General features: G+C 38.5%; 50 protein-coding genes and 4 tRNA genes. 20 read left to right on the forward strand and 34 right to left on the reverse strand.

Annotated elements, in window-relative coordinates; translation table 11 throughout:
* The first annotated feature begins 9 nt into the window (after positions 1-9).
* A tRNA-Leu gene (locus ABFX33_RS08405) sits at positions 10-94 on the forward strand.
* A 34-nt stretch (positions 95-128) separates the two neighbouring features.
* On the opposite strand, the gene chrA is transcribed toward ABFX33_RS08405, so the two are convergent.
* From chrA to ABFX33_RS08420, 3 genes are all read right to left on the reverse strand, one after another.
* The gene (chrA, locus tag ABFX33_RS08410) at positions 129-1460 is read right to left on the reverse strand and encodes a chromate efflux transporter (RefSeq protein WP_346085488.1); all 1332 of its coding nucleotides are present in this window, start codon (positions 1458-1460) and stop codon (positions 129-131) included.
* 169 nt (positions 1461-1629) lie between these two features.
* Positions 1630-2151, reverse strand: a complete 522-nt coding sequence (locus ABFX33_RS08415; RefSeq protein WP_120259505.1) for an OmpA family protein — start codon at positions 2149-2151, stop codon at positions 1630-1632.
* A gap of 96 nt (positions 2152-2247) precedes the next feature.
* Positions 2248-4431: a glucoamylase family protein gene (locus ABFX33_RS08420; protein ID WP_346085489.1), complete on the reverse strand. Its 2184-nt coding sequence runs from the start codon at positions 4429-4431 to the stop codon at positions 2248-2250.
* Between the two features lie 160 nt (positions 4432-4591).
* Here ABFX33_RS08420 and ABFX33_RS08425 point away from each other — a divergent pair, with 160 nt between their 5' ends.
* Both ABFX33_RS08425 and ABFX33_RS08430 read left to right on the forward strand, forming a co-directional pair.
* Complete coding sequence (locus ABFX33_RS08425; RefSeq protein WP_120259503.1) at positions 4592-5545, forward strand: acetyl-CoA carboxylase carboxyltransferase subunit alpha; 954 nt, start codon at positions 4592-4594, stop codon at positions 5543-5545.
* Positions 5546-5822: 277 nt separating this feature from the next.
* Positions 5823-5895: transfer RNA gene (locus tag ABFX33_RS08430), tRNA-Lys, on the forward strand.
* A 70-nt stretch (positions 5896-5965) separates the two neighbouring features.
* Here the strand turns inward: ABFX33_RS08430 and ABFX33_RS08435 are convergent.
* Positions 5966-7867 carry an alpha-L-fucosidase gene (locus ABFX33_RS08435; protein ID WP_346085491.1) on the reverse strand — a complete coding sequence of 634 codons (1902 nt, stop codon included), beginning with the start codon at positions 7865-7867 and terminating at the stop codon, positions 5966-5968.
* 217 nt (positions 7868-8084) lie between these two features.
* Between ABFX33_RS08435 and ABFX33_RS08440 the strand changes: the two genes are divergently transcribed.
* From ABFX33_RS08440 to ABFX33_RS08460, 5 genes are read left to right on the forward strand one after another with little or no spacing between them, the layout of a single operon-like run.
* On the forward strand, positions 8085-8840 hold the full coding sequence (locus tag ABFX33_RS08440; protein ID WP_257093342.1) for a CDGSH iron-sulfur domain-containing protein: 756 nt from the start codon (positions 8085-8087) through the stop codon (positions 8838-8840).
* A 49-nt stretch (positions 8841-8889) separates the two neighbouring features.
* Positions 8890-9336 carry an SRPBCC domain-containing protein gene (locus ABFX33_RS08445; RefSeq protein WP_077437466.1) on the forward strand — a complete coding sequence of 149 codons (447 nt, stop codon included), beginning with the start codon at positions 8890-8892 and terminating at the stop codon, positions 9334-9336.
* A 12-nt stretch (positions 9337-9348) separates the two neighbouring features.
* Positions 9349-9777, forward strand: coding sequence for a DUF1801 domain-containing protein (locus ABFX33_RS08450; RefSeq protein WP_346085493.1), 429 nt, complete (start codon positions 9349-9351; stop codon positions 9775-9777).
* Between the two features lie 10 nt (positions 9778-9787).
* On the forward strand, positions 9788-10717 hold the full coding sequence (locus ABFX33_RS08455) for a DUF1801 domain-containing protein (protein WP_257093351.1): 930 nt from the start codon (positions 9788-9790) through the stop codon (positions 10715-10717).
* A 28-nt stretch (positions 10718-10745) separates the two neighbouring features.
* Complete coding sequence (locus tag ABFX33_RS08460) at positions 10746-11567, forward strand: VOC family protein (RefSeq protein WP_346085496.1); 822 nt, start codon at positions 10746-10748, stop codon at positions 11565-11567.
* 167 nt (positions 11568-11734) lie between these two features.
* Here ABFX33_RS08460 and ABFX33_RS08465 read toward each other — a convergent pair whose 3' ends face one another.
* Both ABFX33_RS08465 and ABFX33_RS08470 read right to left on the reverse strand, forming a co-directional pair.
* A complete protein-coding gene (locus ABFX33_RS08465; RefSeq protein WP_120259416.1) occupies positions 11735-12154 on the reverse strand; it encodes a SufE family protein in 420 nt (139 codons plus the stop codon).
* 11 nt (positions 12155-12165) lie between these two features.
* Positions 12166-13389, reverse strand: coding sequence for a SufS family cysteine desulfurase (locus ABFX33_RS08470; RefSeq protein WP_346085498.1), 1224 nt, complete (start codon positions 13387-13389; stop codon positions 12166-12168).
* 223 nt (positions 13390-13612) lie between these two features.
* On the opposite strand from ABFX33_RS08470, the gene ABFX33_RS08475 reads away from it, so the two are divergent.
* Positions 13613-14608 (forward strand): acyl-ACP desaturase, encoded by a 996-nt coding sequence (locus ABFX33_RS08475; RefSeq protein ID WP_120259999.1) that lies wholly within the window; start codon positions 13613-13615, stop codon positions 14606-14608.
* Positions 14609-15262: 654 nt separating this feature from the next.
* On the opposite strand, the gene ABFX33_RS08480 is transcribed toward ABFX33_RS08475, so the two are convergent.
* The 8 genes from ABFX33_RS08480 to ABFX33_RS08515 form a co-directional block, all read right to left on the reverse strand.
* Positions 15263-16792, reverse strand: coding sequence for a peptide MFS transporter (locus ABFX33_RS08480; RefSeq protein ID WP_120259414.1), 1530 nt, complete (start codon positions 16790-16792; stop codon positions 15263-15265).
* A gap of 55 nt (positions 16793-16847) precedes the next feature.
* Positions 16848-18623: a peptide MFS transporter gene (locus ABFX33_RS08485; RefSeq protein ID WP_257093358.1), complete on the reverse strand. Its 1776-nt coding sequence runs from the start codon at positions 18621-18623 to the stop codon at positions 16848-16850.
* Between the two features lie 135 nt (positions 18624-18758).
* On the reverse strand, positions 18759-19088 hold the full coding sequence (locus ABFX33_RS08490; RefSeq protein ID WP_120259412.1) for a helix-turn-helix domain-containing protein: 330 nt from the start codon (positions 19086-19088) through the stop codon (positions 18759-18761).
* Between the two features lie 66 nt (positions 19089-19154).
* A complete protein-coding gene (locus ABFX33_RS08495; RefSeq protein ID WP_346085501.1) occupies positions 19155-20525 on the reverse strand; it encodes a Mur ligase family protein in 1371 nt (456 codons plus the stop codon).
* A gap of 7 nt (positions 20526-20532) precedes the next feature.
* Positions 20533-21372, reverse strand: coding sequence for a 50S ribosomal protein L11 methyltransferase (gene prmA / locus ABFX33_RS08500; RefSeq protein ID WP_346085503.1), 840 nt, complete (start codon positions 21370-21372; stop codon positions 20533-20535).
* Between the two features lie 9 nt (positions 21373-21381).
* Positions 21382-22149 (reverse strand): triose-phosphate isomerase, encoded by a 768-nt coding sequence (tpiA, locus tag ABFX33_RS08505; RefSeq protein WP_257093367.1) that lies wholly within the window; start codon positions 22147-22149, stop codon positions 21382-21384.
* Between the two features lie 12 nt (positions 22150-22161).
* A complete protein-coding gene (locus tag ABFX33_RS08510; RefSeq protein WP_346085505.1) occupies positions 22162-23328 on the reverse strand; it encodes a putative sugar nucleotidyl transferase in 1167 nt (388 codons plus the stop codon).
* 78 nt (positions 23329-23406) lie between these two features.
* The gene (locus tag ABFX33_RS08515; RefSeq protein ID WP_077437478.1) at positions 23407-23655 is read right to left on the reverse strand and encodes a type B 50S ribosomal protein L31; all 249 of its coding nucleotides are present in this window, start codon (positions 23653-23655) and stop codon (positions 23407-23409) included.
* A gap of 227 nt (positions 23656-23882) precedes the next feature.
* Between ABFX33_RS08515 and ABFX33_RS08520 the strand changes: the two genes are divergently transcribed.
* The gene (locus ABFX33_RS08520) at positions 23883-24221 is read left to right on the forward strand and encodes a DUF2853 family protein (protein WP_120259407.1); all 339 of its coding nucleotides are present in this window, start codon (positions 23883-23885) and stop codon (positions 24219-24221) included.
* 26 nt (positions 24222-24247) lie between these two features.
* Here ABFX33_RS08520 and ABFX33_RS08525 read toward each other — a convergent pair whose 3' ends face one another.
* Positions 24248-24895 (reverse strand): carbohydrate-binding family 9-like protein, encoded by a 648-nt coding sequence (locus ABFX33_RS08525; protein ID WP_120259406.1) that lies wholly within the window; start codon positions 24893-24895, stop codon positions 24248-24250.
* Between the two features lie 73 nt (positions 24896-24968).
* A complete protein-coding gene (locus ABFX33_RS08530; RefSeq protein WP_346085508.1) occupies positions 24969-26075 on the reverse strand; it encodes a phosphotransferase enzyme family protein in 1107 nt (368 codons plus the stop codon).
* Between the two features lie 232 nt (positions 26076-26307).
* On the opposite strand from ABFX33_RS08530, the gene ABFX33_RS08535 reads away from it, so the two are divergent.
* Together ABFX33_RS08535 and ABFX33_RS08540 are read left to right on the forward strand one after the other, a co-directional pair.
* Positions 26308-27654 (forward strand): Gfo/Idh/MocA family protein, encoded by a 1347-nt coding sequence (locus ABFX33_RS08535; protein WP_346085510.1) that lies wholly within the window; start codon positions 26308-26310, stop codon positions 27652-27654.
* Between the two features lie 146 nt (positions 27655-27800).
* Positions 27801-29093 carry a hemolysin family protein gene (locus tag ABFX33_RS08540; RefSeq protein WP_346085511.1) on the forward strand — a complete coding sequence of 431 codons (1293 nt, stop codon included), beginning with the start codon at positions 27801-27803 and terminating at the stop codon, positions 29091-29093.
* Positions 29094-29179: 86 nt separating this feature from the next.
* Here the strand turns inward: ABFX33_RS08540 and ABFX33_RS08545 are convergent, their stop codons facing one another.
* The 8 genes from ABFX33_RS08545 to ABFX33_RS08580 all read right to left on the reverse strand — a co-directional run bounded on the left by ABFX33_RS08545 (position 29180) and on the right by ABFX33_RS08580 (position 42116).
* On the reverse strand, positions 29180-30769 hold the full coding sequence (locus tag ABFX33_RS08545) for a peptide MFS transporter (RefSeq protein ID WP_346085513.1): 1590 nt from the start codon (positions 30767-30769) through the stop codon (positions 29180-29182).
* 83 nt (positions 30770-30852) lie between these two features.
* Positions 30853-32427, reverse strand: coding sequence for a peptide MFS transporter (locus ABFX33_RS08550; RefSeq protein WP_346085515.1), 1575 nt, complete (start codon positions 32425-32427; stop codon positions 30853-30855).
* Between the two features lie 244 nt (positions 32428-32671).
* The gene (locus tag ABFX33_RS08555; RefSeq protein WP_257093417.1) at positions 32672-33562 is read right to left on the reverse strand and encodes a TIM barrel protein; all 891 of its coding nucleotides are present in this window, start codon (positions 33560-33562) and stop codon (positions 32672-32674) included.
* A gap of 24 nt (positions 33563-33586) precedes the next feature.
* A complete protein-coding gene (locus tag ABFX33_RS08560; RefSeq protein ID WP_120259399.1) occupies positions 33587-34315 on the reverse strand; it encodes a (Fe-S)-binding protein in 729 nt (242 codons plus the stop codon).
* 20 nt (positions 34316-34335) lie between these two features.
* Entirely contained in the window at positions 34336-35634 is a 1299-nt protein-coding gene (locus ABFX33_RS08565) for an MFS transporter (RefSeq protein WP_120259398.1), read from the reverse strand.
* A gap of 10 nt (positions 35635-35644) precedes the next feature.
* Positions 35645-36964, reverse strand: a complete 1320-nt coding sequence (locus ABFX33_RS08570) for a D-alanyl-D-alanine carboxypeptidase/D-alanyl-D-alanine-endopeptidase (RefSeq protein ID WP_346085518.1) — start codon at positions 36962-36964, stop codon at positions 35645-35647.
* Between the two features lie 124 nt (positions 36965-37088).
* The gene (locus tag ABFX33_RS08575) at positions 37089-38825 is read right to left on the reverse strand and encodes a RagB/SusD family nutrient uptake outer membrane protein (RefSeq protein ID WP_346085519.1); all 1737 of its coding nucleotides are present in this window, start codon (positions 38823-38825) and stop codon (positions 37089-37091) included.
* Positions 38826-38846: 21 nt separating this feature from the next.
* Entirely contained in the window at positions 38847-42116 is a 3270-nt protein-coding gene (locus ABFX33_RS08580; protein WP_257093434.1) for a SusC/RagA family TonB-linked outer membrane protein, read from the reverse strand.
* A 417-nt stretch (positions 42117-42533) separates the two neighbouring features.
* On the opposite strand from ABFX33_RS08580, the gene mqnC reads away from it, so the two are divergent.
* From mqnC to ABFX33_RS08595, 3 genes are all read left to right on the forward strand, one after another.
* Positions 42534-43658, forward strand: coding sequence for a cyclic dehypoxanthinyl futalosine synthase (mqnC, locus tag ABFX33_RS08585; RefSeq protein ID WP_120259395.1), 1125 nt, complete (start codon positions 42534-42536; stop codon positions 43656-43658).
* Positions 43659-43667: 9 nt separating this feature from the next.
* Complete coding sequence (gene scpB / locus ABFX33_RS08590; protein WP_346085521.1) at positions 43668-44228, forward strand: SMC-Scp complex subunit ScpB; 561 nt, start codon at positions 43668-43670, stop codon at positions 44226-44228.
* 153 nt (positions 44229-44381) lie between these two features.
* A complete protein-coding gene (locus ABFX33_RS08595; protein ID WP_257093441.1) occupies positions 44382-44537 on the forward strand; it encodes a hypothetical protein in 156 nt (51 codons plus the stop codon).
* A 98-nt stretch (positions 44538-44635) separates the two neighbouring features.
* On the opposite strand, the gene trxA is transcribed toward ABFX33_RS08595, so the two are convergent.
* Genes trxA through ABFX33_RS08610 form a run of 3 tightly spaced genes read right to left on the reverse strand, consistent with a single transcriptional unit; the run spans position 44636 to position 46520 of the window.
* Positions 44636-44932: a thioredoxin gene (trxA, locus tag ABFX33_RS08600; RefSeq protein ID WP_104385868.1), complete on the reverse strand. Its 297-nt coding sequence runs from the start codon at positions 44930-44932 to the stop codon at positions 44636-44638.
* A gap of 2 nt (positions 44933-44934) precedes the next feature.
* Positions 44935-45663: a rhodanese-like domain-containing protein gene (locus ABFX33_RS08605; protein WP_346085523.1), complete on the reverse strand. Its 729-nt coding sequence runs from the start codon at positions 45661-45663 to the stop codon at positions 44935-44937.
* 8 nt (positions 45664-45671) lie between these two features.
* Positions 45672-46520 carry a glycoside hydrolase family 25 protein gene (locus tag ABFX33_RS08610; RefSeq protein WP_346085524.1) on the reverse strand — a complete coding sequence of 283 codons (849 nt, stop codon included), beginning with the start codon at positions 46518-46520 and terminating at the stop codon, positions 45672-45674.
* 67 nt (positions 46521-46587) lie between these two features.
* Between ABFX33_RS08610 and ABFX33_RS08615 the strand changes: the two genes are divergently transcribed.
* From ABFX33_RS08615 to ABFX33_RS08625, 3 genes are all read left to right on the forward strand, one after another.
* Positions 46588-47472 carry a bestrophin family protein gene (locus ABFX33_RS08615; protein ID WP_346085526.1) on the forward strand — a complete coding sequence of 295 codons (885 nt, stop codon included), beginning with the start codon at positions 46588-46590 and terminating at the stop codon, positions 47470-47472.
* A gap of 94 nt (positions 47473-47566) precedes the next feature.
* Positions 47567-47651, forward strand: a tRNA-Ser gene (locus tag ABFX33_RS08620).
* Between the two features lie 610 nt (positions 47652-48261).
* Positions 48262-48438 carry a hypothetical protein gene (locus ABFX33_RS08625; RefSeq protein WP_257093446.1) on the forward strand — a complete coding sequence of 59 codons (177 nt, stop codon included), beginning with the start codon at positions 48262-48264 and terminating at the stop codon, positions 48436-48438.
* 76 nt (positions 48439-48514) lie between these two features.
* Here ABFX33_RS08625 and ABFX33_RS08630 read toward each other — a convergent pair whose 3' ends face one another.
* On the reverse strand, positions 48515-49144 hold the full coding sequence (locus ABFX33_RS08630) for a dioxygenase family protein (RefSeq protein WP_346085527.1): 630 nt from the start codon (positions 49142-49144) through the stop codon (positions 48515-48517).
* A gap of 93 nt (positions 49145-49237) precedes the next feature.
* Positions 49238-49792, reverse strand: a complete 555-nt coding sequence (locus tag ABFX33_RS08635) for a LytR/AlgR family response regulator transcription factor (protein WP_257093452.1) — start codon at positions 49790-49792, stop codon at positions 49238-49240.
* Between the two features lie 702 nt (positions 49793-50494).
* On the opposite strand from ABFX33_RS08635, the gene ABFX33_RS08640 reads away from it, so the two are divergent.
* Both ABFX33_RS08640 and ABFX33_RS08645 read left to right on the forward strand, forming a co-directional pair.
* Positions 50495-50579 (forward strand) — tRNA-Ser (locus ABFX33_RS08640).
* Between the two features lie 672 nt (positions 50580-51251).
* The gene (locus ABFX33_RS08645) at positions 51252-51473 is read left to right on the forward strand and encodes a hypothetical protein (RefSeq protein ID WP_346085530.1); all 222 of its coding nucleotides are present in this window, start codon (positions 51252-51254) and stop codon (positions 51471-51473) included.
* 298 nt (positions 51474-51771) lie between these two features.
* Here ABFX33_RS08645 and ABFX33_RS08650 read toward each other — a convergent pair whose 3' ends face one another.
* The 5 genes from ABFX33_RS08650 to ABFX33_RS08670 form a co-directional block, all read right to left on the reverse strand.
* On the reverse strand, positions 51772-52224 hold the full coding sequence (locus ABFX33_RS08650; protein ID WP_346085531.1) for a trypsin inhibitor-like cysteine-rich domain-containing protein: 453 nt from the start codon (positions 52222-52224) through the stop codon (positions 51772-51774).
* An 11-nt stretch (positions 52225-52235) separates the two neighbouring features.
* Entirely contained in the window at positions 52236-52910 is a 675-nt protein-coding gene (locus ABFX33_RS08655) for a GLPGLI family protein (protein ID WP_346085533.1), read from the reverse strand.
* On the reverse strand, positions 52907-55558 hold the full coding sequence (locus ABFX33_RS08660; protein WP_346085535.1) for a carboxypeptidase-like regulatory domain-containing protein: 2652 nt from the start codon (positions 55556-55558) through the stop codon (positions 52907-52909). Before ABFX33_RS08660 ends, ABFX33_RS08655 begins: the two co-directional genes overlap by 4 nt.
* A 158-nt stretch (positions 55559-55716) precedes the next feature.
* Positions 55717-56232 (reverse strand): hypothetical protein, encoded by a 516-nt coding sequence (locus tag ABFX33_RS08665; protein ID WP_257093465.1) that lies wholly within the window; start codon positions 56230-56232, stop codon positions 55717-55719.
* A 65-nt stretch (positions 56233-56297) separates the two neighbouring features.
* Positions 56298-57500, reverse strand: coding sequence for a 6-bladed beta-propeller (locus ABFX33_RS08670; RefSeq protein WP_346085536.1), 1203 nt, complete (start codon positions 57498-57500; stop codon positions 56298-56300).
* Between the last annotated feature and the right edge of the window lie 171 nt (positions 57501-57671).

Raw genomic sequence — 57671 nt, forward strand, 5'->3', positions numbered from 1 at the left:
CGCTCACCTGCCTAGGTGGTGGAACTGGTAGACACGCAGGACTTAAAATCCTGTTCCCGTTAAGGGAGTGCGGGTTCGATTCCCGCCCTAGGTACAAGAAAGCTCATCAGTCGATGGGCTTTTCTTGTTTATAATAGCAGGTAAAGCAAAAAGCCATAAAGCAAACTCAAAAGTATCAGATGCAACATCCCGATCCGATAGCGAAATAATAGAAAAACTGAAACAGCAACCCATAGCAATGCTTTCCAATCCAACTCCGCTACCGCGAATACCTTCGGAAACAAAATACCCTGTCCCAAATAACAAGCTAAATTAACAATCACCCCCACCACAGAGGCCGTGACCAAAGAAAGTACATACTGGATGGCCACATTCTTTTGAGACCGCTCAATCAAGGGAGCCCCAACGAAGATTAATGCAAAATTTGGCAAAAAAGTAAAATAAGCGGTAGCCACCAGACCTACCGCAGCCATGACATAGGAATGGTCGAAATGGTTGAATCCAGCCATAAACCCCACGTAAGCCAACACGATTACCAACGGACCCGGCGTCGTCTCGGCCAAAGCAAAACCATCTATCATTTGCGTTTTTGTCAACCAAAAAAGTTTTTCCGTAACCAGACCTGCGATATAGGGAATAACAGTATATGACCCTCCAATGGTAAAGTAAGCCGATTTCGTAAACAAAAAAGAGAGTTCTTTCCAAAATGCAGCATCTGGCATAAATAAATACAAGAAAATAAACGGCCCCAACCACAACAGGAAAAATGCAGATAATTGAATACCAATCTTACGCACAGAAATTGGCGGTACTTTCTCTAACGAATTAATAGGATAACATTCTTCGACATCTTCCGCTTCTTCCTTTTCAGCTATAGCGGTGGCTTTTTTTGTTTTTAAAAAATAAAGAATGAAGCCCCCAACAATAACCCCAAGAATAATCCAGGGCATAGGTATTTTAACAAAATAAGAAAGTAAAAATGCCACCAGAGCTACGACATAATGCCATGTGCTCAATAATGATTTTTGCCCCACTTTATAGGTTGCAAACAGTATAATCGCTAGAACCGCAGGTTTTAAACCCGAAAATAACGCAGAAAGAATTGTAGAATTGCCAAAGTAGACATACACCAGACTAAGTCCAAATATGATAAACAGAGAAGGTAAAATAAAGAACAAGCCCGCTAATATCCCACCTTTCAGACCATGCAATTTCCAGCCAAGATAAATGGTCAGTTGATGAGCTTCAGGTCCTGGTAGCAGCATGCAGGCGTTAAGCGCCTGAAAGAACTTCTTATTGCTTACCCACTTTTTCTTGTCCACCAAAAAATCATGCATTAGGGTAATATGCCCTGTTGTTCCACCAAAACTTATCCAGCCCAGAATAAACCAAAACCGGAGTGCCTCCCGAAAATTAGGAGGACGCAATTCATTTCTTTCAACGGATATCTTTTCTTCCAATATTGTCTAAAATTTATATTATGATCAGCGCGATTATACGTATGGAGATAGGAGCTAACTACATGAAGCATTTTAAAAAGAATGCTTAACACCTCTGATAAAGGCATAAAAAAAGCGATATATTCATAAAATATCTCGCTTTTTAGTTCAGGAAAAGGTCCTGATAATTTTATTTTTTATCTAGAATAGTCACTTCCACCCTTCTATTTTTCTGACGTCCGTCCGGTGTTTTGTTATCGCCCACAGGATTTGACTGACCAAAACCTTTAGCAGTAATACGCGACTCCTGTACACCTGAATCTACCAGGAATTTCTTTACTGATGCAGCACGTTTATCCGAAAGCCATTGATTATATTCGACAGTACCAGTCGCATCAGTATAACCATCAACCTTAATTTTATTGTTGTTCTCGTTCAAAATTACGGCGAGCTTACTTACTTCAGTCTTCGCTTTGTCAGACAGATAGGAAGAATTTGTCGGGAACAATAGATCGGATGAAATACTGAATTTAATTCCCTCATCAGTCCTTTTCGCATCATTAAAATCCTTTTTCACATTTTTCAAACCATCATCAGTTCCATCTTTTGTGACAACAGCCCCAGGATTAACTACAATAGCCTGTTGTTTACAAGAAAATAATGATAAACTTGCGCATACGGCCAATAGTCCCAAATTAATTTTTCTAAGCATCGTTTTTAACGTATTTATTGTCGATTTAAGCAGCGTAAATATAAGGAAAAAACTCCAAAAAGGCACTCCTTTTCCGTCTACCAGATCGTAACAAATCTATTTCTTCACATAAACTGTATCCAATGTCTTTTTAATCTCTGGGATCCGTTCATACAACTTCCAGATCATCCCTGAATTGGCATTTTCGATCATTATGGCTATTGTAGCCTGATTCCTTGCCCGATAGCTTTCAGAAACATCATTGTTTTTCAGGTCGATCCATGCTCTGAATCCATATTGTGTAAACAGCACATCGGCATATTCCTCGTAAAATTTACGCATGGCTTTCATACCTATCTCCCTTTCAAATGGATAGGAGGCAATTGAAATTGCAGGATTGACAAAATACCCCTGATAAGCATTATCCGTGTGTTCAACACCCCAGATGTCCGTAAATCTCGTCCCGATATTCAATTCATTATCTCTCCGCTTATAGGCTAGTATATAATCTGACAGATACTTTTTATAATCCACAAAATTATCCACTTTTCCTTTCGGATCCATGATTAAAAATGGTCGATAAACCGACATCAGTGACTCCGTCAGATTCCCTCCTGCAATACTTTTAGCGAAGATAACCTTATCATCCGAATAGATTGAGGCAGGTGCGTTCCAAATACTACCGATCAGTGGATTGCTGCTTATAGACTGCGCAAGTGAGTCATTTAATTTTGTTTTTATCTCTGGAGCCAACGTATTTAACTCATCAGTAAAATCCATTGCATCCCCATGTTTGGTTGCAAATCCATTCATGTAAGCTGAAGCGGCTAAAGGATGTGTAGGAGAAGACATCGCCAGCAGATAAGTACTTAGACTCTCATTAAATCCACCCAATGGACGTGACCTCGCTGTACTATCTATAGGCGACCACTTGTTCCAGAGAACATCGGTATTATTGGGATCTGTAAAATAACGCCAATTTATTCTTTCCCATAATGTGGTAATTGATTTACGTAAGGATTGCTCTTCCGGATTCTCCTTCGCGAAGTATTCACGAGCGATTAACAATGATTCCATTAAATGGGAAGTTCCTCTTATATCATAAGTAGGTATAGAATCCCGATAGAAGGGCACGCCTGATCTCCCATCGTAAAAGGCAGTAAAAACACCCTGATGATTTTGTGCTGCCCCTAGGAATTTCACCATACGTGTCATCCGCGATAATAGAGCCTGTCTGGATATCAATTGATTTTCAGCAGCAACAAGCAGGCCCAAAATGGCATACCCTGTTTCATTCGTTGAAACAACTGCCTGCCGATTTCCACGGTCAGGGAGGTACATACCACTGTTTACATCATAATTATCAATAAAATAGTTGACATGCGCGTTGCGAATAAAATTTAGCATCTCAGCATCGGTCCCTTTTTTGGTTTGTATTTCTTTTACATCGGAAAATGGGGACTCCACATAGTTGTAGTCAACCCATGCTATTTTATAATAATAGTTTTTATTATACTCATTCACCCGATCGAGACACTTCTGCATATAGATCGGCAAGATTGCAATTGGCTGAAAATTAAGCTTATCCTCTGATCTATAAATTTTCACGTAGCGGATACTCGGAGTTAAGGGCAGCTGCCACACAAGTTCAACTTGCTTGTCTACAGAACCTATTTTAGATAAAATAGCCGCCGATGACAGTTTCACTTTTGGATAATTTCTTGGAAGAAATTCTATTTGATCAATAAAAAGTTGATGGGTAGTTGCACTGGTTCCATTTTGTTCCAATAGTAACGAGGAAACGGCTTTTCCGATGGAAATCCCTTCAAATTTCGATACAGGAATAGAAACATTGAGCCAAGTATCATAGGCAAAGTCTTCGATGTAATGGGTAATATCCAGGGCATTACTGCGTACATCGTTTTGTTGCAGGGCAACTTTAGGCAACTGTCCTTTTTCGGTGTTACTTTGGATAAACAATTTAAAGGTTAAATGATCATCCTTAGCGATCATATACTGAAATTTTTGCTTATCATTTAATATACTGGCCTCCCATTTACCATTGGGGGATGAAACGTAACGTAGCGAAAGCGAGTTCCCTGGAGTAAAAAACAGGCTATCCGAAACAGGAAGACTATGATTCACATTTTGTACCCAAGACTCTCCAGTGTAATGCGCCATGCTTTTTGCATAGCTTCCATTGATTATACTATTATCAAATAGAACCTCCGGATAGCTCTCCGATCTGGCAAGTATGGGCGAAATCAATAGAAAAAGAAAGTAAAAGTATTTTTTCAGCATAAGTCAACATTTTTCACAGGCTTACAATCAAAAATTAAGCCACCACCGAGATTATAACGCAAATGTAACAAAGGATTTCCAATGATATTGTACGCTCAAATTTTAATTTCGGAAAAAATGCGCTAAATTAGCCCCCTGAATATTTTCATAAAATAGATATATGAAAACCACGTTTGATTTTGAAAAGCCAATTGCAGATTTGCAATTGCAGATTGAAAAGGTAACACAAGTTGCCGAAAAAACCCAAGTTGATATGAGCGCAACCGTTCGTGAACTTGAGGAAAAACTTGCTTCTACGGAAAAAGAAATATACAGCAATTTAACTGGATGGCAGAATGTTCAAATGTCCCGTCATCAGGATCGTCCACAGACCTATGATTATATCGAAGCTATCTGCGATGAATTTATTGAATTGCACGGTGATCGTACGGTAAAAGATGACAAGGCAATTGTAGGTGGAATGGCCTCAATCGATGGTAATCCTGTTATGATTATTGGTCATCAGAAAGGTAAAAATACCAAAGAACGTCAATATCATAATTTTGGCATGGCCAATCCCGAAGGTTACCGTAAAGCATTGCGCTTGATGAAAATGGCTGAAAAATTCAATAAGCCTGTGATCACTTTGATCGACACGATGGGAGCTTATCCTGGTTTGGAAGCGGAAGAGCGTGGACAAGGTGAAGCCATTGCGCGCAACCTCATGGAGATGGCGGTACTTAAAGTGCCTATCATCTGCGTCGTTATCGGTGAAGGTGCATCCGGAGGAGCCTTGGGTATTGGAGTAGGTAATCGTGTGTATATGATGGAACATACGTGGTATTCCGTTATTTCACCAGAATCTTGCTCATCCATCTTATGGAGAAGCTGGGATCACAAGGAGAAAGCAGCCGAAGCACTGAAACTAACTTCCAGCGATATGTTAAGCAATGGTCTGATAGACGGTATCATTCCTGAGCCATTAGGCGGTGCTCATCAAGATCCGGCAAAAGCAGCCGCTAATCTTAAAGAACAATTATTGAAAGATCTAGCTGAATTAACAGCAAAAGACAGCGATACATTGATCAAAGAACGAATTGACAAATTCAGCAATATGGGCGTTGTGACAGAATAATGTTACTCCCCTATTCCTCAAAATATAAAAAAGTCGGCACCAATTGCCGACTTTTTCATTTTAACAAGCTATTGGTTTCAGAAAAGCCGAAAAAGGTGTACCCAAAATCGCTCGATTTACGATCAAATTCCATTGATCTCAAATAGGAATCCGCATCGTCGAGAAAAATAAATACGTAATTTATAAACGGTTATAAAATATATCAATAAAAAAGACAAAAACTCTTTGACACAATCATATATTTTTATACCTTTGCATCACTTTCAAAAACAGAAAGGATTCCGTAGCTCAGCTGGTAGAGCAATACACTTTTAATGTATGGGTCCTGGGTTCGAATCCCAGCGGGATCACAAAAAAAAAGCTAATCGCAAGATTAGCTTTTTTTTGTTTAAGCAGGATCGTCGCCCTGATGAACTGTTTTTAATCATGCGTCAGCACAACCTCCAAAAATTTCACTGCCTCTCCCCCAACAATATTTTTTGCACGAAGTTCCACGGATTGCTTTCCTAATGGCAAGTCTATTTGTCCAAGCCCAAGCGAATTTCCTCGTCCACTTGTTGGAGATGACGGATCAATTGAAAAATCAAATACTTTCCCGCCTATTTTTAAGACCATATCCCCGCCAGTATTTCCAACATCCTTGACATAGCGTACCGAAACATTAAATTGTGCTGGTTTTAACACATTGATGTTCCATCCGAGATATTGATTCCTATTTTTCCATCCGGATACATAATAACGATCTCTTTTGCCATCTCCAAATTTCATCGGATCCCCATACTGTTTCGCATAGAAAGACAGTAAACGATTTTCAGTGACCTGTGCATCCACATAAGTTAGATCATTGGATTCAGGTGCAGCTATATCCTGTTTTAACTGAACAATAATAACTTCATCTGCCGGGTCAGCAGCTATTTGATCCAAAGGGATATGAAGCCCCACAGCATCTGAATTATACCCTTTGATGCTCTTCTTTGAAGACAATAATGAGATGGATCTGACACCGGCTGTAAGACCTCCCACAGTCAATTCCTCTCCTTTTGGCCGATTAAAGACATGCAGATACAATGTGCTCTTTCTTTTTGTGATCACTCCCCATTGTTGACGTGGTAAAGGAGAAGGTTCCACATCGATGACACTTTCCTTATTCTTCGCCATCCATGCAGCAATTCCTTCCAAAATAGTCACATCAGGTTCATCGAAACTGCCATCGCCTTTGGGACCAATATTTAATAAAATATTCCCACCCATAGCCTTAGCTTTCGCCAACAACTGGATAAAATGGGCGGTTGGTTTATGGTTCATATCTGTTGACGAATAGCCATACGAATCATTAGTTGTTGGGATAGCCTCCCAATAAGCCCCATTAGAAACAGGATAGAACTCTTCTGGCCGATCAGCGGTATTTAAATAATCACCATAATTCCTACCCTCTGTACGCGCTAATCGCCCGTTAACAACAATCCTAGGATCAGCATCCCGGATTGCTTTCAGAATCCTTAAATTTTCCGACAAAGGCAGCTTATGTGGCGTATCAAACCACAGTAAATCGGGCTGATATTTATGGATCAGTTCCTGTATTTGTGGAATTGCTTTTTCATCTACATAACGTTTTGCTTTGGGCAACCACTCCGGATGGTTGTCAAACCAGTTTGCTCCACCCAAAAGCTTATCTCCGCCCGGGTTTTTATAATCCCAGTCATTCCCCGGTGCATTGGGGTCTTCCCAATCGAACGCATGGGAATAGTAAAATCCAAACAACAAGCCATGCTTATGGCACGCCTTCGCAAGTTCCGCCATTGGATCTCGTTTGAAAGCAGTGCTCTTGGTAGAATAAGCGCTAGCATACTGCGACGGGTACATTGCAAAACCATCATGATGTTTAGCCGTGATGATAAAGTATTTCATACCCGCATTTTTAGCTAACATCACCCATTCTTCCGCATTAAATTTTTCAGGATTAAATCTTGCGGCCGAATCCAGGTATTCCTGACGGGGAATTTGCATGACACGCATAAGATGCTCAGCATATCCACCTCCTTTCTTCCCCTTCCAGATATTACCATATTGCGAATAAATGCCCCAGTGGACAAACATTCCAAAAGAGGCTTCTTTCCATTTTTTGATACGCTGCTCCTGTCCCACTACAGATTCTTTCCACCAGCCTGTTTCGGCAGCAGATATTGCGTTTCTATCCCTCGTGCTCGGGTCATTAAACATATCTGCGGCTTCATTCCCCTTATTTACATTCTGAACCTGCCCCATCACCATCGTTACAGCGGTTGAAAGCATTAGAATAAGGCAATACCTGATTTTTATCATAAGTTTCGATATTATAATTGTCTCCAATAGCTGAACTAATGCTTTGAGAAAGACAATAGTTCAACATATAAATTTATATTACCTTCAAAAATAACTCAAAAAGCTAAAGATAAGGTGTAATTTTTGTTCATTTTAGAGGAGTAACAACCAAAGTCAGAAAAAAATAAAACCTATCCGCTTCTGTAGTGTTTATTTTATACTATAAACTTAAGGAGTCATGAGCAATCCCTCAGATTATTGGCATGTTCAAATAGGATCTACGGCCAATACCAGTGAAATCTTTATCGAGGTCACCAAAGACGGTCCGTATATTTTACACGGGCAGGTACCCTTTCATTTGCAATATATTATTCCAGATCGACAGGGTATCTCCAGATCCTATGAAAACGGCGAATCTTTTAAACTTGAAAAAGACACCTATTTATGCCGCTGTGGACTATCCAAAAATAAGCCCTTTTGTGACAACTCTCATGAGCAGGCTAGGTCTTTTGGTGTCGACTTGACCGATACAGCGACACTACATGATTCGCTCCAAACAGCGGAAATTATTGAAGGGCCTGTATTTTCCCTCAGCGACGATGAAAAACTATGCGCATATGCACGCTTCTGTGACCAAGGGAAAAGAATTTGGAATGAGATATCCTATAGCGATGAAAACTCCTTAGAAGGCGCCATAAATATGGCCCATTACTGTCCCAGTGGCAGACTGCTTGTATGGAACCAGGAAAATGCTCCCATCGAAGAAAATACCGTAGCCGAGATCGGTCTCATTGAAGATGTATTGAATCAGTGCAGTGGGCCTATCGCTCTGTGGGGCGGAATTCCTGTAAAAAGCAGCAACGGCAGGTACTATGAAGTCCGAAACCGCCAGACCCTTTGTCGTTGTGGGCAATCATCGAACAAACCATTTTGCGATGGCACACATGCCTCAATGGAATTTCAGGATGGACTCAGTAAGTACACACAAAAATAGCAGATACAAGTTATCGGTATTTATACAATATTTGTTTAAAATTCAGAACATGGAAAAGTTAACCGCAAAAGCAAGTATTCAGATCCAAAAACCCATCAATGAAGTTTTTGAAGCCATCGTTGATCCCAACAAAATGAATCACTATTTTATTAAATCCTCTACAGGCCGTCTGGAGACCGGAAAAACTGTCGAATGGAATTTCCCTGAGTTCCCCGACAGTTTTCCTGTAACCGGAAAAACAATCCGTCCAGACGACTATATTTCCTTTGATTGGAGTGGCGGATTAGCAAATCAACTGGTTGAAATCAGCTTATCTTCCTTCGGCGAGGGGTCCACTGTTGTCAAAATTACAGAACATGAAATGAACAACGATGAGGAAGGCATTTTGATTATGATGCGTCAGACCGAAGGGTGGGCAAATTTTCTAGCCTGCATGAAGGCCTACCTTGAATATAATATCAATCTTCGGAAGGGTGCTTTTGATTTTATGTTTTAACAGAAATAAAAAATGGCGGTAAATAAAACCTCTTATATCGAAAAGAGTGTCGATGATTTTATTCAGGATATACCCGATACACAAAAGCGGGACGACAGCATCCAATTGGTACAATTGATGCAATCTGTCTCAAACGAAGCACCGAAGATGTTTGGCGAATCCATCATTGGCTTTGGACAGTATTACTATAAATATGCTAGCGGGCATGAAGGGTATGCGCCCTTAATCGGGTTCAGCCCCCGCAAAGCTGCCATTTCACTTTATGTATATACCGGACTTGAAGAACATCGGCCACTAGTGGAACAACTGGGCAAATATAAAATAGGTAAAGCCTGCATTTACATTAAAAAACTGAGTGACATCAATACGGAACATCTGGCCACATTAATGCAAGAGACCATCCAATTTATAACTACCAAATACGCAAGGATCAAAGATTAGACACAACATTATGACAAGTAGCGTTTCAACAATTGACGAGTATATTGACCAATTCAAAGGGGACAAGAAGACCTATCTCAATCAAGTACGGCAGCTGATTGCTGAAGTAGTCCCAGCTGAAGCCACAGAAACCATTTCTTATCAGATGCCCACATTTCGATTTAATGGCAATCTGATCCATTTTGCAATGAATAAACAGCATCTCGGCCTATACCCTGGCCCTGATGCCATCACGCATTTCGCGGCAGAACTTAAAGATTTTAAAACATCAAAAGGAGCAATACAGATTCCGATTGACCAACCCTTACCAGAAAAAATCATTCGTGATATTGTCGCCTTTAATATCGAAAAACTTAAGGATAAACAAGGCCCTAACTGGCATAAAAGCAGAGGAAATTGGCTAGAAGCCGAAGAATTGATGCAACAGATTATGCTAAAAACCACACTGAAAAAAGAGTTCAAATGGGGCAGTGACATCTATACACACAAAGGGAAAAATGTCATCGGATGGGGTGGTTTCAAAAACTTCTTTTCCCTATGGTTCTATAATGGTGTATTTTTAGAAGACAAGGAAAATGTCTTGATCAGCGCCTCCGAAGGTAAAACCAAAGCACTTCGACAATGGCGTTTTCAGCATGTCAGCGAAATGGATAGCAGCAAAATCGAGGCTTATATCCAAGAATCTATTCGAACAATTGACGAGGGAAAAGAAATTAAACCCACCAAAAGCGAAGCAATACCTCCTTCTGGAATTCTTTTGGAAGCACTCCATTCAGATCAGGTATTTCATGATCACTTCAGGGCCCTGACACCAGGAAAACAAAAAGAATATATTCAGTATATCGACGAAGCGAAACAGGAAAAAACCAAATTATCCCGTCTGGATAAAATCAAACCACTGATTACTGCAAATAAAGGATTACACGATAAATATAAATAAGTGAATTTTAAACTAAAAATCGACGCTCATGGAAAATTCAATTATACCGTCCCTATGGTTTGATCAGAATGCGAAGGAAGCTTTTGATTTATACTGCCAGACTTTTCCAAACAGTCATATCGAAAGTAACTCCCCGATCGTTGTCGAGGCACTGCTTAATGGCGTAAAATTTATCGGTATCAATGGAGGGCCGATGTTTAAGCCAAATCCATCCATATCATTTATGGTGATCTGCGAATCAGCCGAAGAGATTGATCGCATCTGGAATACATTATCAGTAGACGGAAACGTACTGATGCCACTAAACAGCTATCCCTGGAGTGCTTATTATGGCTGGGTAGCGGACAAATACGGTGTAAACTGGCAGTTATACCAAGGCAACGTAAGTGACACAAACCAACAAGCAATTGTCCCTACGCTAATGTATTGCGGGCCTCAGCAAGGTAAATGCGAAACCGCAGTTCAGTTCTATGAAGAACTATTCAAAGATTTTCACAGCAACGGTATTTTACGTTATCCGGAAGGCGATTATAAAGGGGAGATCCAGCACACTCAATTTCTTGTCAATGGATTTACCTTAATGGCCATGGATAGCGGAGTGGCTCAAGACTTTACGTTTAGTGAAGGTATTTCCCTCACCATCCTCTGCCAGGATCAAGCTGAAATTGACTATTACTGGAATCGCATTACACAGCAGGGACAAGAGAGCATGTGTGGATGGTGTAAAGATGAATTCGGCGTGAGTTGGCAAATTGTGCCAACGCAAATTGCCACATATCTTCAAAATCCAGGAGCTGGAGAAGCCTTAATGAAAATGAAAAAAATCATTATCAAAGACTTGATCGGATAATTTTATTGAAGACAACAACATTCCACGGTATAGATTGGGATAGATAAAAAACGGGAGCATCCAAAAAGGTTGGATACTCCCGTTTTTCATTAATATCATTCGTCTACAATCTCCTTTTAGAAATTCAATTTCAGGAGAGTTCAGTTTTAATTTTTGAACAGTTCTGGTTATGCGTTTACCTGCAACGCCACTGCATATAATTTCATCTGTTTGATCATCGACAATAAACCATTGGCCCGTGTTGGCGACAAGTGTTCTTTTAAACCGATTTCATCAACGAAATACAGGTCTGCATCGACAATCTCTTTTGCAGTATGTCCCGACAGCACTTTGACCATCAGACTGACCAAACCTTTAGTGATAATCGCGTCGCTATCTGCTGTAAAAAACACCTTTCCATCTTTCACTTCCGGATACAACCATACCTTAGACTGACAGCCCTTGATAATATATTCTTCTGTCTTGTATTGCTCATCAATTAAAGGAACTTCCTTGCCCAATTGGATGATATACTCATATTTTTCCATCCAATCTGTAAAGAAAGCAAAATCTTCAACTAATTCGTTTTGTATTTCATTAATTGTCATAATCGTTTTTATTACACTAACATATTGACCGCGCGTTGAATACCCGCCACCAAGATATCTATTTCTTCTTTTGTGTTATAAAGTGCCAACGAAGCCCGGATCGTTCCAGGGATACCAAAGCGATCCATTACAGGCTGAGCACAGTGGTGTCCTGTTCGCACAGCAATACCCAATTTATCCAAAATTACGCCTACATCATAAGGATGTGTACCTTCAATGATAAATGAAATAACAGAACATTTTTGATCTGCAGTACCTATAAATTTCATCCCTGGGATCTGCGACAATTTTTCCAATGCATATTCCAGCAACTCGTGTTCGTAAGCCTCAATATTTTTTAAGCCAATCGAATTGATATAGTCTATCGCCTCATTCAAACAGATACCCGCTTCAATATTCGGAGTCCCCGCTTCAAATTTAAAAGGCAATTCATTATAGGTTGTCTTTTCAAAAGTCACTTCTTTGATCATATCGCCACCGCCTTGATAAGGAGGCATTGCGTTTAACAGATCTTCCTTACCATACAACACCCCGACACCAGTTGGTCCATACATTTTATGGCCTGAGAAAACTAAAAAGTCAACATCAAGATCTTGCACATCAACCTGTATATGTTGGACAGCCTGCGCCGCATCTATCAATACGACAGCACCATGCTTATGCGCAATCGAGATGATCTCTTTTACCGGATTGATCGTACCTAGTGCATTGGAGACATAAGTTACAGCAACCAGCTTCGTTCTTTCGTTAATGAGGTTTTGATAGGCTTCCATATCGAGCTCCCCCTTATCATTCATCGGAATAACACGGATCTTACAGCCTTTTTCATCACAAAGCATCTGCCAGGGAACAATATTGGAGTGGTGCTCCATTGCAGAAATAATAATTTCATCTCCCACGTGGATAAATGCTCTGCCATAGCAAGTCGCAACCAAATTGATACTATCGGTCGTCCCCTTGGTAATAATCACTTGCTTGTCTTCAGGCGCATTGATAAAAGATTGAAGTTTTTTACGAGTCACCTCAAAAGCATCTGTCGATATCTGGCTGAGGTAGTGAACTCCACGATGTACATTACTATTCATATCTGTATAATAATGTGCAATGGAATTGATTACCGCATTAGGCTTTTGCGTTGTCGCACCATTGTCCAGATAAACCAAAGGCTTGCCATTTACCTCTCTTTTTAGAATAGGAAAATCTGCACGTATTTTATCTATATTATATTTTTCCAAAGTCGTCTAAATAATTTATACAAAGTTAATAGTATTTTATCGAATACAGGGCCGACAATCTGTTTTTTATGTCATTATCAATCTTCCAAGTTACCTGACCGACCAAAACAAAAAGTGGCTCAATACTATTAAAGAACCACTTTTTGTAGGTCATTTGCCATTTTTCACAATTATATCTTGCTTTTATAATTTATTGATGCTATTTATTTACCTTTGTATTGATATGCAAGAATTACCTCTAAATTTACCAGAAGGCTCACGTAAAGAAGTGATGGCCTACTTGGAGCCTTTCATGTTGAATGAAATGAGCGAATACCTGAAGCCTGTAGAAGAAATGTGGCAACCTGCTGATTTCCTTCCGGACGCTTCAAGGGATACTTTTTTTGAGGAAATAAGAGATTTACAGGAAAGCGCCAAAGAACTATCCTATGACTTAGTTGCGGTATTAGTTGGTGATACGATTACCGAAGAGGCCCTTCCAACTTACGAATCTTGGCTGACAATGGTTGAAGATGTGGATAAAAACGAACAAGGTGGATGGATGAAATGGGTTCGTGCATGGACTGCTGAAGAAAACCGTCACGGCGATCTATTGAACAAATACCTCTATCTCTCGGGTAGAATAGATATGCGTCAGTTTGAGATGTCTACACAATATTTGATTCAAGATGGTTTCGATATCGGCACTGGTGCTGATCCTTACCGTAACTTTATATATACATCATTCCAGGAACTTGCAACCAACGTATCCCATCGTCGGGTGTCGGGACTTTCTAAAAAAGGTGGTGATAAGCTTCTGGCAAAGATGTGTGGTGTCATTGCTTCGGATGAAGCACGCCATGCCAAAGCATATATGTCTTTCATATCAAAGGCCATGACAGTAGATGCAAGCGAAGTAATGATTGCATTTGAAGATATGATGCGCAAAAAGATTGTCATGCCCGCACAGTTTTTAAGAGAAGCAGGCGAACCTCAGGGCGAAGCTTTCGCACACTTTTCCGATGCTGCACAGCGACTAGGTGTGTATACTGCATTGGATTATGTCGATATCTTGAAAGAACTTAATAATGAGTGGAAAATTGATCAAGTTACAGGTCTAAATGAAAAAGGTGAGAAAGCAAGAGACTACCTCTTAAAATTACCGGATCGCTTGACTAGATTAGCTGACCGCATGAAGATTCCTGAAAAAGATTATAAATTCAAATGGATTTACGGATAAACAAAAAAGCTTGACCAGAAATAGTCAAGCTTTTTTGTTTATCCTATTTACTTTGCTTGTCGGCTCTATGATTGTAAATATTGCAAAACAGTAATCCTCCCCCCTTAGGCCGATTATCTCCATACACACGTAATTCAAAAATGTATATATTTTAAATACAAAAGGATATTTAATCTTACAATTACACTTATAAACATATATTAATTCGATCCATTTTAATTTAAAAAATAGATATATGTTATTAAATACATACCATATATATCATTTTTCAAAACGAAGTCCGAGTATTATGGATTATTCGGTTATCCTTCGACTATACTACGGGACATATTTACCCCTTCTTCGCCCTTGAGAGCAGCTAAGAGCATGGTGTAACCTAGGTGCTCACACGGTATTTCCGTGTCTAACACGGACTCACCACGGACTCATGTCGCATTCACCATGGTTACAGTGTGACGCAGATAGGATGATGTGTCGAAGCTGGTACGACGCATCACTATACAGGCTCACACCAACCTGCCATAAAAAAGGGAGCAAATTCGCCATGAAATTTGCTCCCTTTTTTATAAGGATCCAGTCCGTCAATTATAATTAAATACCAATTCCCAAAAAGATTTTCAATACGATCTCTTTTTGCAAATATTTGATTAGGGCTTATTTCACATTTCCCATTAATTTCCGCACCACAGGTGACAATGCGATGAGCACCACACCTGCGATTAAAGAATACAAGCCCAATTGCTTATAACTTTCGGTGTACGTCACTAAGTTATCCGCCAACGAACTTCCTTCTTTTGCTTCAGCCATACTCGCACCGATCAAGCCCGCCACATATTGTCCATACGCACTTGCCAAAAACCACATTCCCATCATTATACCTTGTAACCTTGCTGGAGACAGTTTCGTCATAATGGAGAGTCCAATTGGCGAAAGACAAAGCTCCCCGACGGTAATCACCAATAAGGCAAGTGTAAAGATATCCAATGAGGTCATGCCTTCATGAGCGAATAAACGCGTCGCAAAAAGTACATAGTAACCTAAACCCAAGAAAACAAAGCCCAGACCAAACTTGATAATCGTATTCGGCTCAAGTTTACGTTTTCCCAACCATATCCAAAATAGACCAAATAATGGCGCTAGAGCAATAATAAATAAAGCACCACCAGAATTATTGACACCATTTGGATCAAGCGTCACGGCCCCAAGTAAAGAGTCATTCAGGTGCTTGGCAGCAAAGATGCTCAATGAACCACCACTCTGTTCATATATCCCCCAAAAGATAATGGAAAACAAAATAAATACCAGTGCAGCAATTAATTTCTTGCGTTCCTCCTTGGTTACTTGTGACATTTCATAAAATAGATATAAAAGTGTCAATGGGCCAATGGTATACATAAAATAGTCCGTGTATTGGGTTTTCGACACCATAATCTGAATAACAGGTATAAAGATCAAGGTCAGCGCATATACTGCATATTCAACCCATTTTGGCAAAGCTTTCGTCTTTACGATAGCATCTGGGTGTCCGGGTTTAAGCCCAATAGGTCCAAGGTGTCTTTTGGTAAAGTGAAAATTAATCAAACTTGCCAACATCCCTATTGCAGCTAAACCAAAGGCAACATTCCAACGGTGAGGTTCGGAGATAACCGAGCTCAACATATACCCCTTACCAATGGCGACACAAACATAGCCCCCTAAAAATGCACCTAGATTGATCCCTGCATAGAACAACGAGAAACCACCATCACGACGGCTATCGCCATCACGATAGAGCTCCCCTACCATCGTAGAGATATTCGGTTTAAAAAAGCCGGTACCAATAATAATAAATGAGAGACCAAAAAAGAAATATTGATGTGGATCCGCGGCTAGGAAGAGACTCCCTACAATCATTAATATGCCGCCCCAGAACAATGATTTTCTAAAACCTAAAATCTTATCAGCAAAAAGACCTCCGATAAATGTAAAAGCATAGACAAATGCCTGGGTAGCTCCATACTGCAAATTAGCCTCTTTCTCCGCAAAATTCAGTTGTGTGATCATAAAGAACACCAACATGCCCCGCATGCCATAAAAACAAAATCTTTCCCACATTTCCGAGAAAAACAGGCTCCAGATCTGTCTTGGGTACTTTCCCTTAAAATTTTGAATCTCCTCTAGCGATTCCCGTGTACTAACCTCCATACTGTATTTATATTAATCAAAAAAGCTTCTTTCGTAAAAGAAGCTTATATAGTTATTATTTAACTCCGTGCATCAATCTTTTGATCAAAGGATTGAACAGCATGACAAGCAATCCGGCCAAAGCTGGAATAGCCGTAAATAAAAAGAAAAAGTGACTCAACGAATATTCCTGTTGAATTGTCTCGACCTGTCCGCCCAATACCGCTGCAACCTTTTGTGCAATAGCAATAGCTAGATACCAGATGCCGAACATAAAAGCCAACATCCGTGCTGGAACCAATTTAGAAACATAAGATAAGCCCACCGGAGAAATAAACAATTCTCCCAATGTATGAAATAGGTAAGTCAAGACGAGAAATACCATAGAAATTTTCATTCCCGGTGCTATGCCCCATGAGCCTAATCCGATAATCAGGAATCCAATGGCAACCAGTATCAGACCAAATCCATATTTAAAGGCAGCTGAAGGATTGTATTTCGATTCCCATATCTTAGATACCGTGGAAGCTAGTGCAATGATAAAAAATGAGTTGAGAATAGAAAACCAGGATACTTTGATTTCCGAAGCTTCTTTATTAAACTCCTGATAAAGCATCCAGATTGCGGCACCCCAGATCAGTCCAAAGCAGACAAATAATACGATATTAGAGATGGCAATCTTATCCCAGGTTACCTTTGCAAGTTTTATTAAAACCCAGCTGATAATTGCTAATGGTACGATCGTTAATAAACCATTGACTACATTAAATGTCGTCAATGCGGCACCTGTAAGTGCTCTGTCGATATTATCCCTTGCGACAATGACCAATGAGGTTGCCCCTTGTTCAAAGCTCATGAAAAAGAAAATGAGGAAAAACGCCAAAAGCACCACGGCAAACATTCTATCCCGTACAGTCTTGTCATAACGTAAAATCCGGGAAACGATCAAATAAATAAACAAGATCAATGCAATAATGACCATGATATACTGACCTCTTAAAAAAGAAGTATCCAACCCGGCAAAAACATCAATAATACCATTTTTCGACAATGGATCATTGAAGGCATATACAAATCCTATGATAGCTACAATACCGATAAGCACGAAATCCTTTATTGTAAACGGATTTTTAGTATCCGTATCATTGACAATAACTTCTTTCTTCTCCCCAATCGCGGATTTGTCCAAAATACCGAGGTTACCCATGAGCGGTTTTGCAAACACAAACTGAAGGGTACCTAGGAGCATAAAAATACCAGCCAATCCAAATCCCCAATGCCATCCATATGTTTCAGCGATGTAACCACAGAGCATCATCCCAAAGAAAGCGCCTGCATTGACACCCATATAGAATATCGTATACGCTCCATCCTTCTTTTCAGGAAGATCTTTATACATTTCGCCAAGGATCGAAGGCATGTTCGGTTTGAAAAAACCTGTTCCTATAACCAAACAGATCAATCCCAGAAAAAACATGATCGCGGTATCAAAAGCCATTGCGGCATGCCCCAATGTCATGATAGCTGAGCCGATAATAACAGCTTTTCTGGATCCGATGTATTTGTCGGCAATGATCCCACCGAGTATTGGTGTCAGATAGAGCATCATCGCGTATGTTCCGTACAATGCACCTGCTTGTTGTGCAGTCCATGCCCAGCCAGAGAATGGGCTACCTTGGATAACCGCAGCAGTTAAAAATTGCATCAATAGAACACGCATTCCATAGAATGAGAACCGCTCCCACATCTCTGTAAAGAAAAGCACGAACAGCCCTGAGCGCTGTCCTAGTACATTCGATTTAAAAAAATCGTTCGACGGGCTAGTTGTTATATCCCCGTTTAGTCTCCCCATAAGTAATCAACCTTTATTTTTATAAAATACTTACAAAGAAACAAAAACAAAATCACTTTTGGCCAAAATAAAGTTGCATAAACAAAAAAAGGCAACCCATTTGGATTGCCTTTTCCGTAACATTTTTAATATGCCCTATCTTTTGTGCAATTGTTCGTAAAGATCAATGACCTTTTTCTGAAGTTCGATAACTTCGCCATCACGTAGTTGCAACTTTTGCGTTAACGCATTGACCTCATTGACATACTCTTTATCCTCTTCTGAATCAGAAGTAGATAGTAGTTGAACAACTGTCAAATTGAATAATTTTGAGATTTGATTAAGGCGAGACAGATTTACATCTGTAATACCTGTTTCAATTTTTGAAAATGCTGGGATTGAGATATCCAATCGCTTTGCAACATCCTCTTGACTCCATCCCTTTTGGTGTCTAAGTAATCTGATTTTTTTTCCTAATGCATTCATCTGGTAGATATTTTAAACAAAAATAGCAAATAAAAATATAATTTACATTAAATTATATTTTTTTCTCTAAAAATCTCTAAAAAACCGATCAGCGAGCACCGAGAGATTAACCCCGTTATAATTATTTAAACTCATAAGTAGTAAATTGTAACCCTTAGATTTAACTCCATCCAAAAAGGAATACAGGCCATCTAAGCTCACAACAACCTCTAAATCAGGATTATTAAAACTCCTTTTGATATTCTCAGGAACACTTTCAATATCCTTATTAAGTTCCTTACAGGAGTGGATATTCACGTAGACCACAGAGAGATCCGACTCTCCCATTGAGTTCGCATATTGTAACAAAAAGGAAGAATCTAAACTATCATACGAGTTTAATTCGATAATTGTGACCAATTTCTGATTAGGAAATTGTTCTTTTACCGCGTGAATACTCGACCGCACTTTATCCGCATTGCAGGCATAATCTTGATAGACTACAGATCCTTCTGAGCTCGCCACAAACTCCAGATAACGGATAGATGTATTAAAACTCTTTATTGCATCAAAGAACTCTTTCTTTTTAATGCCCAACCATTCACAGACTGTATAAGCACCAGCGATATTAGACAGATTATGTTTCCCGAATACTTGTAAAGGAACTTCTCCGTCTGCGGTATTTAGATAGGTAACCCCCTTATTAATTGTGTAATCGGGGATCTTATAGCCATGCCGGTTAATTTTACAGTCTTTGGTATCTTGCAAAACTTTTTGAAGAACGGCATCTTCTTTATTATAGATCAGTGTTCCTTTAGGGGGTATGGAATCAATAAAATCTTCAAATTGTTTAATATATTCCTCTTGAGATATTTTGGAATTAAATTCATTCCATACGATACCCGAGATTAGTGCGATATTAGGCTTATAATATAAAAATTTCGACTTGGAATCAATTTTGGACGAAACATATTCATCTCCCTCGATAATAATAATCTTATTATGTTTGGTAATATCCACAAGTTTATCAAAGCCCCTTAATTGCGCCCCAACCAAATAATCAAATTCTTTTCCTAAGGAGCGCATAACGTGCATAATCATGCTCGTAATCGTTGTTTTCCCGTAGCTCCCTGCAATAACCACACGGATTTTATCCTGTGAGAGTTCTTGTATAAACTCGGGAAAAGAATAGATCTTCAGGCCTAATTCTTGCGCCTTTTTCAATTCGGGATTATCTGCTTGCGCATGTGCTCCCAAAATAACGGCATCAATATCTTCCGTCACCTTGTCGGCAAACCATCCCAATTGATCTGGCAATAATCCAGCTTCGATGAGATGGGAACGGGAAGGTTCCACAATCTGATCATCAGATCCAGTAATTTGGTGCCCTTGCTTTGCCAAAGAAATGGCAAGGTTATGCATCACACTACCACCTATCGCTATAAAATGAATACGCATCGCTCTATTACCGTTTCACAAACTTGGCTGCACACCAATTATTTAAAACTTTTTTGGAGATAAATTCAAAACCTAAAGACTTAGCAGTATCACGTAACATCGCCAAATCTTCCTGTTCATAAAATCCGCTTAAGTACAACTCTCCATTTTTATTGATACTTAAAGCATATTGTGGTAATTGTTCCAATAGAATATTTCGATTGATATTTGCTAAGATAGTATCGAAAATTCGGCCTTCTAAAACTTCGAAGGAACCACAAATAGCCTCGATATTGTCTACGGTATTAAGCAGTCTATTTTCGATCACACTGTCCACACAGATTTCATCATAATCTACTGCCAAGACAGCATTAGCACCTTTTTTGGACGCCAAGATCGCTAGAATACCCGTACCACAGCCCATATCCAGCACCTGCTTACCCTCAAAATCATTCTCCAAAATATATTGGAGCATCATCGATGTGGTCTGATGGTGTCCTGTCCCGAAGGACATTTTAGGATCAATGATTATTTCATAAGGGAAATCAGGTTTTGCGTCATGAAACGTAGCACGTACATAACACTGTCCACCGACTTCAATGGGGTTAAAATTACTCTCCCAGAGTTTGTTCCAATTCTGATTTTCAATTTCCTGAACCTTATAGTCTACTTCAAATCCCTCATCAAGATTTAGCATTAACGTTTCTAATGCTTGCAAATCAAGATTTGCAGCTGGAATATAAGCTGCAAATCCTGATTCGGTATCTTCAAAAGTATCAAAGCCGATGTCTGCCAAATCAGATACCAATAGATCTTTTTGCCATTCCTCACCCGATAGCATTTGAAAGATAACCTCTATGTATTTCATTTCTAAAAATTAGCCGTTAAACACTTTGGCAATATCTATAAAATCTCTCGATTTCAAAGAAGCTCCTCCAATCAAACCACCGTCAATATCTGCCTGTGCAAATAGATCCTTCGCATTGCCCGGATTACAAGATCCACCATACAGGATACTTGTGTTATCCGCTGCTTCTTGGCCGTATTTTTCTGCGACAACCTGACGAATAAACTGATGAACTTCCTGCGCTTGCTCTGGGCTAGCGGTAAGTCCTGTCCCAATCGCCCAAACTGGCTCATAAGCCAATACGACTGCAGCAAAATCTTCACTGGACAAATGGAACAATCCAGCTGTCAATTGTGTTTTAATTATTTCAAAGAAATCACCCGATTCACGTTCTTCTTTTGTTTCGCCGATACAAAATATAGGCGTCAGGCCATGTTTCAGCGCGATATCCACTTTAGCAGCCAACAACGCATCTGTTTCACCAAAATAAGCACGTCTTTCAGAGTGACCTAAGATCACATGTGAAGCACCCACCGATTTTACCTGACCTGCTGAAATCTCACCTGTGTATGCTCCAGACTCCGCCTGATGAATATTTTGTGCACCAATATTCACATTTGCAACATTCTTAGATAATTGCCCAAGACTTGACAAGTGGATGAAAGGGCTACAAACAACCAGTTCCTGATTTCCGATTACCTCATCTTTGGCCATATTGATAATTTCAGAGAATAAACTTAATCCTGATTGATAGTCTAAATTCATTTTCCAGTTACCAGCTACGATTTTCTTACGCATGATTTTTACGATTTAATTATATTTTTTGTTAAGTTGATTCAATTCCCTTATGAGCCGTTCCGGTAATTCCTCATTTTTCGATATATATAGTGCTTCCAGATACGCCATAAACTTATCAAAGTTATAGATCTGTGTATCCCCATTGAACACCCAGGCAAACGACGGTACAAATTTAGCATAAAAACTTGTATCTGCTAGCATACTTGCAATTCCAATTACGGTTCCGGTATTGAAAGATGAGTTGATCCCTACTCGTGTATAGTCACCTATAAAGACACCACACTTCAATAAACCTGTATCTCTAAAGTCTTCCAGTTTATAATCATAAATCGTAACCGTTTTTAGATTGTTTTTTAGATTTGAATTGGATGTTCCTGCGCCGAGATTACACCAGTCACCAATGACCGAACAGCCCAAATAGCCGTGATGACCTTTTGCAGAGAAGTCACCAATAACTGAATTACCCACTTCACCACCTACAACGCTCTGCTTACCAACAGATACATTCCCATAGATGGTTGCGCCCATCTTTACGACAGCTCCCTTCCCTAGGTATAAAGGTCCCCGGAGATGCGCCCCTTCCATAATTGTAACACCTTCATCAATATAAATGGGTCCAGTGGTCGAGTTGAGTGTCACACACTCCATCGTAACCTGTTCAGCAATGTAAAAATCTGTACCCAGCAGCTGATTTGTCGCAGAGACAGTCGCAGTAGCGGTCTTTTTTGCTAAAAGATTGAAATCATTAACAATTTCAGCGCCCGTTAATAAAAACAGATCCTCTGCCCCATTCAACAAAGATATGGTATCATTAGCATCCCTTAGTTTAAAGACACCCTCTCGATGATATCGCCAGGCGAAGACTGTTCCATTTTGTTGTAAGGCATCTCCCGCTTCCATTGCTATAATAGCTTGTAATAAGCCCTCAGATGGAATAATATTCTCGGACAAGCACACAATACCATCTTCCAGAATATCACCTTCAAAAAGCTCTAAATTGAACATTGGGGCCAACCTATTCCATTTCTCTCTTAGCGTCAGTATACCGACACGTAAGTCAAGACAGGATTTAATAAAGGTAAAAGGATATAAACTCTTTTTATCAAAAGAAGTCAGCGGGAAAGTGAGCTTATCCAACGGTCGGATAGCATCAAAACAATCTACAAAAAAGATTTTCACAAAATAAAAATAACAAAAAAAACCCGACAAATAACATTTATCGAGTTCTTAATATTGTAATATACAGATCTGCTACAATTATTTTTTGTTGTAACGGCTACGGAATTTGTCGATACGTCCAGCAGTATCAACCAATTTCATTTTACCTGTATAGAAAGGGTGTGATGTATGAGAAATCTCTAATTTTACAACTGGATACTCATTACCATCTTCCCACTGAATAGTCTCTTTCGTGTCAACACAAGATTTAGTAATAAAAGCATAGTCGTTTGACATATCTTTAAATACAACTAATCTGTAATTTGAAGGATGCAAATCTTTTTTCATTATTATTATGATTACGTATATTCAATTATTGAGGTGCAAAGATAATTTATAAAAATGTAATTTGCAACAATTGCAAAGAATAATTCGCTGAATTTTTCCACACTTTCAGTTACCGGCACTTAAACGGTTACAAATGTAACAATCTTTATTTATCCCCCAAGAATTATTTTGTTTTCCAAGTTTTTTCTCCTAACTTAACTTACTACAATTAAATCATTTACATAATTATGAGCAAATTAGATGAAAAAATTGCTGCATATACTGCAGAATCCAAAAAACTTGGTCTATCACTAGATGATGCGTTCATTGCAAAAGTGACAAAAGGAATGGGTCCTTCCATTTACAATGCAGATTCAGAAACTATTGCAGCATCAGATCCCGAGGAGCTTAATCGTGTCAAGCAAAATTTCCTGATCAAAAAATTAGGTCTTAAAGATGGCCCTGATTTAGACAAGGCATTAGAAGAGGTTATTACCACTATTGGTAAATCCAATAAAAATAAATACCGTGTTTTGGTGTATGCTTTATTGGCAAAAAAATTCAAAAAAGAATCTGTTTACCAATAAGCATCAACATTTTAATAATCCAACTTCTATCCAAAAATCAATTCCCCAAAGAATTGAGGTAAATGGAAATTAGGAGTTGGATTATCTACTTTATTCCATGACAGAAAATGCGGATTTTTTAGGTTGTCACCACACTTGTAAAAGTTCCCGTGTATTTTCTTCCCTTTCAGATCACTTGTATCATTAAATTTAAAGACAGCCAGTGGAATGACCTGGATCATGCTCCAACGTCTATCCGTACCACTATGCCGTTCAATCATGGAGAATGCCTGCACCGTCTCAATCTCCGCCGCACTGAGCCTGTTTCTCGTTGATTTATCAGGAGTTCCGTAGCCGATCAATCCTGTCCCTATCAAATTAAACTCAATATTATAATAATGCTGACGATCATCAAACGAAACAAAAAGCTCTACACAGCTATCCTCCCATACATTTTGATTCACCTCCGCATAATTTCCACGCAATTGCTCTTCTGCGACGTCAAACTGTAACAGCAATGCTTTTTGCGTGTAACCAATTTTAAATCGCACCTGCGGCTTGTAAGGATACGACTCGCTCCAATTACTATATTCCAATGTATTCCATTCCAAATCTTTGACAAGATCCGAAAGCTGATTAAAATTGTGACTGCCGGTCAAATCTGATGCAATAGGCAGAATGGTTAGTTTCTTCATATACAATAAAGTTAAGAAAAAGAAGCTTCATCATCAGATGGAAGCTTCTCAAAATATTAAAGGTATAAAATCGTTAAATACAATCAAAAATTACCTTTCTCATAAATTCCTCATTCTTTTCCATCTCCTCTACCAATTTCAGCTGTGTATTGGTGCGTACCAAATTATGTTCGTCATATTTGGTTTTATAATAGTGGTCACCCTCGATATAATCGGTCAAGAAACGTACTCCTTGCATATAAGGCAACAAAAATGCACCATCCACCAAAGTTTCTTTTTCCAGCGTCGTCAAAAATTCGTTTGCTTCTTCCAAATATCCTTCTGCATAAGCCTTATATAACGAAAGGTTCAGCACGATTTTCGATATATCCTTCTCATCTTCGGCTACGGGATTAATAATGGTACGGATGGCATCCCCAAAATCATAAGCCACATACCCTGGCATAACTGTATCCAGATCGATTACACACTGCATTTTATCATGAACATCCAACAATACATTGTTAAACTTTGTATCGTTATGTGTGATACGTAGCGGCAATGCTCCTTTATTTCCCAAATCCAGAATCGTCTTCATGCGGTCTTCACGATTAAAGATAAAATCCAGTTTATCTTGCACCAGACGAACACGTTGGCAGACATCTTTTGCGATAGCCTTTCTCAGGTTATCAAGTCGGAATTCTACATTATGAAAATTAGGAAGTACCTCTACAATACGGGAAGCATCTAGGTCAGAAAGCTGTTTCTGGAACAGTCCAAAAGCACGTCCACCTTCTGCGGCCTGCACTTCCGTCTCCACGATATCATAACTCTTCGTATCCTCGATCAGGATAAACATACGCCAGTAATTCCCGATACTATCCGTTGTATATAGTTTGCCCTCCAGTGTAGGAATGATCGTCAGAACATGATCACTAACCTGCTTCCCTTCGGCAACTTTTACTTTTTTACTAAGATGTTTTGTTACGATTTCAATATTATGCATCAAACCGTCCACATTTGGAAAAACGTGATGGTTAATGCGTTGCAATAAATGCGATATTCCACTATCTATGGAGGTAATTACACGATAAGTATCATTGATATGACCAGAACCAAAAGGCTGCACTGAAATGATATCTCCTTCTAATGTGAATTGTTTTGCTGCGTTCTCTACTACTAATTGGTTAAAATCAGACATTAAACTATGTTTTTTAAATCATCAATGTGCTTGCAATATCATAAATTGAATTAATAAATGATAATTTTTATTTCAATCAAACGATTGCATGAAATTTAATAAATTTAAACAATCGTTTGCACTTTCATTTATAGCAAATGAAATAATATATTTGTTGATAAGAGCCAGTCACATAGACGGTTCTTATTGTAAGATAAATAACTAATATACAAACTCCTCATATCTCAAAACAATGGATAGAAGAAATTTCATTAAATCAACTGCCATCACTACCGCTGGAATCGGCGTTCTTTCAAGCACAGACCTATTCGCTCAAACAAACGGGAAGATAAAAATCGGCTTTATCGGGGTTGGCCTTCGTGGACGTAATCACGTTCAGATTGCCTTACATAGAGACGACTTAGAAATTGTGGCAGTATGTGATACACAAGAAGAATCTCTTGCACAATGCCGTAAACAGTTCAATGAAAAAGGCACCAAACTTCCGAAAGAGTATACAGGAGGCCTTGATGCTTACAAAAAAATGTTGAGCAGCGAAAAATTAGATGCTGTTATCATTGCAACACCTTGGCAATTTCACAAAGACCAAGCTATTGATGCCATGAAAGCTGGTTTATATGTAGGTTGTGAGGTTATCGCAGGTTTAACAGTACAGGATCACTGGGATGTCGTAAAAGCTTCTGAAGAAACAGGCAAACCTTATATGACATTGGAAAATGTTGCTTTCCGTCGTGATGTACTTGCTGTATTAAATATGCACAGACAAGGTTTATTTGGCGAATTGTTACATCTTGAAGGTGGATATCAACATGATTTACGTGAAGTTCTATTCAATGATGGAAAGAGTTATTACGGTCATGGTGTAGAATACGGACCTAAAGCACTTTCTGAAGCACAATGGCGTACACAGTTCAACATCGACCAAGATGGTGACCTTTACCCAACACATGGGCTAGGTCCAATCATGCAATTTGTTGACATCAACAAAGGCAATAGATTTACACATATCACATCTTACTCAAGTAAGGCACGTGGTTTGGCGGCTTATGTCAATAAAGTATCCCCAGGACACCCAAATAGTAAGTTAAACTATAAAAACGGTGACATTACACAAACAATGTTACAATGTGCAAATGGTGAAACAATGTTGTTGACACATGATACCCATTTACCAAGACCATATTCTATCGGTTTCCGTGTACAGGGTACAGACGGTATCTGGATGGACGTCGCTAAAGGTATCCATATCGAAGGTAAATCAAAACCCCATACTTGGGATCCGGCAGACGAATGGGTTAAAAAATATGATCACCCTATCTGGAAGAAATATGAAGAATTAGCAACTGGTTCAGGTCACGGTGGTATGGACTGGTTTGTATTCAATGCATTTATCCAAGCTGTAAAACAAAAAGTTCAAACGCCAATTGACGTTTATGATTCAGTAACAATGAGTGCAGTATTCCCACTTTCTACAGAATCGATCAAAAAAGGTAATAAAACGTTAGAGTTCCCAGATTTCACAAAAGGAAAATGGAAAACAAAGAAAAATACCTTTATGCTTGACGATAGCGGTATGTAATATCAAAAAATACCATAACGAAAGAAGCTGTATCCCGAAAAGATACAGCTTCTTTCGTTATGGTATTTAATATAATATCGATAGTTCTACCATTTAGGCTGCCTTTTTCTTAAATTAGCGTTCACAAACAATTTTTCCATAACATTATGCTCACCGAAGCAATTATAATCTTAGTACTAATCATCTTAAATGGAATCCTATCTGCTTCCGAAATTTCAATTGTTTCCAGCAGAAAGGCGCGCTTACAGGCCGAGAGCGATAAGTATAATCCAGCAGCCAAGATTGCACTGCATCTCAAAGAATCCCCTAACAGCTTCCTATCCACGGTACAGATTGGGATTACGCTAATTGGTATCTTAACAGGTTTCTTTTCGGGTGGTAGCATCTCCACCTACCTGATCGAAGTTTTTAATAAATCGAGCATACTCGCACCCTATAGTCAGGAGTTAGCGGTTGTTTTGGTAGTGCTAATCATTACTTATTTTTCATTGGTTCTTGGCGAGCTGGTACCCAAGCGTATCGGAATGGCTATCCCTGAAAAATACGCCATGTTCATTGCTTACCCCATGAACTTGCTCAGCAAGATTGTCAGACCATTTGTTTGGTTATTGAGCGCCTCTACTGAGTTTATTGTCAAGATCCTCAATATCAAAAGTACGGGAAACAGTGTTACCGAAGAAGAGATCAAGGCATTGGTCGACGAGGGGGTCGATAGTGGTGTGATTGAAGGTATTGAACACGATATCGTGGATCGTCTCCTCAGTTTAGGCGACAAAAAAGCCATCAATCTGATGACCCACCGCAAGAACATTGTGTTTCTGGATCTTGAAGACAGTTTTGAAGAGAACAGACAGATTATCCTTGACAATGACCATTCCATTTATCCCGTTTGCGAAGGGGGATTAGACAATATCAAAGGTGTTGTTCATGTCAAATCGCTGCTTAGACAATGTTTTCAAGACAAACCCTTTAATCTCAGGGAACTTCTGTTGCCGATCAAGTTCGTCAACGAATTCAGTCCGTCATATAGTATTATGAATACACTGAGGACATCGCAGGTGCATCAAGCGGTGGTTATTGACGAATATGGTTCGCCACAGGGTATTATTACACTACGCGATATTGTAGGAGACCTCGTTGGTAACATTACCGAAAGCGACATCAGTGTACGCCCCAAAATGCGTCAACTGGAAAGCGGCGACTATGTTGTCGATGGCCAATATCAGATCGAGGATCTTCTGGATGAATTTGAAATAGGTCTTTCCGAAGAAGATGAGGACGACATCAACAATGTCACGACAGTCGGAGGCTTGGTGTTTTTATTACTGGATCACGTCCCTGAGGAGGGCGAACGTGTACGCTTCAAAAATATGGTATTTGAAGTATTGGACATGGATGGCAATCGTATAGATAAGCTGTTATTAAAAATCGAGGAATAAAACGAAGTTTATCAATTCAATAACAATAAAGGGCCGATCATAATAGATCGGCCCTTTATTGTTATTCTAATTTTAAGACGATTATCTTAGTTGATGCCGTGCATCATCTTTTTCAAGATAGGATTGAAAACGATTAATAATAATGCTGTCACAGCTGGAACGATTGCAAAGATCATGAAGAAATAAGACATCGAATGCTCTGCTGTAATTTTATCAATATACGACCCTAAAAATCCACCGATAAAATTAGCGATAGCTGAAGCACAGAACCAACAGCCAAAAAGTAAGCCTAAAAACTTCTTTGGAGAGAGTTTACTTACATAAGAAAGTCCTACGGGTGACAAACAAAGTTCTCCCGCTGAGTGGAAGAAATAAGCGATAACAAGCCATATCATACTCACTGAAGCTGTTTTAGCTCCCTGTGGAATATCATTTGCACCATAAGCCAGGGCTGCAAAACCAATACCGACCAAGATCAAACCCATCGCGAATTTTACGGGTCCCGAAGGATTCCATATTTTTTCCCAGAATTTACTGAAAGAGGATGCTAACGAAATAATAAAAAAGGCATTTAATATCTGGAACCAAGAGGCACCAACTTCCGAACCTGTTATACCAATCTCACGAAATACTTTCCATAAGCCCAAGCCCCAGATAATACCAAAGGAAATCGCTGTAAACAAAATCGTCAATGGATATTGTTTATAGATCTTTCTGGCCAGTGCGATCAAGACAATGGTTACAATAATAATGGGAGCGATCGTTAATATTGTATCGATCCATTTAAAAGCAACAGCTGAATCTCCCGATAACACGCGTTGTGTATAATCTTTGGCAAAAATAGACATTGATCCCCCAGCCTGTTCAAAAGACAAAAAGAATACAATACTAGCGAGCATAAATATTGTAACGACAATAAGACGGTCTCTAACAACATTTCTAGGGATAATCTCATCAACTTCCTCATTATTTTTAACTTTTTCGTCATGATGAGCCTGTAGAGCTTTGGGAGTATCGCCAATAATTCCGAATATTTTCTGTCCAAAATAGAATTGTAACATTCCAAAAAACATGAAAACCCCTGCTAAACCAAATCCATAGTGCCAACCGATCTTCTCACCAATATAACCACACAAAAGCATTCCCAAAAATGAGCCAGCATTGATACCCATATAGAAAATCGTGTAACCAGCATCTTTCTTTGCGCTTTTATCTGGATATAGATTTCCAACCATTGAGGAAATATTTGGTTTGAACATCCCATTTCCCAAGATCATCAAGAGTAGACCTAAGAAAAAGAAGCCTGAATTGACAGCCTCAAATGCCATGGATAGATGACCCAACGTCATAATCAATGCACCGATCAAGATGGCCTTTTTAAAACCGGTCAATTTATCTGCAATCATACCACCGATCAATGGGGTCAAATAAACAAAACCTGTATATAAACCATATAACTTCATTGCGCGCTCATTGCTCCATTCCCATCCTCCATCAGCGATCGTACTGATTAAAAATAAGGTCAATAGCGCACGCATTCCATAATAGCTAAAACGCTCCCACATTTCCGTAAAGAACAGCACAAATAATCCGGCAGGATGCCCATTTACCATCTTGTCATCTATCCCCTGCTTGGCCAGATGTGCTACAAGAACTTGATCTTTTTCTTGATTCATATAATTTCAATAATTGTTTTATAACTCAGGTTTTGTTTTTAATTTGATAAAAATCGCATGAAGATACACTATTTTTCTATGAATTAATCAATCCCATGCATCATCTTTTTTATTTTTTTATTACCAAGCAACAGAAATACAGCCGCTATCATAGGTATGACCGTAAACACGGCAAAGAAAAATGACATGGAATGTGATTCGGTTATCTTATCAATGTAAGAACCAATAAATCCACCGATAAAATTAGCGATGGCATTGGCACAAAACCAAAAACCGAATAACAGCCCCAGGAATTTCTTTGGAGACAATTTACTCACATACGACAATCCCACAGGACCGATGCAAAGCTCACCTACTGTATGAAAAAAGTAAGCCAACACCAACCAGATCATACTGACCGAAGCCGTCTTTGCCCCTGTTGGAATCTCTGCACTCCCTATTGCTAAGGCCGCAAACCCAACACCGACCAAGGTTAGCCCCATCGCAAACTTAATCGGGCCAGAAGGGTTCCATACACGCTCCCAGATCTTACTGAATGAAGTTGCTAGCGTTATGATAAAGAAAGAATTGAGCATGGGAAACCAAGACACGGTCACTTCCGAATTCATACCATGATATTCACGGTAAACCTTCCATAGACACAACGACCAGATAATCACAAATGAGATACTGGAAAAGAGTATGATTAAGGGGTATTTACGAATTATTTTCTTCGCCAATACCAATAGTACTCCAGTAATCACAACAATAGGGACGATCGTTAACGCGAAATCTGCCCATTTAAAAATGGTGGCAACTTCTCCGCTCAATACACGTTGGGTATAGTTTTTGGCGAATATGGTCATCGAACCTCCGGCCTGTTCAAAAGCCAAATGGAACACAATACTTGAAAACATAAAAATCGCGATGACCAATAGCCGATCACGTACAATATGCTTTGGCTGTTCATCGTCCCGATTCAATTTTTCCGAAACTGTGCTTTCTTTTTCTGGCGTATTCCCTATTTTTCCAAAAATGCGCTGCGCAAAGTAAAACTGCAACATGCCCAGAAACATAAATATACCGGCAAGTCCAAAACCATAATGCCAGCCTATTTTCTCACCAATATAACCGCACAGCATCATGCCCAAAAAGGCACCACCATTGATCCCCATATAGAAAATCGTATATCCGGCATCCTTTTTACCACCCTTATCAGGATATAGTTTACCCACCATAGAAGATATATTGGGCTTGAAAAGACCATTTCCCAGGACAATAAGGATCAATCCCGCCAGAAAGAAATTTTTATTGAATCCCTCCATGGCCATCGAAATATGGCCCAGAGTCATGATGATCGCCCCCACCATGATAGACTTTTTATATCCTGTCAGACGATCCGCAATAATTCCACCAAATAAAGGCGTTAAAAAGACCATCCCCGTATACAGACCGTACAGCTTCATGGCCTCCGAATTTGTCCAGCCCCAGCCATGTTGCGCAATCGTCGAAACCAGAAAGTTTACCAATAGCGCACGCATACCATAATAACTAAAACGCTCCCACATCTCCGTAAAAAACAAGACAAATAATCCAGCGGGATGCCCTTTCACCAATACTCGTTCAGCACCCACTTGATTTAAGTGAGATTCCAGAACAGCATCTTTTTCAAAATTCATGTTTTTCTAATCGTTATTTTTCAATATCAGGTAGTGTGATTTCAATTTATCCATTGCTATCCAGACCAAATCGTCCTATGTTCATAGGCCACCAAAGTAGGTGCTGCAATCAAATTAGTCGACACAATAATATGGACAAAATTTAGATTTACTTCAATAGGATATCTCCTATCAATTAAATTCTCGGTTAAAAACAAAGTTCTCTTCAATAGCATGAAAAGAACTTTGTTTATATACTTTTATATTAAATCAATGGACGCAAACGCTCCAATAATTTTTTCGTTGCGAAGATTCCTTCCTCTTCACTCAATTTACTTCCTTCGTACTCAATCCCAACATATCCTTTGAATTTCGCCTTTTTCACGATTTTCAACATACGCTCATAGTCAATTTGAATTTCATTACCATTCGCATCAAAATCATGTGTTTTCGCGCTTACACCATGCGCATAAGGCATTAAGTCTGTCACACCTTGATAACGGTCATATTCATAGAAATTGCCCAAATCAGGTAAGCTTCCACAATATTTGCTTCCTACGGCTTTCAGGGTTTTAGCCAACCAGTCACCATGCGAGGAAATACCACCATGATTTTCAACGATAATACTAATACCTGCTTTTTTTCCGATATCCGACAGCGCAGTTAAACTCTCTACCACACGCTTGCTTACTTCATCAGGCGTACCTTTACCAGCAGCGTTTACGCGGATGGCATGGCAACCCAAAAAGTTCGCCGCAGAAATCCATTTATAGTGATTTTGTACAGCCTGTTTTCTTTTAGTTTCATCTTCGTCACCAAGATTTCCCTCCCCATCAACCATGATCAACACATTCCTTACACCATTATCCTTTGCACGCATGTTCAGTTCAGTCAGGTAATTGTTATCATTAGCCTTGTCTTTAAAGAATTGATTCACATACTCTACACCATAGATACCATATTTTTTTGCAGCTATAACCGGGAAATCCAAATTGTTCAGATCACCTTTAAATAAAGTTTTATGCAATGACCATTCAGCCAAGGAAATGTCAAACCAGTCTTTCTTTGCTACAGCAAAGCTCTCCAATGATGGCGCCAATGCTACACCAGCAGAGGCTAATGCAAGGTTTTTAAGAAAATCTCTTCTAGAATTCATGTGTTTAGATTTAAAGTGTGTTATTTATATATTTCCCCAACCTGTAGTCAGTACATCCACGAGATGCATGGTCTGGATGGGTAATTTATGTTTATCAATATACGCCTGCAGTTGCAACAGGCAAGACGAATCTGTCGAAATAATATAATCAGCATTCAATGCCATGGCATTTCTGACTTTTTGTTCCGCCATGGCGGCCGATATCCCATCAAACTTGACAGCAAAACTTCCACCAAAACCGCAACAGGTTTCACTATCTTTTACTTCAACCATTTCCAATCCCAACACCTTGCTAAGTAATTTTCTAGGCTCATCCTTAATCTTGCACTCACGTAGGGCTGAACAAGAGTCATGATACACCCCAACACCTTCCAATTCAGCGCCAAAATAATCCTTTTTCAATACATTGACCAGGAAATCGGAAATCTCCATGACCTGTTGTTGTATTTTATGACACTGGTGGGAATCTGCAGAATTTGCGAACAGATCGCTATAACCATTTCTGACCATACCGGTGCAGGAGGCCGAAGGAGAAATAATGACATGATCTCCCGAAAAATCTTCTAAAAACTTCTTTCCTACCTGCTTTGCATCGTCCCAAAAACCAGCATTATAAGCCGGTTGCCCACAGCAAGTCTGATCAGGATTATAACTCACCTCACAACCCACTTTCTCCAATAAACGGATCGTGTTAAAAGCGGTTTCTGGATAAAGCTGATCTATAAAACAAGGAACAAAAAGTTCTACCTTCATATTTAATTCAATCAATAAAATTAAGATTTATTGGATATTAATATCCGCACCAAAAGTAACAATCCAATTACAAAAAATAAAGAAAGTACCAGTGCAGAATAGCGAATATTATGTGTGATTTGTTCTATCAGGCCAAAGGAGAACAAGCCAATGACGATAGCCACCTTTTCTGTAACATCATAAAAGGAGAAAAAAGCCGTCGTATCCTTGATATCCGTTGGGATCAATTTGGAATAGGTTGACCGCGATAAAGATTGAATTCCGCCCATAACCAAGCCGACCAATGCGGCAATAATATAAAACTGCATTGCTGTAGCCAAGTAGAATGCAGCGATACAAATTGCAATCCAGATCATCACAACGACAATCAGCACCTTAATATTTCCAAAAAGTTTGGATAGGTATGACATCAAAAATGCACCTAAGATCGCTACAAGTTGAATTAAAAGAATTGTTGCAATTAATCGCTCAGCCCCCAGATGAAGAATTTTCTCTCCAAATGAGGATGCGACGATCATCAATGTCTGCACCCCGATCGCGTAGAAGAAAAAAGCGGGTAGAAACTGCTTTATTTCGGGTATACCTTTAATTTTATGGATCACATGGCTAAACTCATCCCGCACATTCTGTACAAAGCTTTTACCGATATTATTGCCCGTGGCTTCAATTTTAGGCAAATATTTAAATGGAATCATGGAAAAGCCCAACCACCACAGTCCCACCATCAGAAAAGAAATCCGGGCAGGCAAAGACGGATCGGTAATACCAAACCACTCCGGTTTCAATACTACGATAAAACAAAGTATCTGTAAGGTCACACAACCGATGTAGCCAAAAGCAAATCCCTGCGCGCTCACCCGATCCTGTTGATCTACAGTTGCTAACAGCGGTAAGTAGGAATTATTAAACAGCACCCCACCAATATAACCCATTGCAGCCAAAGCGAAACAGATAATACCAATCTCCAGGGTATCGAGTTTGAAGAAAAACAGACACATACATGAAATTGCTCCCACATAAGTAAAGAATTTCATAATCGGTTTTTTCAATCCTTTAGCATCCGCATAGGACGATATAAAAGGCAAGGAAAATGACATCAACAAATAAGCCGCTGCCAGAGCAAAATTGGAAAGCGCAGTATTGACAATCTTCAAACCAAAGAATTCAACAACATCACCATTTTCCTTTGTTGTTGTAATTGCGGTATAGTATACGGGGAAAATGGTTGAGGTAATCACGAGGTTGTAAGCGGAATTGGCCCAATCAAACATCGCCCATGAACGAATCAGTTTTTTATTGTTTTTTACAATTGCTTCCATTTAAATTGGCTTAATAAGTTTGACGAATATAAGTAATTATTTTAGCCATTTCTTTACGAATTTCACTTGCGCGATCATCAATATAATTATTATTCATAAAAGAGAAAGCAAGCCGTCTTCCTGACCTTGTGACCAGGTAACCACTTTGGTTATAGACAGACGTAATTGTTCCGGTCTTTGCAAAAACAAAAGGTTCACCCTGGTCTTTACTATAGGTCCTTTTCAGTGTACCATCCACCCCACCGGCAGGAAACAGTCGAAAACGCACCCGCTCATCTGGGATCTTATTTTTCAGAAGTACTAGCAGGTCAACATTATTCTGTGGCGTGACCTTGTTATAGGAAGACAGTCCCGATCCATCAAAAATCGCCACCTCGTTCGAAAAAAACTTATAGACTTTATTTTTCATCCAGTCTCGAACCAGATAGGTATCAAATTGACCATATTGCTTCCAAGAGCACATCATCAAAAATTGTTCAGCGATAAAATTATCACTTGGCAACATCATCTCCCGGATCAGATTTTTGGTCTCTCCAGAATACAATATTTTTGTATCATTTGGCTTTTTATAGGTCAGCAGATTTACCTTCTTGCCTAGTGTATCTGACAGTAATTTCACAAATAGACTATCCGAATAGATAAATGGTACTTCATTAACATAATCGTTTGGCACAGGGCGTTTCGACATCCAAAAAACATTGCTCCGAAACGAGCGGGAAAGTTCAAAATCACCTGTTTTAGGTTCAGGTAAAAAATCAAGGTCTTTCTGAAAAATCCCAGGAGAAGTATTTAAATGATTATACCCTCTTTGACGGAAAGTGACCACATTGCCATAAATCGGAAAAGTACTTATCTCAGGCTGATAGTATGCTTCGAAATCCTCCATTGCCCAACCGTGGGCATAGAACTTATTTTTCATTGTTCCGGACACAACATAGATCGTTTTGTTCGTTCTTTTCAGAAAATTATAGACCACCCGCGTATCGAGTCTATTATGCAAAAAGGTCGGATCTCCTGTTCCCCAAATCAACAGGGAGTCGCCCCTTTCCGCATACTCCAACCCAGGGATGGAGTCACCCAACAGCTCCAACGCGGCATAGGTTGTATACATTTTGGTATTTGAAGCTGGTGTAAAATGCTTATTGCCATTGACGTCCAGGACAAACTTATTGGCATTTAAGTCGTACAGTGAAAATCCATAGAAATGATCATTTAATATTTTGGATTCCTGAAGCATCCGATAGACGTCTTCAAAATCCTGTGACTTTACAATAAGGGTAGAAAATGGGATAAGCCAAAGCAGCAATATCGTGCGCAAGAAATTTTTCATTGGTTCAAACATACAAAAAAGAGCAACAACTCCTTTTCTCCTATTGCCAAAATTAAGATACAAATCATTTAAAACGGCAAAAGGAGGATTGAATACCCTCCTTTTGCTGTCTCTATATCCGGTATTAGTAACCTTGATTTTGTGTTAGGCTACCATTGCTTTTATTGATTTCCTCCTGTGGAATTGGGAAATAAGCATTTTTATCAGCGTATGCTTTGCTCTTAAAGACAGGTAGAATACCGCCTTCAAACTTCGCGTAGTTTGCGATAACCTCTTTTGCTATCCCCCAACGGACTAAGTCAAAGAAACGGTGACCTTCCATTGCAAGCTCCAATCTTCGTTCAAAACGTACAGCTTTACGCGCCTGATCAGGGCTTGTGAATGCTAGATAAGGTTTAACCTCATATTTCGCTGCGGCAACTCCGCCTCCGGTAGTCTTTGTGGGCAACTTTGCTGCACGTAACCGAATAGAATTAACATATTTTAAAGCATTTGGGAGATTGCCAAGTTCGACCTCACACTCTGCTGCCATCAAAATTACATCCGCCAATCGAATAATATTTACATCCAAATCGGTCACATATGCTGCACCCGCTTGTGTGTGTGCAGCATGCTGGCTTTTTGGAATCATGGTTTTAATACCTGTAAATGGACCTCCATGAGGGCGGCTACCTTCTTCAGGACGTAACCAGGCATCGCCAGGAAACTCTCCATAATCCAAGAAATTAACACCTCGACGCCCTACGGTGTAATCAAGACGTGGATCAAATCTCAAATTCACATCCAATTTATAGTTCGCAATTGCAGTCTTGTCCGTCAACAAGATATCAGATGTATAAGGGTTGGTACGATAGGAATCATCTAACATCGGAAGTCCATTTGCATCTACTTTGTATGCATTAACAAGATCGATGGAAGGTTGGTAGAAACCACAGCAACCAACAGGATTTGTGCCATTCAATCCGCTCAGCATATCTCCTACGTTGGCATTATCACCACCACCATCAGGATTTATGGCATGTTTGGCCACCAGAAGTGCCTCGGGGCCATTTTCCTTATTCACATCATAATTATCTTGGAAAGGCATCGTTGTGATATCTCTGCTACCGATGACGTCCTTAAATAACACCAAAGCTTCAGTATATTTTTTCTGATAAAGGTATAATTTTCCCAAATATGCTTTTGCGGTGCGTTGATCCATTCGTCCTCCTTCCCCATTAATCTTTTGATCTGGGAGATTGGCGATTGCGACCTTTAGATCGCTTTCGATCATCGGTTGTACATCCTTGTCGTTCTTAACAACCTTTGCATCATCGATACTCGTATTTTCATCTACGTAAGGAACATTTTTAAATATACGCCACAGAAAAAAGTAGTAGTGCGCACGCAGCAACTTCGCCTCACCTTCGATTTCTTTCGCGCGTTCGGCTTTAATCGTTTTACCACCAGCTTGATCTTGCTTCAATAAACGGAGCGTAGTATTTGTACGAAGTATACCTTCATAATACACCTGCCACATCGTACTCAAGTTGTCATTAGAGGAAATCGTGGTAAAAGATTCGATCATATTCATATTCGGTTGGTCAGTGATTACCGATCCTTTGTGCGCATTGTCCGATGTAATCTCTCCGAAAATCCATTGACTTGGCGCCGAACCATAGTTCCCCCAGGTACCACTTATATTACCGTTCATAATTGCATAGGCACCAATCAAGGTCGCTTCTACGCCTTTCTTACCCTCAATCTGTTCTTCGATTAATTCCCCTTGGGGATTCTTTTCCAAAAACCCTTTACCGCAGCCAAACATGCCTAAAGTTGTCAGTCCTAACAGACTGTATAATAGAATAGTTCTCTTTTTCATTTTAATTGCTTTATAATTCCGTTAAAAACCTAAACTTACGCCCAACATATATTGCCTAGATTGTGGGTACACCCCAAAATCAACACCCAATGCTGGATAGTCCGATGATGTTGCCGATACTTCCGGATCAAGCCCCTCGTATTTTGTAATCGTAAATAGATTTGTTACTCCGATATAGGCTCTTAATTTTTTCACCCCTGTATTCGCACCAAAGAGTTTATCTGTAGAAAAATTATAACCAATTTGTAAATTCTTCATCTTGAAGAAGCTCGCATCCTGTACGAAATAGCTTGAAGACGCATATTCATTGGCAGAAACTTCTTCTTTCGTTTGTGAAGGAATTAGACTACCTCTATTATCGGTACTCCAAGCATCGAGAACACGTACGCTCTTTTGGCCATCAAATACACCGAAATCCGTAAAGTAGCGTGTTGCTTCATAGTTTTTGTTTCCCTTCGAACCATAGAAGTACATCATAAGGTCAAAGTTTCTGTAATTGGCATTGATATTCAGCGAATAGGTAAAATCTGGATGTGGACTTCCGATAACAGTATTATCTTTTGCATCTATAATCCCATCGCCATTTACATCTTCAAATCTAAAACCTCCAACGCGGGCTTTTTCGTAAGAAGGATATTGCTTCAACTCAGCTTCGTTCTGATAAATCCCAGCAACTTTGAATCCATAGAAGGCACCAAAGGGTTGTCCAGTTCTCAGGATAGAAGTTTCCATACTTCTAAATGCGCCATACACGACATCGTTAATACCTGGAGCTAAACCAACAATGGTATTTTTATTCCTTGAAATATTTGCACCAATATCAAAGTTGAGTTTGTTCGGATCACTCTCTTTATGGTGATAATTCAACGAGAACTCCACCCCTTTATTTTGCATATCCCCAATATTTACATAAGGAGAAGCCGCCCGGCCAACAGCTGTTGCTGGCAGTGGCAATGCAAATAACATATCTGAAGTTTTCTTATTATACCAGTCAAAAGCACCATCAATTTTACCGCCCAAAATAGAGAAGTCCAATCCCAGGTTTAATGAAGCAACCTGTTCCCATTTTACATTCTCATTTTGATAATCACTGATCCACAGACCGTTTACTAACTCATTATTTATCGGATAAGAAGCCGAATTAATAGAAGTAGCATAACGTTTTAGGTATTGATAAGATGGAATACGTTGGTTACCTGTAATACCGTAACCCGCTCTCAATTTCAGGTCATTTAACCAGCTTACACTCTTCATAAACTCCTCTTGCGATACCCGCCATGCACCACTCACCCCAGGAAAAGTACCATACTTGTTTTTGGAACCAAAATTTGATGATCCATCTCTTCGAACTGTTCCACTTAAGATATAACGATCTTTATAGGAATAATCTACTTTTCCAAAAATGGAGAACAACGATCCCAGAGCACCTTCACTTGCTGCCGAATTTTTTGAAGCCTGACTTACATAAAAGAAATCCGTAGAATTTGTAATGAAGTAACCATTTCCATTACCTTGGACCTGACGATAGGTATTGTCAATGGCTTCCGTTCCTAATAATACATTCAAACTATGGGTATCATTAAAATTAGCCTTATAGTTCATTGTATTTGTCCAGGTCCATTCTGTATTATAACCTGAGGTTTCTGACGATGCACTGTTTGCGCTTCCCTCTGTAAACTCAAGGTTGGGATAGGTATAACTTAAATTGTAATAATTCTCATATTTGATACCAAAGCTTGTTCTAAATGTTAATCCTTTTACTATATCATATTCTCCAAAAGCATTACCGAAAAAGAAATTGCTTTTGTTCATATTATCTTTAGCGCGGTAAGCAATCGCTACGGGATTCTCACCATTTCCCCAGCCGCCTCTAGAGCCCGCGAAATTACCACCTTCATCATATACTGGAATAATATTCTTGATACGATATGCGAATCCAATCGCACTACCTTCTCCGATATAATCGCCGGCGGTATTTGTATTTACACCGATACCATGCCCTTTGGTCATGCTATACTGCATATTTTCGCCAAAACGCAGTTTTTTATTAAAAGCAGAAAAATTCGTATTTGAACGTACATTAAAGCGTTCGAATCCCGTATGGATTACCGTTCCTTTTTGGCCCAAATATCCTCCCGACACAGCATAAGATGCATTTTCACCACCACCCACAGCATTTAATTGGTAAGACTGTGTGGGTGCTTTCTGACTCAATTCTTTAAACCAGTCGGTCCCTGCTTTATTCGCTTTGGTAATTTGATAAAATTCCTCCTTATTATCCGCATAATTATATTTGGACATATCCGCATCTGCAGGTGTCACTTTGTTGCCCGATACCGCGCCAGCCAACAAATAGTCAGGTAGCGGGTCTTTGTTACCATTTAGATCATAAATCTGCTGCGGACTTAACATTTTTGGGAAACGGCCACTATTAGGTACTTGTACGCCATAGTAAGCATCAAAATTAATTTGTGGTTTCCCGGACTTACCGGACTTGGTTGTGATAATAACAACACCATTATTTGCCCGTGAACCATAGATTGATGCTGCCGATGCATCTTTCAGCACTTGCATTGTTTCAATATCATTCTGATTCAACCAGCTCAATTTACCTTCAAATGGCACTCCGTCGATCACATAAAGTGGTTCGTTATTATTAATTGTACTATAACCACGGATTTTAATCTGTGGTGTAGACCCCGGAGCACCATCTGTCACAACCTGAACCCCTGTTGCACGGCCTTGCAAGGACTCTACAGCACTTGCCGCTGGCGTGCTTTTCAATTGGTCTGTATTGACGACAGCGACAGATCCCGTCAGATCCTTCTTACGTTGCGTTGAATAACCTGTCACTACGACTTCTTCTAACGCATCTTGTGAAGGGTTCAATGAAATTGTCAGATCAGCCTTTCCCGTGACTGTGACTTCAGCGCTTGAGTAACCGATGTAACTCACGACCAATACATCACCGACTTTTCCCTGGATCGTAAATGCACCATCCGCGTCTGTCGATGTTCCCTTACTGGTTCCTTTGATTTTAACCGATACACCGGTAATTACCTGGCTTGTGGTGGCATCTTTTACAACACCCTTAATGGGTATCTCCTGCAACCCTTTAGTTTTCACCAACGAAACGACTTCAACTCGACCATGAGCAACAGCTCCTTTGGCAGATACCTGAGCAGTCATTCCGCCTGCGATGAGTAGAGAACTCATCAGCAAGAACCTCTTATTGAACTTTTGGCCCAATATGAGATCAAAACAGCAATTTTTGTCCGTTTTTTTCATCATAATTTTAAATAGGTGGTTTAAAAAATTTATGTTTATTTATCTGTTTGTTTAGCTTGGTATTGGTTTATTTAAGTTTTGGTCGTTCGACTCCAACAGAGACAATATACATTATCACTGATTATGAATCACTTTGGTTATCATTTTCAATTTTAGTTTGGTTATTTCCAGAAATGTTAAAATCTGTTAAATAAATGTAAAGAATAAAAAATATAAAAAAAAGAAAATTCTTACTTTAAATCACAAAATACTATAAATCAAGTTATTGTAATTCTTACACTAAGCTAAATAGCTATATTTTTGTTACAAAAGAAACTTAAGGAAATTTAGGTCATCTCCTTTCCGCTCAATATCAAGTCGGAATGTCAAATATTCGCCAAATACATTTAAATCCGCCAAAAGGTACTTATATTTGTTTTGATGAATGTAAGTAGTTTATTAGAACGGGCGCTCCGATTTGAGTTCCTTTCCAAGGAAGAGGGTGTTTTTTTATATCAGAATGCACCTACAGCTGATTTGACTTTCGTAGCCAATGAATTGCGCAAGATACAAGTGCCACATGGCAAGGTAACCTGGCAGATCGATAGGAATGTCAATACGACCAATGTCTGTATTGCAAACTGCAAGTTCTGCAATTTCTTTCGTCGCCCCGGGCATGAAGACAGTTACATCACCGATATCGAGAGTTACAAACAAAAGATCGAAGAGACATTTAAATTTGGAGGCGACCAACTTTTGCTACAGGGAGGGCACCATCCGGATTTAGGTATTGAATTCTACAAAAATCTATATAGACAGTTAAAGGAACTTTACCCTACACTGAAACTCCATTCACTCGGCCCACCGGAAATCGCCCATATTTCTAAACTGGAAAATATGAGCCATATCGAGGTATTGACCCAGCTGAAAGAAGCGGGTCTGGATTCATTGCCTGGTGCTGGGGCCGAAATTCTCAATGACCGTGTGAGACGTTTGATATCCAAAGGAAAATGTGGAGGTAAGGAATGGCTCGATGTGATGCGTGCAGCGCACAAGATCAATTTACCTAGTTCCGCTACCATGATGTTTGGACATATTGAAACTATTGAAGAGCGTTTCGAACATCTGGTATGGATCAGAGAAGTGCAAGATGAAAAACCGGCCGATTCTTATGGTTTTATCGCCTTTATACCTTGGCCTTTCCAAGATGATGGCACCTTATTAAAGAGACTCCGTGGCATTACCAATGATGTTACCAGTGAAGAGTATATCCGTATGATCGCTTTGAGCCGAATCATGTTACCGAATATCAAAAATATCCAGGCATCCTGGCTTACGGTTGGAAAACGTACCGCCCAATTGTGCTTGCATGCTGGCGCTAACGATTTTGGATCCATTATGATCGAAGAAAATGTCGTTTCGGCAGCGGGTGCTCCCCATCGGTTCACCTCTAAGTCAATACAGGAAGCGATTCTGGAAGCGGGTTTTGAACCGCAATTGAGAACGCAAAAATATGATTTCAGAGAACTGCCTGCGCACATGGTCGAACAAGTCATTAACTATTAATACCCTACATTGAAAGACGTCATTAGAAATATCGAAGCAATTATTTTTGCTTCTGCAGAAGGAATAGATCTTGCCGATATCAAACAGATTCTACAAGAAGCCTTGGCTATTGAAGTATCGAAAGAAGAGTTGCGTGAATTGATCAAAAAGATTGAAGACAAATATCAGGATGAAGACCAGGTATTGGAGCTGCGGTATATCAATAATTCATATCAGTTTCTGACCAAAGCGATCTATCACGAAGCGATACAGCAATTACAAAATCACAACAACAAGCGCAAGCTCAGTCAATCGGCTCTGGAAACACTTGCCATTATCGCATACAGACAGCCGATTACCAAACTGGAAGTTGAGCAGATCAGAGGTGTCAGTTGTGATTATTCTATCCAAAGACTACTGGAAAAGAAACTGATCAAAATAGCTGGAAAAGCCGATACAATAGGCAAACCATTGTTGTACGCGACCAGCCAACAGTTTATGGATCATTTCGGAATCAATGGTGTTCGTGATCTTCCGCAGCTAAAAGATATCGTTACAGAAGACAATGCAATTGGCGAAACAAATGAGTAAATAAAATAAAATAAATTTTTATTTTTAAAAAACAATTCAACATATTGATTAGCAGAAAAATAAAGGGCTATATTTTTTTTAAAAAAAGTTTTAAAAAATAGTTTTCTTCTCTAATTTTACAACATTGAATAAGCAACAATAAAGTATTATTTTATGAACACGGCAATATTAGCTAACGAAGATCTTGAAGAAGTAAAATTCGCGTCTTTCAATGGACCTGATGACGACGATGATGATTTCGAAAACGATGATTTCGAAATTCCTGAAATTGAAGGATTGGATGAATTCGACGATGATGATGAGTTTTAATATTTAGTGCTATATAACACTACCTATCAAAACCAGAGAATCATTAAAAAAATAAGGCGTTCAATTTGATTGAACGCCTTATTTTTTTACCCATCGATTTATTTCGCCTGGTCGATCAGCTTATGCAATTCCATCTTTGGGATCATCCCACTCTGGCGCCACAGCTGTTGACCATTTTTAAATAATATAAAAGTAGGTACTCCACTTACTTTATAAATGGAAGCAATTTTTGGATTCTTATCCACATCTATTTTTATAATCGATAGATCCTCCTGATAAAATTCCTTTACATCCTGTAACACCGGCGCCATCGTCTGGCATGGACCGCACCACGTCGCAAAAAAATCCACTAACACCAGCGAATTTGATTGAATAATCTGGTCAAAAGTTGCCATTATTAATTCTCCTTTATTTCATCTTTCAATGCCTTATATCCACCCTGAATATTGCACACATTTTTAAATCCTTTTGCACGCAAAATAGAAACGGCAACCGCACTGCGATACCCTGATTGACAATGCACATAAAGCGGCTTATTATCTTTTTCTAGCGTTTTACCAAAATTAATGAAATCCGTCAAGGGAATGTTCATTGCATTGTCAATATGTCCTTTATCAAATTCTTTCACTGTCCGTACATCCACAATATGACCTGGATCTGATCTTTCTCCAAATCTTCCTGCGCTTAGGTTTGTGACAGCATCTACAGGTTCCCGTTCTTTCCAGTGGTCTATACCTCCATCCAATATACCGATAGCACCTGTATAGCCCAATTGCGCTAGACGCTCCGCCACCGCAGTACGATCTTGCTCCTCAGCAACAATTAAGAGCTTTTGGTTTTTATCAGGGACAACCTGTTTCAAGAAAGTATCAAATGGCCCCTTAAAACCCACATTGATCGATCCTGGAATGAAAGCCTTTAAGAAATCATCACCTGACCGTGTATCCAAAACCATCACATCATGCTGTTTACGCAGTTTTTTAAATTGCTTCAAGGCAAGTAATGGTAAATCAGCTGTGGTATAATGTGATTCTTTTTGCTGTAGATTTGATTTTGCATTAGCTGACAGAGCACCAGGACATATAAAAACACCCCCTATCAATGCGGCCACTAAAATTCTGTTCATCTTATTTGCTATTTAAAGGGAATAAGTAATTTTTCCAATTCCGTTATTTTACCGTTGTAGATATTTAAATCGACATTTCCACGGATACCGGCCACCGAGCCTTTTTCTGAAAATTGCCAAAATGCCCAATGCTCTTTTGGATTTTCGATCCAAAAATTATAGTTGGCGATCCAGAGGGTATAGTTTGCGAATTCCTTTTCTAAAAAATCACTATAGAACTTATCCCCGGAGTATAGGATAGGTTTGACTTTATAATGTGCTTCCACCTCGTCGAGCCAACGTTTCAATCCCACTTTCAGGCTATCCATGGATTGCTGTTTTGGATGCTCCTCGATATCGAGTACAGGGGGAAGATCGCCTGGATGGAGCTGAACCTTACGGATAAAATTTTTGGCCTGTTTGACCGAGTTTTCATTTGGCCGAAAATAATGGTATGCACCCCGTAAAATAGCCCGGTTACGTATTTTGGACCAATTGCGGCTAAATTTATCATCTATACCCTTCTCCCCCATCGTCGCCCGGATAAATACAAAGTCAATGGGAAATTGATCGTTGATCGTATTCACTTTCTGCCAGTCGATATCTTCCTGATAGGTCGAAACATCAATACCAAACACTTTGTCATCATGCTTACTCATGATTTCAATATTACGGATATCATACTTAGCCTCCTTTGTTAAGGATTTATTTTTGGATGTTGCCACACGGAAGTAATACATTATTCCGGCTTTATAGTGCCATGCAACAAGAAATAAGAAAAACATTAACATTCCCACAATCATCCATATCCATTTGGTCTCGCGAGGTTGTTGTTTTTTTCTTGCTATTTTTGTTCTTTTTGATTGCTGTTGCGCCATACGATGATGAAGTTACGGCAATCACAATTAACTCGCAAAGTTTTCGTAACAATTTATATTTTTGTATATGATCGTATACAACCCTAAAGATTGGCTGTCAGCAACTTTCAAACTGCATAAATCAGACACCTTTATAAAGCTATTACCTTTTCTTATCTTAATAGCTATCTATTCCTGGGGGATAGCCTACCTCGAATTGGAATATCTCAAATTAAATGAAAGAAGCTGGGTTAAAAACATTACCATCGTCCATAACCTGTTGGGTTTTGTGATCTCCTTATTGTTGGTATTTAGAACCAACTCGGCCTATGACCGTTGGTGGGAGGCACGCAAGCAATGGGGTACATTGACCAATATAAGCCGGGCATTTGCCTATAAGCTCAACGCTATGCTCGATGCGGATGATAAGGTCAATCGCAGTTTCTTCCGAAAAACTATTCCACTGTTTGCAGAGACCCTATACGATTTTTTGCGATCCGACTACACCAAGTTTATGCTCGATGAAAATGAGCATCCCGAACTTAGGGCATTGGACAGCAAGAAGCATGGTCCAAATCAGGTTTCCAATATGATTTTCCAGAAGATAAACGATCTTTACAAAGAAGGAATTATCAGTGGGGACCAGTTAATTATACTCAATGAGGAGATTGTGTCCATGACCAATGTATGCGGTGCCTGTGAACGGATAAAAAATACGCCAATTCCATTAGCTTATAGCGCATTTATCAAGAAGTTTATTATCTTCTATACAATGACACTTCCTGTAGGTTATGTTTTTTCGATCGGATATTTTGTTGTTGTTGCCGTGCCTTTTATCCTCTACGTATTAGCTTCACTTGAATTGATCGGCGAATCCATCGAGGAGCCTTTTGGTATAGACCAGGACGATCTACCGATTGATAAAATAGCTGCCAACATCAAAAAACACTGCCACGAGATTATTCCAGCATAGCATTTTTTAAAATAATCTAGCTCATTTTCAAACCATAAGACATTGCTGCAAAAATAAGTTTTGCAAATCTATTCAGAATTTCTACTTTTGTCGCGGAGAGTTGGCAGAGTGGTCGAATGCGGCGGTCTTGAAAACCGTTAACTGTCACAGGTTCGGGGGTTCGAATCCCTCACTCTCCGCAGAAAGATCCTTCATCGCAAGATGAGGGATCTTTTATTTTACAGATAAGTTGATTCGAACCAGAAGGGTTGGCCGGGGTTCGAACTTTATCATCGCGGGTTATAGCATGGGGATGTGGGACGCGATAAATCCCTCACTCTCCGCAACCAAAAAATAAAGCCCGACGATAGTCGGGTTTTGTCGTTTATAGACTTTTGCAAACAATGTTTGATAAAAAGTGTATAAACGACAAAAAAATGAACAGAGTGAATGGCTTTATTTTATGGTGAAGCCTCCCCCTTTGGGATCATTTTATTATCCCTCACTCTCCGCAGAACAAGCCTTTCAGAAATGAAAGGCTTTTTTCGTTGTATTTGGATTCGAACCAGAAGGATTGCCCCGTATTCGAACGCCTGGCTCCTTTAATTTTAGTCCCTATTTCCTCGTTGAGGCAATGTGTAATTTTATTGCACAATGTGCTCTTATTCCAATCCCAATTTTACATAGCATATTTTTAATTCCACAAATGAATGATTTTCATCTTCAATGATATAATTATCATCATTTTCTGGAGAAACAATGCCTTAAATTTAAAAATCAGAAATATTGTAGTATTAAACAAGAACTATTATGAACGAGAAAAAACAATACGTTACTCCGTCAATAAATGCGATGGAAATCGAATTGGAAAATGGTATTGCTGCTGGATCAGAAGGTAGTGGTAGTAACGGTGGAGGCGGTGGTGGGTGGGAAATGGATAAAATAGGTTGTGCGGAGGCACAACCTATTAAACTTTCCTTATTCTAAGCATGCCAAAAATATTTTATTAAAATTAATCTATAGGGCTATTTTTGCTCATATAATTAATCCCCAACCAAACTCATCAATCATAATACGGAATATTTTTACCCAAGATAATATTACGCCTGACTGTTAGTATCCCAGATTCTATTATTGGGTGAACTATCCCCGAGCCGCCACGGTTTTCAGCAGCATTGCGACGTTCTGAGCTCAACAGTACATCATCATCAAAAAAATACTCATCCAGATAATATTCATTTTTGTTGGGCTCCTTAATCGTAATATGAATATGCTCAGGCTCTCCACCATCCGGATAAGCACCGGGCCTAAAGGTGTAGAAAGTATACTTGCCATCTTTCCCCGTTTTCACCCAGCCTCGGTATATGCCATGTCGTTTCGCCCAACCGGTTTCACCACCATTAGTTTCGTAGACTCCCTGTCTATTCGTATGATAGATGTATACCATCACATTTTGAGCTGGTGTTTTACCATCTCTTTTCAGAACAGTACCAGTAACCTTTAATTTCGGTTCATGATGTTGAAATCCCGGAAGCGTGTCTACAGGAGTCAATATTTTATTCTTGTACTCGAAAATTGCTTCGCATCCTTCACAGGAGCCACCTACATGTTTGGAGTCCTGACTTTGGCAAGATCCTAGTATTGAGCTGAGCAACAAAAGGAACAAGGGGATGATGCTGTTTTTTAAATCCATAACTCGTCGTCTATTAAATTAAAAGTTTCCCCGAAGATATGGATGGCAAATAGCCTTCAAAAATCAAATTACCTGACCCGATGAGTTTATCGTTTAACCCGATGTCCCTGTGGCAAATCGCGTTTTGAAATCGGCAGCATAAGTCCTGCTTAGTCGTAGGGAACTACTATCGGTCAACAACAGATCATAGTCACCATTTAATCGGGATTTAAATGAACGTACTTTCGAGATATTGACAATGGTCGATTTATGTACCCGAATGAAGGTATTGCTGTCGAGTCGCTCGCAAATAGCTTTTAATGTCTCTGCATGTAAATACCTCTTGTTTTCAAGGTGGATGGAAATATAGGGCGTAGCGGCAGTAATCTGCACAATGTCCGCTATCTGGATGATCACATTATCTTTACCATTGTTAATCACAATTGTATCCAAAGCAGGTTTACTTTCTTCCATTTGCTTAGATGTCGTCGGCTCCATAAGATACTTATATCCGATGACAAAGCCGGTGTATACTGCGATCAATTCACCCAGATGATGCGTCAGTGTATAGGAAAAGAATTTAAATAGATCATACACGCCGTTAAAAAATACCGTCGAGAACAGCGCTGCAATAAAAGGTAAGATGCTGAGATGGATTACCACTGGCACGCTTATCCATTTGATTATATTAGAGCGACTATCTAGCACTTTATTTTGTAGCTTTCGATACAAAATCATGAGTATAGGTATATACAGGAACCAAATAGTTTTAAACAACAAAGATTCGCTAAAATAAAACGCATAACCATTTCGCTTTGCTTCCAGAAAATCCTGAAATATGGCTAAGGAGGCAGTAGAGAAAAAAACACCCGAAATGACTAGTAACAACCTCCTTGTATTCCATGTATATTTTGATAAGGATCTCCAATTTAAGTTAGAATAGACCATTGTGTATAGGAATTAATTGTTTCTTGACAATAGTATTTGTAGGCAAAAACCCTAATGCGAACTGCGCATGTTCACCATACCCAAATATAACAAAAAGCGTTCACGAAGTTAATGGGTCAATTGTTCAAAATAATGCTTAATCGTTGTTTTCATACAATGAAATAGGCTACCAACTTCAATATTGGCACAAAAAAATCCATGCACAAAGAAATTCCATGGATATCTCTTTCACCATCGATCCCCTTTGGTTGTATAAAGGACTGATTTTTTAGTCCAGAACGTTGGTCTTCTTTTAAAAAAAACATTTAATAAAAACCTGATATCCAGCAATATTTTCGGCATAAATCGTCTAAACGGCACATTAAACAAAGAAAAATGTAAAATAAGTTTTGTAAATCTGTTCAGAATTTCTACTTTTGTCGCGGAGAGTTGGCAGAGTGGTCGAATGCGGCGGTCTTGAAAACCGTTAACTGTCACAGGTTCGGGGGTTCGAATCCCTCACTCTCCGCAAGATGCGAAAACGAAAGTTTTCAAAAAGCAACAAAAAATAGATAAAACCTGCAAAATCAATGATTTGCAGGTTTTTTTTGTTTATGGCGATTGCTGTAATTTTCAAAAATACTCCTAAAGTTTGTGGCAATTTTGTGGCAATTTTTAAAATGAATGAAAATTGCCACAAAATAAGGTTTAAATTGCCACAAAAATACGTGTAATTTATTAATAACGAACACGTTGCAAATTGAAACATCTTGACTTGAAGAGCTTTTAGTTTGACATTTATAACCCTAAAATGTTGAATTATGTTAGTAGAACAAAGCTATGGGCTCACCTTCTTTTTAAAGAGCTCAAAAAGATCACTGCAACGGCGTTTTTAAATAATTCATTTTTTAGTTTTTTAAATTATTAAATTTTTAAAGGCTCTTAGGCCTCACAGCAATGAATGAAAGCTTTTGAAATTTAGATTGTTACTTCGGCTCCGTGCGCTAGCCTTTACATGCTAAATCAGTTTGTACTTTACTGGACCTAATGCAGAAAAATTTAGCAAGAGGCTATCTTTGGATGATAAAATGAAGTACCTAATTCCTGTTCAATATTTTATTGGTGAAGATTTAATTAAGCCATGTTATGAAGCAAAATGGGAATTTAATATAAGACGTTATTTTCAATCATTTTTTGAAGCATGCCGCAAAAAAGTAGAAAGTTGTTATTTGAAGGAGAAAAGGATATGGGACTTACATTAATTGTTGGTTTTGTAGATGAAAAACGACTAAAGCGGGTAAACCGCCGCTTTTCTTTACACCTTCATAAAGAGTTTATGGAAGGTATATTATCATTATTATCAATTTTAAATCTAGAAATTCACATTGATAGGAGAATTGAAAGGGGAAAATCGAAATTCTAAAATCGGTATAGTAATGCCGCCTTTTGCCGTTGTGGAACAAATAAATACAGGCAAATTTATTTTCGTTTATCCTGATTTTGAATAATGGCAAACGAGTAGAGCATTGAAATTCACTATAAAAACGAAAAGCGATGGTCTTCTTCTTAAGACCATCGCTTTTTTATTTGCGTTGTTACTATTGAATCCTCACTATAAATATTATTAATAATTTATGAATATGCCTGAGCAAATCGGTCAGTTAAAAGATTAATAACACTTTTATATACTTTTATATGTGATATTAAACCGGAAGCCGATTTTAATAGCCCGGACAAAGAGTATTTGGATACGAGCGAGCACCCGGATCTCCCCAGCTTGTCTTCCAGCAGCATGCAAAATATCCGGAAGCAGCGGTTACACTTCTACTGTTTCCAATTCCACCAGGATAATCAGTACCAATTGAACAGCTCGTACTTCCACAACCGCCGGCAGTACATGGTTTTACCGGCGGGGTACTCGAGGTTTCGCCGGCAGTCTCAGAATCAACACAATTGCCACTATAGTCCCTCAAGTAGCCTGGTTTGCAGAAGCAGCCGGCCTTACAAGCTCCTGGGCTTGAACTGGGTTCCGGATTATCAACAGTAGGTTCCATCTGTGGTCCACAAGATGAGTATTCTTCATTGGTCCCACATTGGTTAGATGCTGACAATGTTAATGTAAGTGCTGCCACAGCAGTAATTAACAAAAATAGATTTAACAATAAAATTTTCATAACATTTAATTTTAATAAATAATTGAATGAATAATATTTATAATTGATAGATTACCAAGGTTATAACTGCTATTCTGTATTATTTTGCCAAAATCGTCAATTGTAATTTTTTTAGCCTTACCACTTGAAGGGCTTGGAATTTTTATACTTCTAAATGTAATATCCTTTGCCCAATATTGTATTCCATAATCCGGAATTACGAAACCTAATGCGAGCCCCGGTGTACCGCTGATTAAACACGGTCCTGTCGAAACCGGAATCTCGTCTGTATAAAATGCGATGACATATAATGAGTCAGCCGTCAGGCCATCTATTCTACGGCATTGGTATCCTTCAATTAATCTGAATTCGTTAGTATAATACCATTTAATTTTTTTCACTGTATCCAAGATGATAAAATTCTGTCCGGAGAATTTTAATTGTATACCAGTTTTATCCTCGTTTTCCGAAAAAAGCTTCGCATTTTGAACACGAAAAGGATGATCGTCATTATTTTTGACCGCATCAAAAGAAGATTCTGATTTATTGAACGTTAATGTAAAATCGCTCTTATATAATGTTTTCGTACTCGATTTTCCTTCAATCCTCTCATAGGTTACTTTCCCCTGATCATAAAATTGAAAAGGCTGTGCTCCAACCTTTAGCGCCAAAAAAATTAAATTTATAATAAGAAATAACTTCATCATATTTTCTTATTAAAATCCCACTTTAATCCCAATAGAAAATACTGCGAAATAAAACCCTCATTGTATTGCAGGAATCTATTAGGTGAAAATTTCTGAATTACATTATTATAGGAGCTAAAGATATCATAGGCCTTTATCGATATTGTCATATTCTGCTTATTTAATTCTTTTGTTATTTGCACATTTGTATATTTCTGTTTTAATAGTTTATCTGAATAGACATCCTTTCCAAACTGTTCCAATGAACTTCTTTGAGAAATCTGAAAACCTTTGCCTAAATATAATTTTGTATCGATAGTAAATGAAGAGGTTACATACATCAATCGGTTTTGGAATTTACTTTTAACATTATCATTAATAACAGCATCAATACCAAAGTTAAAACGGAGCGTAAAATCAAATGTCTTTCTGTTCTGTTTTGTCAACGTTCCCCCAATTGAAAAATTAGAAATTTTATTTTTTGCCAAAGTATTGTTCAATATTTCGGAAAAGCTGCTGAATGAATAGTTTATTGCGGGACCTATGATCACTGAATTTTTTAACAAGCCTTTTGAAAAATTAAGATTAGCATTAAATTGCTTTAATGCCATATCGTGATCATTTACATTGCTGTAATAAGTCTTTCCTTGTTCATCAATATCAAGCTTACTGATAACCGGATTAGTAGTCATTGAAAATTCGACCTGGGAACCAATTGTTATATTCCTAAAAGAATTAAAATAACCGTAGTTTCCATTAAAAAAATGATTTTTGGATGATTCCAGATTAATATTGCCAATATAAATGGTAACGGGATTTATAATTGGACGAAACGCGGTCATTTGGAAAATGGTCGGAATGATAAGGTTGTATTTATACTGGGACGAAATCTGGCTCCTTTCTGATAATTGATATCTTGTCAATAAGCTAAAATTTCCACTTAAAAAATCCTTTTTCAAATTATAATTATCGCCTGATAAAGCATGTAGTTTTAATTTGCTGGCTAAAACATAGCCGGATAAGGAAGTTTGAACTTTCCCTTTATTTAAGGAGTAAGACATACTCAATCCTTCAGATTTCGATGTCGATCTGTAATTGTAGGAAGGATCGTTCGGTATATTTGTCCCCGGGTCCGTATCCCTAAATAAAAAGGATTCATTTTTAGAGTCAATGTTTACTGAATAGCTCAGAGAAAGATTGCTGTATTTGTCGATTCCAGTTCCATAGGTCAAAAAAGAAAAGAGATTGTGAGCAGTGTTTTTATTGACACTTTGATTGTCCAGTACAACAGTGTCTGTGTTTTTTGAAAAATAAGTTAAATTCCTTTTCGTATCTATTGCATTTGTATAAACGTTACCTGAATTCAGCACCATGAGTAAATACCTTCTTTTTTCTTTGCTAATATTAAATTTTATCTGGAAAAAGGGGTTGAAACTATAAGATCTACTGTTTACATTAGATGTGTCGTTTTGAGAATTGATAATGGAACTGTCTTCTTTAGTACTTACGGCATATCTTGAGGAATGATATAAATGATGGCCGGCGGTTGATTTTAGCTTAAAATCAAGTTCAAGGTCATTTCCGAGATTACCCGTTAACCTGGAATTCAGGCGGAGCATTCTGTTACCGGATTGATTTTTGGAAGAAGAGAAATTCGAACGAAAATCATTTTCTAAAAACTGCTTCTCAAGATTATCTGTTGTCGTTTCATTTCTATTTTCATTTACACTGATTTCATTATTGAAATGAAGGTTCTTTTTTAGTTCGTCATTATACGTTAAAGCATAATTTCTTGTTTCAGGATTACCGATTATTTTTGGCACGACAAATATTTCATTACTTGCTAATGATGAAATACTCGTGTTTATGCCAATTTTTCTTGAATTATTAAAAAGTCCACCAAATAAGGCTAAACCATAACGTCCTTTGCTGCCGTAATTAGCAGCCACATTTCCAAAGACACTTTTTTTAGCCTCTTCCTTTAAGATAATATTGGCCACCTGAATTTTCTTTCCGTCATTAATTCTCGTGGATTTTGTAAGCTCCGTTTCCTCATCATAAACCTGGACCTTTTTGACAGCATCCGCTCTTACATTTCGGACTATTATTCGTGGATCGTAAGAAAAATATTCCTGTCCATCAATGTAAATCTTTGAAACGACCTTATTTTTTACCATCACAGTACCATCATCACTTACCGTTATACCATGTAATTTCTGAAGTAAAGAACCTACTTTATCATTTTTACCCAAACTCATGGCGGCTACTGTATATTCTGTTGTGTCACCGTTGAGCTTTATCCGGAGAATGTCTTTATTGATGACCACTTCATCAATAATGTTCTCTAAACGATCCAGTGTGATGTTGATTTTGTCTGAAATCCTATCACTAACTTTCAAAGTCTTATGGACTCCTTGAAATCGAGGATATGATACGGAAAGAATATATTCACCACTATCCTGAACATTGATCAGAAAACTGCCATTTTGGTCTGTACGACAATATTGAATAATTAACGAATCTTTTTTGTTCAATACCATAACCAAAGCATTTTCAAGTGGCTGTATTGTATTTTTAACAACGACCTCGCCTTTTATTAATTTTTGAGCATACAGGTCTCCGCTCATTACGAGTAAAGCAACGAGTAAAATAATAAGTTTATCACGCATGTAAAAGCTTAATGAATGTTAGTCCTGCATCGAAGATCGCTAATCGGAGATCTATGTTCTTTTTCTAAAGAACTTTAAAATTAAGAAGTAAATAACCATTAGAATTAATACGCTTACGAGAACCTCAAAGAAAGACATTCCGAGAAACAATAAATTTTTCATATAATTAATCTTTTGTAATAAATTTTTGAAATTTCCGGAGACTCACTCGATGCCACAAGAGGATTACTTACTTTTCGTGCATCGTCCAAATTAAAAACAAGGGTCAAAGGCAAATATTCCTGATTTTTGCTTTCAAAAATCTCGCAGTCTATTGGCAAGCAGTGATATTTGAGATTAGGTATATTATAATCTTTTAATAAATACGCTAACCTTATAGGATCTGAGTATCTTGCCAAAACAATAATATTGTAAGAGTTTTTACTGACTTGCGTTAAATTTTCCAATTCCTGAACAATACAAGAATTGCAGCCTGTTTCAGTAAAATAAAAATAGATGGTCTTATTTTTATTATCTGATTGAACTTCGATATTTTGATTATTGATATCTTTCAGATCGTGCCTGAGAGTATATCCTATTAGTGATATTGAAAGCTTATAATTCTGAACGGTTTCATCCAAATTCATATATCTGAGACCAATATCACTTTGATAGTTTGATAGTGTTGATTTCATTTTGTTTACGTAATAAAATGAAATCAATACTGTTATTATACAGGCAGTACTTACTGTATAAGGTATTAGATTTTTGAATTTTGGAGACATACTATAGGTTTATTATTACTAACTGATGATACCAGATTCCTTAGTTCCTTTGTTGCAGTATTCAGATTTTTCCTGTAATATTCCCCAACATCTCTCGGATATATAATTGATATAAAATTATTCTCAATCTTATCACTGATATAAATAGGAATTTGATATAGGTCATTCACTAACCTACCACTCAGTTTCCCCCTGTTAGATTTAAGATAAATATGAGTCAGCAGTTCATTTCCTCTAAAAAAATTGAAGTAAAGAAATCTATCGCTCTCAATGACATCTTTAATAAGGAATGAATAATTAACGGAAGTATCAGACTTTAGAAAATCAAAAAAAGACTGGCCGGATAGTTGGTCAATATTCTTTAAGATTTTACTATTCTCGAAATAGACGGAGTATCTTGCATTTAATTTTTGGCTATTAATATTCCATCCAAAAATTGTATTGTCCAATGGTTTTATATATAAAATCGTATCGTTGTAATTGTAAAATGATCGAGAGATTGTTACATAAATTGCCCCCTGTGGAAACCTGTCCAAATCAAAAGGCAAGTAGAGGTTCCTAACGTTTTTGTTTTTATTATAAGCCAAAAGTTCAAAGGTTATCTCGTTTTTGTTCCCAAACTTCAGATCGTCTGAATTAAAGTTGATCATTTTAGACAAATTAAAGAGTATTGTCGAATCAGCCGGAGAATACGCAAATGAATTAAAAAACAGATAAAGGCTGTCCTGTTTAAGTAAATTTAGATGATAATCATATTTGCAAACTCTTTGGTTTTTATATGCAATTACGATCTGCTTGTTAATTTTGTCAAGACTGAAGGCTATAGGAGTTTGCTCTCGCCCAGCTTTACTTTCTGCTATTAATTTTCCTTTGGAATCAAAAACCAATACTTTCTTGGCATAGTCCTTATCAAGAACAAAATAATGAGAGTCGTCGTAATCTAGCTGGTCTATTTTTTCAAAAGCGGTTTCATTGGCAGAATCTAATCGCAAAAAACTAACATCAGATACTATACTTGACAAATTAATAGAATCTTTCTTTTGGACATCTACAATGATCTCCACATTGTCGAGAGAATGTATTTCTGGACTTTTTGCCTGGTTGTCATTACTTCTACAGAAAGAGACTGCCAAGGAGATGAAAACTACACCAATAATTACGAGTAATTTGTTATTCATATTAGATTATTCAAGCTTAATATTTTGGTTAGTAACTGCTCCGCTTCAGTAATAATTTTTATTCTTTCACAAACTTATTATTCTTAACGTACCTCTAAGGTAAAAGAATAATATTATTAGCTAATTATGAAAATCATTAAAAAATACAATTGAAATTATCTACTTAAAACT

Origin of the sequence: Sphingobacterium ginsenosidimutans (assembly GCF_039536865.1) — a bacterium.
Classification (GTDB): domain Bacteria; phylum Bacteroidota; class Bacteroidia; order Sphingobacteriales; family Sphingobacteriaceae; genus Sphingobacterium; species Sphingobacterium detergens.

What these genes read in the sequence shown, in the direction of transcription:
- ABFX33_RS08515 (WP_077437478.1), bottom strand. Translation starts at nt 23,655, where the DNA reads ATGAAAAAAGATTTGCATCCTTCAAATTACAGATTAGTTGTATTTAAA.
- ABFX33_RS08645 (WP_346085530.1), top strand. Translation starts at nt 51,252, where the DNA reads ATGCCGCAAAAAAGTAGAAAGTTGTTATTTGAAGGAGAAAAGGATATG.
- ABFX33_RS08450 (WP_346085493.1), top strand. Translation starts at nt 9,349, where the DNA reads ATGGCGGTAAATAAAACCTCTTATATCGAAAAGAGTGTCGATGATTTT.
- ABFX33_RS08455 (WP_257093351.1), top strand. Translation starts at nt 9,788, where the DNA reads ATGACAAGTAGCGTTTCAACAATTGACGAGTATATTGACCAATTCAAA.
- ABFX33_RS08670 (WP_346085536.1), bottom strand. Translation starts at nt 57,500, where the DNA reads ATGAATAACAAATTACTCGTAATTATTGGTGTAGTTTTCATCTCCTTG.
- ABFX33_RS08485 (WP_257093358.1), bottom strand. Translation starts at nt 18,623, where the DNA reads ATGGGGAGACTAAACGGGGATATAACAACTAGCCCGTCGAACGATTTT.
- ABFX33_RS08445 (WP_077437466.1), top strand. Translation starts at nt 8,890, where the DNA reads ATGGAAAAGTTAACCGCAAAAGCAAGTATTCAGATCCAAAAACCCATC.
- ABFX33_RS08660 (WP_346085535.1), bottom strand. Translation starts at nt 55,558, where the DNA reads ATGCGTGATAAACTTATTATTTTACTCGTTGCTTTACTCGTAATGAGC.
- ABFX33_RS08530 (WP_346085508.1), bottom strand. Translation starts at nt 26,075, where the DNA reads ATGTCTGATTTTAACCAATTAGTAGTAGAGAACGCAGCAAAACAATTC.
- ABFX33_RS08610 (WP_346085524.1), bottom strand. Translation starts at nt 46,520, where the DNA reads ATGGCGCAACAGCAATCAAAAAGAACAAAAATAGCAAGAAAAAAACAA.
- ABFX33_RS08665 (WP_257093465.1), bottom strand. Translation starts at nt 56,232, where the DNA reads ATGAAATCAACACTATCAAACTATCAAAGTGATATTGGTCTCAGATAT.
- ABFX33_RS08490 (WP_120259412.1), bottom strand. Translation starts at nt 19,088, where the DNA reads ATGAATGCATTAGGAAAAAAAATCAGATTACTTAGACACCAAAAGGGA.
- ABFX33_RS08415 (WP_120259505.1), bottom strand. Translation starts at nt 2,151, where the DNA reads ATGCTTAGAAAAATTAATTTGGGACTATTGGCCGTATGCGCAAGTTTA.
- ABFX33_RS08560 (WP_120259399.1), bottom strand. Translation starts at nt 34,315, where the DNA reads ATGAAGGTAGAACTTTTTGTTCCTTGTTTTATAGATCAGCTTTATCCA.
- ABFX33_RS08435 (WP_346085491.1), bottom strand. Translation starts at nt 7,867, where the DNA reads ATGATAAAAATCAGGTATTGCCTTATTCTAATGCTTTCAACCGCTGTA.
- ABFX33_RS08575 (WP_346085519.1), bottom strand. Translation starts at nt 38,825, where the DNA reads ATGAAAAAGAGAACTATTCTATTATACAGTCTGTTAGGACTGACAACT.
- ABFX33_RS08570 (WP_346085518.1), bottom strand. Translation starts at nt 36,964, where the DNA reads ATGAAAAATTTCTTGCGCACGATATTGCTGCTTTGGCTTATCCCATTT.
- ABFX33_RS08475 (WP_120259999.1), top strand. Translation starts at nt 13,613, where the DNA reads ATGCAAGAATTACCTCTAAATTTACCAGAAGGCTCACGTAAAGAAGTG.
- ABFX33_RS08605 (WP_346085523.1), bottom strand. Translation starts at nt 45,663, where the DNA reads ATGAACAGAATTTTAGTGGCCGCATTGATAGGGGGTGTTTTTATATGT.
- ABFX33_RS08535 (WP_346085510.1), top strand. Translation starts at nt 26,308, where the DNA reads ATGGATAGAAGAAATTTCATTAAATCAACTGCCATCACTACCGCTGGA.
- ABFX33_RS08650 (WP_346085531.1), bottom strand. Translation starts at nt 52,224, where the DNA reads ATGAAAATTTTATTGTTAAATCTATTTTTGTTAATTACTGCTGTGGCA.
- ABFX33_RS08525 (WP_120259406.1), bottom strand. Translation starts at nt 24,895, where the DNA reads ATGAAGAAACTAACCATTCTGCCTATTGCATCAGATTTGACCGGCAGT.
- ABFX33_RS08545 (WP_346085513.1), bottom strand. Translation starts at nt 30,769, where the DNA reads ATGAATCAAGAAAAAGATCAAGTTCTTGTAGCACATCTGGCCAAGCAG.
- ABFX33_RS08440 (WP_257093342.1), top strand. Translation starts at nt 8,085, where the DNA reads ATGAGCAATCCCTCAGATTATTGGCATGTTCAAATAGGATCTACGGCC.
- ABFX33_RS08465 (WP_120259416.1), bottom strand. Translation starts at nt 12,154, where the DNA reads ATGACAATTAATGAAATACAAAACGAATTAGTTGAAGATTTTGCTTTC.
- tpiA (WP_257093367.1), bottom strand. Translation starts at nt 22,149, where the DNA reads ATGCGTAAGAAAATCGTAGCTGGTAACTGGAAAATGAATTTAGACTAT.
- ABFX33_RS08625 (WP_257093446.1), top strand. Translation starts at nt 48,262, where the DNA reads ATGAACGAGAAAAAACAATACGTTACTCCGTCAATAAATGCGATGGAA.
- ABFX33_RS08420 (WP_346085489.1), bottom strand. Translation starts at nt 4,431, where the DNA reads ATGCTGAAAAAATACTTTTACTTTCTTTTTCTATTGATTTCGCCCATA.
- ABFX33_RS08555 (WP_257093417.1), bottom strand. Translation starts at nt 33,562, where the DNA reads ATGAATTCTAGAAGAGATTTTCTTAAAAACCTTGCATTAGCCTCTGCT.
- prmA (WP_346085503.1), bottom strand. Translation starts at nt 21,372, where the DNA reads ATGAAATACATAGAGGTTATCTTTCAAATGCTATCGGGTGAGGAATGG.
- ABFX33_RS08615 (WP_346085526.1), top strand. Translation starts at nt 46,588, where the DNA reads ATGATCGTATACAACCCTAAAGATTGGCTGTCAGCAACTTTCAAACTG.
- ABFX33_RS08425 (WP_120259503.1), top strand. Translation starts at nt 4,592, where the DNA reads ATGAAAACCACGTTTGATTTTGAAAAGCCAATTGCAGATTTGCAATTG.
- ABFX33_RS08540 (WP_346085511.1), top strand. Translation starts at nt 27,801, where the DNA reads ATGCTCACCGAAGCAATTATAATCTTAGTACTAATCATCTTAAATGGA.
- trxA (WP_104385868.1), bottom strand. Translation starts at nt 44,932, where the DNA reads ATGGCAACTTTTGACCAGATTATTCAATCAAATTCGCTGGTGTTAGTG.
- ABFX33_RS08630 (WP_346085527.1), bottom strand. Translation starts at nt 49,144, where the DNA reads ATGGATTTAAAAAACAGCATCATCCCCTTGTTCCTTTTGTTGCTCAGC.
- ABFX33_RS08460 (WP_346085496.1), top strand. Translation starts at nt 10,746, where the DNA reads ATGGAAAATTCAATTATACCGTCCCTATGGTTTGATCAGAATGCGAAG.
- ABFX33_RS08580 (WP_257093434.1), bottom strand. Translation starts at nt 42,116, where the DNA reads ATGATGAAAAAAACGGACAAAAATTGCTGTTTTGATCTCATATTGGGC.
- ABFX33_RS08655 (WP_346085533.1), bottom strand. Translation starts at nt 52,910, where the DNA reads ATGATGAAGTTATTTCTTATTATAAATTTAATTTTTTTGGCGCTAAAG.
- ABFX33_RS08550 (WP_346085515.1), bottom strand. Translation starts at nt 32,427, where the DNA reads ATGAATTTTGAAAAAGATGCTGTTCTGGAATCTCACTTAAATCAAGTG.
- ABFX33_RS08495 (WP_346085501.1), bottom strand. Translation starts at nt 20,525, where the DNA reads ATGCGTATTCATTTTATAGCGATAGGTGGTAGTGTGATGCATAACCTT.
- ABFX33_RS08565 (WP_120259398.1), bottom strand. Translation starts at nt 35,634, where the DNA reads ATGGAAGCAATTGTAAAAAACAATAAAAAACTGATTCGTTCATGGGCG.
- mqnC (WP_120259395.1), top strand. Translation starts at nt 42,534, where the DNA reads ATGAATGTAAGTAGTTTATTAGAACGGGCGCTCCGATTTGAGTTCCTT.
- ABFX33_RS08520 (WP_120259407.1), top strand. Translation starts at nt 23,883, where the DNA reads ATGAGCAAATTAGATGAAAAAATTGCTGCATATACTGCAGAATCCAAA.
- ABFX33_RS08595 (WP_257093441.1), top strand. Translation starts at nt 44,382, where the DNA reads ATGAACACGGCAATATTAGCTAACGAAGATCTTGAAGAAGTAAAATTC.
- ABFX33_RS08480 (WP_120259414.1), bottom strand. Translation starts at nt 16,792, where the DNA reads ATGGAGGTTAGTACACGGGAATCGCTAGAGGAGATTCAAAATTTTAAG.